Genomic DNA, 52,024 nt, shown 5'->3' on the forward strand with positions numbered 1-52,024 from the left:
CATCGTTGAGCTTGGTGCGAGCCATAAGTGACGCCTTGTTTCTTTATTGTGGTAAACACTAGAGTAAGGCGTTGCTTATTTTTTTCAATGTTTTCTCAATTCTATACAGCCCCTATATAGAAGTCAAGGGTGATATAGAAATAACAGACAAGCAATCAAAGCCAGATGGCGAACGTCAGCTAACTGTACATGCCATGCCATATGTATTACGCAAAATCATCGTCGCTGACCATCAAGTAAACTGTGTAGGCGTCGCGCCACAATCATGCCTGTTAACAAAGCCAGCTGACCAAACGGATAGTCAAACAGATTGGCAGTACAGATATAGTGATATAGAGGGTTTTGATTATGAACCTAATTATGAGTATACCTTGCTTATCAAAAACACAGCCGTTGCTATGCCACCTGCTGATGCATCATCAGTACAGAGCGGGCTGGTACAAGTCATTGAAAAGAAAAGAACCCAACCCTAGTGATTAAAATGCAACCCCAAGGCAGCAGAGTGCAAGAGGTACACGCTGGTATGGCTGGCGAGGACACTTACGTCCGATAAAGCACTTTCACCACATGCCAACCAAATTTGGTTTTCACTAAATGCGGGGTGAAAAGTTCACCAGTAAAGCAGACTTTATCAAATGGCGGTACCATGTCGCCTTTTTGAAACTCACCTAAGCTACCGCCTTTTTTACCTGATGGGCAGGTTGAATATCGCTTAGCGAGCACATCAAACTTGGCACCCTTTTTAAGCTTGGCAATAATGTCTTCAGCCTGTTCTTTGTGTTTTACTAAAATGTGTAATGCGCTAGCGGTACGAGCCATAAGGTAGACCTTTTATAAAATATTGATTATTGGAGTATTATATCACTACTTATTATCTATAGTTGATCATGAGATATTGATACCGCTAAACAGCATCAAGTTGCCATTTAATACGTTAAAAGGTGTTTTTTTAAACTTTACAACATTATAAATTATTTAGGCATTTCAACAAACTCATAACGTTCGAGGTACAAACCAATAACCGTTAAAGCCATAATTTTCTTACTATTAATGTATGATGAACATCACTTTCTTCGGGTTGGTCTGCTTTACCTGACTTTAAAATAACAATTTTTGATACAACACCAGAACGACTTTTCTTACCCGCAGGATGGCCTCACAATCATTGATAGTCATTTTTAGGAGAACGCTATGAGTACTCAAATAACAAAAAACCATACGTACATTGATGGGCATAAAATTGCATTTTTGGAACAAGGCTCAGGTAGTCCGATAATTCTGCTACACGGGATTCCAACCAACAGCCTTATGTGGCGAAATATCATTCCAGAGCTTGCAAAGACACATCGTGTCATCGCCCCTGACCTTCTCAATTATGGTAAATCTGACAAACCAAACGATGCAGATGTGTCCATTAACGCTCAGAGTAGCATAATCGCAAAACTCATGGACGTCTTAGGTGCGCGGCGTGCTGATATTGTTGGGCATGATATTGGTGGCGGTATTGCGCAATTGATCGCAGTTAATTATCCAGAGAAAATTCGTAAGCTTGTCTTGATAGATAGTATCTGTTTTGATTCGTGGCCTATTCCAGAGTTTGAACCCTTGCAAGAGCCTGGCGCTGAGTCTGATATGAGCTCGGAGGATTTTTTAACCATGATGCGAGGCTTCTTACCAAAAGGCGTACAAGATAAGAGCATCATGACGGATGAGCTTATAGATATGTATCTTGAACCTTGGTCGACTGAAGATGGTAAGCATGCCTTTTTCCGTAACCTTGAACGGTTAAACAAGGAGTATACTCAGGCTATTGCTGACGATCTGAGTAACCTTCAGCAACAGACACTTATTATGTGGGGAGATCAAGATCCTTTCCAAAAACCGGACTATGCGCCAAAGTTAGTAGAAACGATTCCAAATGCGGAACTTGTTTGGATCAAAGATGTCGCTCATTGGTTAATTGACGAAAAACCTGATGAAATTGCAGAACACCTTAATCAGTTTTTAGCCAAGGCATAAAAGTCTATAAACAACCAACACAGCGCTTCACTAAGCTACGACTCAATTGTGGCTGAGTGAAGCGTTTTGAGTGTTTTGTATGACAGGAAATAAAATTGCTTATCAAATCATTTATCGCTCTGCTCAACCCCTCTTATTAATTGCCAATTCTTTAAATCCACACATTTACACACTGCTTTAAAAAGTACCTTAAAAACACCTCAAAATAATACTCTCTAAATTTGCACAGAACAGTACTATCACCCCTATTTTATTATTCTATGCTCGTACGCGAGCACTAATTAGGTAATAAATTCTTTGTAACTACTGATAAATATAGGTTACAGAGATTTTTTTCTTTAAATTTATGTACTGAAATTTTAGATAAAAACGATATTTATAGCATTTCAAGTGATAAATACATCACCCAATCGCTATTGTCTTAATTGTTGGTACATTATGCTATAATCATCCCCAAGTGAACCTTGGGGATGATTGTTAGTTAAACTGCTTTTTATAAAGGAATTTTTATAAATAAAAATATTCAAGGTGTCCATCAAGGTATCCAATAGTCAAGACAGTGATGGCTATATTCAATTAACGGTATCACCAACCATTACGACGGATATAAATATGGCAATCAACGACCTTAGTGATATCAATCAGCTGACCACTCAAAGCAAGACCTATTCAGTTCGTGTATCAGGTATGGCAGGTTTGAGCGTGCAAGTCTCACCAAGCGGCAAAAAATCATATTACCTGCGTTACGCACATCCGCATATTAAAGGCAAACGTCCCAAAATCATGATGGGTAGTATTGAAGAGGTCAGTTTATATGAGGTTAAGTATAAGGCAGAATCTATACTCGCCCTTGTAGCAAAAGGGGTTGACCCCAAAGCGCGTCACCAAAAGGAAAAAACCCATAAATATGCGCACTTAAAAAACGCACCTTTTTCTGAGGTGGCTCAGGCATGGCGTGCCAATAAAATGGCGACTCGCCATAAGGGTAAAGGCAATAAAGCAGGGTTTAGCGATTCAACACTTAAATTTTGGGATTTATGCTTAGGATATATGTGCGCTGAGATTGGCGATTTGAGGATGAACGACATTACCAGCGAAGTTATTTTAACGGTGTGTGAGTCGATTCAAAATAATAAGAACCAAGCGGCGTTCGTTGGGGCCAGTACTAGGCTCTATACAGAAAAAGTGTTTTCATTTGCGGTGGCGCGCGGCTTGTGTGATAGGAATGTGGCTATAGATACCCGAGGAGAGCTGGCACCTGCCAACTCAGGCAGGCACTTACCAGCCATCACCAAGCCAGATAAATTCGCAACCTTATTACAAGACATGGCATCATTCAATGGTGCGAGTACGATTACCATTGCCGCCATCAATTTATTACCTTATGTGTTTGTGCGTAGTATTGATTTGCGTTCTATGCGCTGGCAAGACATAGATTGGGACAAACGTATATGGGCGTTTTCTCCAACCAAAGGCCAAGGGCGTGATGATATGGTGTCAGATCTAGTGGTGCCATTAGCGGCGCAGGTCATTGCAAGACTGCAAGAGATACAAGCTATCACTGGTCATAAAGAATATGTGTTTTCATCAATGCGCACTTCAAGTAATGCTTATATCAGTAAAGCAGCACTGGTACAGGTATTTCATCGGCTTGGCTATAAAAATGTGCAATGTGCCCATGGATTTCGGGCATCAGCTAAAACCCTACTGATGGAGCAGCCTGATCTGCGCTATTCAGACATCGTCACAGAGCTGCAGCTAGGTCATCGTATCAAAGATACTCATGGCGGTGCCTATAATCGCCTTGATGAAATAGATACCAGAGTAAAGATGATGCAGGATTGGGCAGATTATATAGATACACTTCGGTGTTGCACCCAAGCATAATGTCATTTAAATATGAGCCTTATAGTATTTTATGAAAACCCATTCTTACCAGGAAAGTCTGGAGCCAAAGCTCTTGCATTTGTCATTTTCAACCAAAGTCTAACCAGTTTTCGGTTTTTATCTTGATCTTCATAATCTTCAAAAGATTTTCTTGAATGCATCACTACATAATTATTACATAGCTGAATATCACCCGGTTCAAGCATCATATCTAGTCTATATTCAGGTCGATGGCTTATTTCATCGAATATATCAAGGGCATCAGTCTGAACACGTGAGATTGGAATATTTATTTTTTCATGACCTAATTCTATATATTTTCTTAAATAGCGACATGCCAACTTTCCTTCCCAATAACTAAAAATTGGACTTATAGACGGGTTATTACTGCCTAAATGATGATAATAGGCAGGGTGATAATAATAAGCCAAATATTCAGGATATTCTTTTAAGATTGTATTATAGACAGATGCAAAGCTGACCAAACTGCTTTCACCGCCTATTTTAGCTTTCCTGATTGAGATCAAGCCCACTACGTCAGATAGGTCTGAGTGATATGGCAGGTACGTATTGGTTTGATAAACCCGAGTCTCTTTTTTTGATAAATCTCCTACATTTTCAACATATCCTAATAATTGTTTATCCTTATTTTGATATACAGAGTCACCTAAATAGACGCCCAAAATATAAAACATATCTATTAACGCTTCTTCATTATATAAAAGCGGGTCTAGCCCCCTAATTACAATAAATCCGTACCCATTTTCCAATGCTTCAGAGATATTATTAATAAGATCCAAAAAAGCATCATCTTTAATCGGAACATCACTTTTCTTAAAATTTGGAGCAGATTTATTCAAACCTTTAATAAAATGTAGTGCGTTGTCCAACACTGAAATTAAGTGGCTATCTAATTCAATTATCCAGTCCTTTTTGGTACTTATATCCTGTCCTTTCCATGCGCATCGATCAGTAATAGGACTGGTTAAAATGGTTTTCATCCGGTAACTCCAGTTTTGTAATGACATTAACTTGAAATATAAATCAGCAGATGAGGACACACCCTAACTACTGAATAAATTCACTTAAAAGACTCCTTTATATAAAAGGAGCCCATGTTATTTAGATCTATACAAACTGTAATCTTAGGCCGTAGCAGCCATCTCTTGTTGAGTGAAAAACGAGGCACCATCAGGTACTTCGGGCAGCTGGATATTGTTCTCTGTTAATCTGACTGTACCGCTAGCGATACCTGTTACCAACGCACCTTCATGCTTGCTTGGTAAAGGGTTTGGCGATAGTGCTTGCGCATCTTCTGCGTTATAAACTGAGATAAACAGGTATCTGGGCAACTCGCTTTTGTTAGGGCCAGATGAGTGCAGCAATCTGCTATGCATAAAACAGATCGAACCAGGTTTACCAATACAAGGTACAAACTGTTGGCATTTCTCGCTTTCTACCTCATTACTCACTTTGCCCACAAACTTGCCGTCTTCCCAATGCGAATACAACTCTTCTTTATGGCTACCAGGCACCACCAACAGCGGTCCGTTTTCTAATGTAACTTCTCCAATCATGAGTAGTGCGGTTAGCATGTCATCATTGGTGTGAGGCGTAAATGGAAAGTCCTGATGCCATTTAACAGTGGTTGTGGTGTTGGGCAGTTTAGCATTGACTTTACTATGATGAAATCGTGTGCCGTTGCCGCCGATCAAATCGCCTGCCATTTCTGACATGGTAGATTTAAGTGCCATATCAGAGAACTTATCAGATATCTCTGTAGGAGATGTGACACGTCTTAAAGAAGGGTTATCGGCACTATGATCCTTTGGATCAATATCAAACCTTGCTCTACCATCCAGTGTCGCTCCCCACGCTTCGGTATGCGTCTTACTTTCATCGATCCAGGATTTTATCTCACCCAATAGGTCTGTCAGCTCAGCAGCCTCAATGGCATTTTCTACAACCAAATAACCATCATCATAATACTGTTGGATTTGCTCGCTCGTTAACATCTTAAATTCCTTCTATTTGCTTATAGTAAAACATCAATAAATCCGCTATCCCGTTACTTTTATCAAGCGAATTAACAATTGATTAATTCATAGTTTGATCAATATCTTCTTGACTTGGAACCGTCAGTCCATGGACGCTTAGTATTTTCTCTAGGTCACCTGACTGCTTCATTTGCTCGATACCATCTGCAATGATTTTATATGTTTCAGTATCTCCCTTTTTGACTGCTATACCGCCAACAATGGGAAAGAACTCTTGTGTAGAGCTTACCTTAACCCGATCACCTAACTTAGCAGCGGCAGACTTCATGACTGCTGCATCGTCATACTGAATATCAACCGCTCTAGACAATAGCGCTTGTGTGGTTTGAGGTGAGTTTTCATACTCATTGATGGTAATGGCAGGCTTATTTTGTGTGACACATTCTTGCGAGATGTCTGCCAATTGAGTAGAGAATGCCGTGCCTTTCATTGTACCAACCGTTTCGCCACATAGGTCATCTGCGCCTCTAGGTTCAACGTCTGAGTCACTACGTACCAATAAAGAGATGTCCGTCTTATAATAAGGAATCATATCAATTTGTTCTAGACGTTCTTTGGTGATATACATTGACGAGTACAGTACATCAAACTTACCACCTTTTAAGCCAGGAATTAAGTTTGCCCATCTTGTATCTTCCCATTTAGGCGTAATCGCACCATTAAGCTCAGCCACTTTGGCCATGATTTCTACGTCTATACCGCCTGGGTTGCCTTGTTCATCTAAATACTCATAGGGCGGAAACGTCATGTCTGACCCTATCGTAATTATTTGCTTATCAACACTTGCGTTTGTAGATGTGGCGTCACTATTTTCTGTATTGCTAGTGGGTGTTTCATTTGAACAAGCAGTTAGCGCTAAACCTGCAGTGACAGAGAGTAATATAAGTTTTAGTTGTTTCATCGTATTCATTCCTAAAGGGTTAGTGAATTTAAACAACAGTATCAACGGTGCTGATAACGTTAACAGGGCATACCCTAGTTATACTAAATTGCGTCTATTAAAAGCAATTTTGAAAAACCTACGCACTACTAATGTAAATCCTATTTAAAAACACAGTGCTGTTTTCAATACTCTCTGTATAGTAATAATCACACCCATAGGAGTATTTTATGACGAACTCAATAAGCAACTCTATGAAATCTGAAGCACAGGCACGTATTGACCTAGCCGCTTGTTTTCGCTGGTTTGCAAGGCTAAATATGCATGAAGCAGTTGCCAATCATTTCAGTGCTTCCGTGTCTGAAGATGGTAGCAAGTTTCTTATCAATCCAAAATGGCAACATTTTTCAACCATTAAAGCCAGTGACTTAATATTATTAGACACCAATAATCCTGATGAAGAACTGTTGGCAAGAATTGACCCAACCGCATGGGCCATACATGGTCAAATCCATCTATCAAGACCTGATATTAAATGTGTGCTGCACTTACATCCTATTTATACAACCACCATCTCTACGTTAAAAGACCCTGTTATTAAGCCTATTGATCAAAATACGGCACGTTATTTCAATCGCGTGAATTATGATAGATGCTATCAAGGTATGGCTGATACCAATGCAGAAGGTAAAAGATTAGCAGGCTTATTAGGCAACCATAGCCGTCTGATGATGGGCAATCACGGGATATTGATCGGCTCACACAGTATTGGTGTGGCGTTCGATGATATGTATACGATTGAAAGATCTTGTCAGGTCTTAGCAACCGCCTACGCAACCAATCAGCCCTTAAACATCATTCCTGATGACATCGCAGAGAAAACCGCTCAAGATTGGGAGTCTATTGAGGATTTTAGCGAAGCCCACCTTGAAGAAATAAAAAGACTGTTGTTAGCACAAGAGCCTGATTTTATTAAATAATTTATATTGCTTGGCGCACATCAAAAAACCACCTGCAAATAGGTGGTTTTTTATGGTCTTAGTAATTGTCTTAATGGTTGTATTAATAATTGCCAGTTGCGTTGTCGTGATTGCCACGCTGTGCTGATGCTATAAGTCAAAGAGTTCTTAAATGAGTACGAGGGTCTGTACGTTTATTACGTTTGCTCATTAGCACTTTTATTTAAAGGAGGACTACGTCGTAGCGCTCTAGTCATTCACTGACGATACTATGAGCACGTTAAGTTATGAAAATGCTGGATTATGAACACGCTGGCGTGCTACTAAAAAAGTAAACCGATATACATACATATATCGGTTTACTTTTGGTTTGAATAATAACTGCAATTACTGATCGACGTTTTTGATAAATTGATTAAACCTCTCATTGGTACTGTTTTCTAGTTCGGCTGGTGACCCTTGTTCTATGATATGACCACCTTCCATAAATATCACTCTATCCGAAATCTTAAAGGCAAAGCTCATCTCATGGGTCACAATAATCATGGTGAGACCCTCTTTGGCGAGTTGTTCCATGACTTTTAATACTTCACTCACTAATTCTGGATCTAATGCAGAGGTTGGCTCATCAAACAATATGATAGAAGGTTCCATCGCTAATGCACGGGCAATGGCCACTCGCTGTTTTTGACCACCAGATAACTGATGCGGATATTTTTTAGCATGCTCTCTCATACCTACTTTATCGAGCATTGCAATCGCTGTTAGCTGGTTAACGCCTTTGTCATACATTTTGTGATATTGAGGTGCTAGCATGATATTTTCTAAAACTGTTTTATGTGGAAACAAGTTAAAGTTTTGAAAGACCATACCGATATGCACAATTTGTTCTTTAAAAGGTTTAGACTTATCGGTTAATTCGGTATCTTTCAAAAATGGGTTGCCCATTAAATCAACCGTACCTTTATTCAGCGCCTCTAGACTGTTTAAGGTGCGAATAAATGTGGTTTTACCTGATCCTGATGGTCCAATGACCGACACCACCTCACCCCATTTTACTTTTAGGTCAATACCTTTTAATACATGATGATCGCCATATGATTTATGGATATCAGTGGCTTCAAGCGCATAATCGCCTTTTCTTTCGTTATTTATTTCTTTGTAGTTGTTTAAAGATTTATTGGTAGTGATACTGCTAACCAGCTCACCTTCTTTCAATATTGATGGGTTTTTTTTCGTAATATCTATAAATATTTCAAACTTTTGAATTAAAAAGCCAAAGACAGTGACAATAAGTACGTAATAAAAAGCAACGGCTAGCATGGTCTCAAGGACTAAGAAGTTTTGAGAATATAACCGTTGGCCAACCAGTAGAATCTCAGTTAAAGAGATAACTGACACCAATGAGGTTAATTTTACGATGACCACAAACTCATTACTCAGTGCAGGTAAGGCAATTCTTAATGCCTGCGGCACCACAATGAGTCTTTGAATGCCTATTGGTTTTATACCTAGTGCCTTGCCCGCTTCTACTTGAGCTTGATGCACCGCATTTAGACCGCCACGATGAATCTCAGCAATATAGGCTGACTCACATAATGTGAGTGCTATTAAACCTGAAATGAATGAGGATGCTAGTAGAAAGCTGGTTTTTGGAAACACCTGCGGCATACTATAAATAAAGATAAGCAATACCAATAAAGGCAAGCTACGGAACAACCATATGTAAGTTCTACTCAATAAAGAGACCGGTTTGATTTTGGATTTTTTACCTAATGCCAGTATAAAGCCTAACACTATGCCTAAAAACCATACTAAGACGCTAAGCTCAATAACGGTTAAGGTAGCGTACCAAAAGTTTGTATTTTTTAACAAACTAAACGTGTATACCCAATCAAATTGCATGTTCTATCCTCTAAAATTAGTTAATAACTGAGTTATGACAATGTTTCGATATGCCTGCTTAGAAGGCTGCTACGAGCTTTTAATCAATCAGTAGCAAGGTGTTCATTGGGTTAGTGTTTAACCTCGATTGAGCCTTGTCTACAAACTAAAACCAGAGAGTCGAAATGCTATTGAAATAGATCATCTTTCGTACTGAATGCGATTCTAGTGCTGTTGAATTGAGATTTTCTCATTCTTTTTCATTTCTGATATGAGCTTCCGAAAAATAAGAAACACTCATGCCTGGTATATATTGGTTTGAAATAAAGGCTTGGCAACGGCTAGCAAAAGCTTGTTGAACGTTGGTAAGACTTGCATTTTTAGGTGTGGCAATACCAATTTTCATAGGACGCACATCACCAGATATCCTAACCATGACCAACTCTTTACCGTCGTATGAAAAGTCAGTTTTTGGTCGAACATTTAAAATGGTGTAACCAATATTGTTGCCAACCATCGAACGAATGACATCAACGTATTTACAAGTTTCTTTAATGTTGGGTTTTAAACGCTTGGTACGAAAAAGCGAAAGAAAATAATCGTTACTGTAAGGCATATCTAGTAGTATCATCGGATACTCAGTCAGCTCTTCCAACGTAACGGCTGTGTTTTTAGCCAATGGATGAGATTTTGCCAAAAGCACATACGGTGGTAGGTCTGCTAATGGCGTAAAATTGATTAGATTTTCATCAATATGCAAGTCATATAATAATGCGAGATCTATCGTGTTTTGATTCAATTCTTGCAGCAAGTTATGGTGATCATCTATCACTGCTTCTAAATCTACCTGACTATATAAATGAGAAAACCCATGTATGATTTCAGCATAAATAAAAGGCGCAAAGGATGAAAAACACCCTACTTTAATTTTGCCGCGCATGACACCTGTGAAGTCAGCTGACATAGAATAAAGATCAGAAGATTGCGCGAGAATCACTTTGCAAGCATTTTTTACTTGCTCACCAATTTCTGTTAATAACAGCCCCTTAGCATGTTGGCGAATAAATAACTGCGCATGGAGCTCAGATTCCATATGCGCTATTGCCGCTGATATCGACGGAGATGAGATATGGATCTTTTCAGAAGCGATGATAATACTGCCACTTTCAGCGGTGGTAACAAAGTATTCCATTTGGCGTAGAGTGATGCGACTTAACACGATAAATCCTTTTGATTAAATAATATTTATAAGTCTCCAGGTACTCCATAACTTGGTGAAATCGTTGGGTTAAAAGCTCTTACAACATAATCGTCTAATTGAGGTTCGTAAATTCCCCACAATTGCTGTAAATCCTCTATTGGAGTGTCTGACCAATCAACTCGAAGATCTACAATCGGCCACGTGGCTTTATCTACTACTAGCAGCCCTGCAGAGTGCACTTCCCCTTCTTCTCCACCTGCGTTATACCCTGATACTAAGCTTTCAAGTAGTCTGCTGGCAAGCGCGCCTTCGCTTTTTTCAAAAGTATTTAGCATAGCTTCTGGCACAGCCGTGTTAGATAGCATATTTCCGGCGCAAGAAGCATTTTTTCCAACAACCGTAGAAAATGTGCCGAGGGTGTGCTCACCGCTAAATACAAAAGGTGCCCCTGTTGTATCTAACGCCATTAATTGGCGATATTGGATAAACTCTGTACTTTTAATTAGCTCTAGGCCAGCATCAGTGGGCGTTAAATTGTATTGCATCATCTCAAGCAATACTTGAGACAAGTTAGGGTCAGTTATATTTTGACTAGCAACCACACCAACACCAGCTTTAGCACGAATACACCTAGATGCCACTGCTGGTGATGATGAGCTAACCGCCGCTCCTAACTGTCCTGTTTTTGTGCAGCGTGCAATAATAGAAAAAGTCATCGTACATCCTTAATATAAATTATAGTTTTAGATCACAGCGGTGGCATCTACTTCTACCAACCATTCAGGACGTGCCAATGCAGAGACCACAATACCAGTGGATACAGGATGTACGCCTTTTAGCCAACGACCAACCACACGATAAACATCTTCGCGGTATCTAGGATCTATGATGTAAATGGTGATTTTGCAGATATCCTCTAGCTCTCCGCCAGCCTCTTTTAACAACATATCAATGTTGTACATTGCTTGTTCTGTTTGACCTTTGACATCGCCAATACAAACGCTTTCATTGGTCTCTAAATTTTGACCAATTTGCCCTCGTAAAAATACGGTGCTGCCTTTTGCCACCACTGCTTGGCATAAATCATTATCAATATTTTGTTCAGGGTAAGTATTTTTTGTATTAAAAGGTCGAATACGTGTGTGTTTCATGGGATGCCTCATGTCATGTTCAAATAAAGTAAATGCTATCTAAAGCGTGTTTTGGGCCTTATAAACAGTATGTCGCAAATCAATTTCAAGGCAAATTAAGATTTCCTTTCTAGTGATTAGGTTAAGCCATATCAAACTGATTCGGTTTTTTTGAGGTATAAATTCAGGACATATGATTGTCATTTGTAATATATAAAAATTATGATGAGGTCAGTGGATATGATTTATTGAGAGGATTTGACCTTAATAGAGTTGTTATGCCAAACATTCATATTTGTTTAATAGAGAGAATAGCCATATGTCAATCAACAACAAAAATATAGATACGCTCATCGTTGGTTCAGGTCAAGCTGGTATTGCCATGAGTGAGCATTTAAGCAATCTAGGTATCAATCACTTGGTATTAGAAAAAAACCGAATTGCTGAAGCATGGAGGACCCGTAGATGGGACTCACTAGTGGCCAACGGTCCTTGCTGGCATGACAAGTTTCCAAATATGGACTTTCCTCATGACCCAGAGAGTTTTGTACCACACAATGAAGTGGCTGAATATTTTGAACAATATGCCCACATGATTGATGCGCCAGTAGAAACTGGCGTAGAAGTACAAAATATTGTAAAAAACAAGAATATGATAGGTTTTACCGTCAAAACTAATCAAGGAGACGTTGTTGCCAATAATATCGTGGTCGCAACAGGGCCTTTCCAAAAACCCGTTATTCCTGCTATTGCTCCTCAAAAAACAGACTTATATCAAATACATTCTGATCAATACAAAAACCCCGATCAGCTCCCTGATGGTGCGGTATTGGTTGTTGGTGCAGGATCTTCAGGTGTACAAATTGCATCAGAACTCAATAGTGCTGGCAAAAAGGTGTATTTATCTGTGGGCCCGCACGAGCGACCACCACGTAAATATAGAGAAAGAGACAATGTTTGGTGGTTAGGTGTATTAGGCACATGGCACGAAACAAAGCCACCACAAAGACCTATTAAAGGGTTTGCGGTAAGCGGAATGAATGGTGGTCAAACTGTCGATTTTAGAAAAATGGGTCATGATGGCATCACTCTTGTAGGAATGACCAAAGCCTTTGAAGACAATACTGTCTCTTTTAATGACGATTTGGTTGACAACATTGTCAGTGCTGAGAAAAACTACTTAGATAATCTTGAAGAGATGGATGACTACATTGAAGCGAATGGTCTAGATTTGCCTGAAGAACCTGAAGCAAAAATTATCATGGATATGCCTGACTCTATGAAAAACCCCATCCATGAATTGGATTTTGAAAAAGACAATATCACCAGTATTATTTGGGCATCCGGTTTTGGCTATGATTACAACTGGCTACCGTTCGATATTTTTCAAGAAAATGGTGCGCCGATACACAATAGAGGCATCACCAGCGAGCCAGGCATTTACTTTGTTGGTTTGCCGTACCTGTCTAGTAAAGGCTCTAGCTTTATTTGGGGCGTATGGCATGATGCCAAACGTATTGCCGAATATATTGACATACAAAGACAGTATCAAAGCTATAAACTGGCTGAGAAATCTGATTAATGTTATAAATCTATAATGCTTTATTATTAGGGCATGTTGCATAGTCAACAGGCCCTAATTTGGTTTAAGTCCCCAAACTAGTCAAAACGTCTAAGATTGAGAGAACGCCTTAGTAGTTCGCTGACTACACCAGTGACCTGGGCTGCAATGCTTACTGCGACCTCATTCTGCCTCATGATATAAGACTCTCTTCGCTTCCATTCTAAACATTTCCTGACTCAAAACTGGCTCCCTATTCACTACATTATCTGTTTCACGTACTACAGAGCTGTCAGTCTCTCTATACAAGGTATTCTGCGACTCTTGTCTAAAATCATCATAACTAATGACAGCATCAACTATGGGGCTATCAGGAACACGATTGAGGTCTGATTTATTGTTTTGCATGTTTAATAACTGCGAGTTACTGACTAGCTGGTGATGGCTAAGAGAGACACTATCAGTTGTTGGAAATATTGTGGTGATATTCGAGTTTTGAGAAATGGTTGCAAAAAAATAGTTAGACATAACAATAGTGATCACCAACAACATACCGACTGTGATGATTATTTTTATGTTACTAGAAGGCTTTCTTTGACTTTTTTGTTGGCGTAACTCATGCGTTTTGATATTGATTTCATCCGTTTTATCAATAATCTAGAAAAGATAAGAGCAACTAGCTGTATATATAGTAAAGCGAACCTAATCATTGGTCTCACGATACAATGTATTTTGTGACTCCTGTCTAAAATCCTCGTAACTAATGGCTGGTTTAGCTTGCGCCTCACTAGATACTGCGTCATCTGAGGTGGTATCTGTGGTCTTTTTCTCATCGATAGCCGCATTGCTATTGCTATCGACAATATCGTTATTGGCGCTCTGATTCTCACCAGTTAGCTCATCCTGTTGTGAGGCTGCTGGTGTCTCTGTAACGCTGATCTCAGTATCAGTATCAGTATCAGTATCAGTTTGGGCATTACTGTTGGCTACTTGTTCCTCGTCAGAACTAGGCGCACTATCCGTTGGCACCGTATCGACATTACTATTAATATTTGATTCAGTATTATCAGCGGTAGCTGTGTCTGTTGGAAAAACGCCCATAAAAACAAGTGTTGCTATAACAATAGCAATCAATACTAAACCCAAAATCAGACCAATAACGAGCGTTTTTTTATTATTTGCTGGCTTGTTTTTTGCTTCTGTAGCAGCTGGTATATTGACAGCCTGCTGTTTCTGCGTTTCTTGTGTAGCTTCGTCATCATTAGCTATAGAGGTCGTCTCATCCGTATTGCAGAGCTGGTCAGACTCTGATTCAACAATTTCGTTGTCACTCTCCGCATGAGTATCATCAAAATCAATCTCTAAGGAATCATCTGTATCAATAGACAGTACTTGATCTGAGAAATCTGACTCTGATTCAACAATTTCGTTGTCACTTTCCACATGAGTATCATCAAAATCAATTTCTAGGAATTCATCTGTATCAATAGACAGTACTTGATCTGAAAAATCTGACTCTGACTCAACAATTTCGTTGTTACTTTCCACATGAGTATCATCAGAATCAATTTCTAGGAATTCATCTGTATCAATAGACAGTACTTGATCTGAAAAATCAAACACGGTATCTGTTTCAGCCTGATCTATACTCAATGTGTTATTTAACAGATGAGTATCATTATCTGAATCGGTACGCAGCTCAAGCTCTGTTTTTCCAGAAGGCTGATATTTAGGTGCTAACTTAATATTTTCAGATTGTGTTAAGTCTTCACTATTAGTGTTTTCTACACGACTGACGAACCGATCATAGATATTATTATTGGTGCGAGCACGTGGATTTCTAGTGGTGATTTCCGCCAACTTTTCTTCAAAATCTGTACCAATATCTGTTTTTTTGTCGCTCATAAAATAATACCAAACCAGTTTATTACTACAGTGTAACTATATCGTTATCAAATAATATAATTGTTCATCTTATTATCTTCAAGTACAAAATATTTTATAGTGAAAGTATATTGTAAATATCGTTACTATTCTGCATATTTTCTAACTTATAGTTAAATTTATATAAATTCGATATATTGCAATCCTTGCTAACTGTACGAGTATGTCGCTACTTTGGCTATGACAAAGCTTTTTTAATACCTGAATATAATAACCAATGAAAAATAGAAATGAGCAATACAAACAACGCCTGGTTGGCTTTGAGTTAACAGCTCAACTAGCCCTATGTTTAACAGACTCTAATATTGGTCGGTGAATAGGTGGTTATATGGATAGAGGTATGCACTATACTAATAAGCCATAGAGTGGCTATAGTCACTCCTCTATCTACTGGATACGGCGTCAGTCTCGCTTAGCTTACTATTTGCAGCACTTTCACTTGGTTTCCTTGTATCCAAGTTATATTGAACCGACTATATCAACACAGGTTTAACGGTATGGACTTAAAACAACTGAATGCCTTTATATCTATCGCAGAGTTGCGTAGCTTTAGCGCGGCGGCAACCAAGACAGGGTTGTCACAGCCTACTCTGAGCCGCTTACTCAAACAGCTCGAAACCGATATGGGTGTGGAGCTGGTTGATCGTTATCATAGGCCGCTCGATTTGACTGAGGCTGGTGCATTTTTTTACGATAAAATCAGTGCTATTCTAACAGAGATTGATACAGTGACCAGTATGACGCAGCGGTTATCCGCACCAAGTAGTATTCTTAATATTGGTTTTGTTCCTTCCGTGCTCTATGGGTTGCTCCCAGAAATCATTGCTAGGCTCAAGCAGTCCAGTCCTGATATTGAAGTCAATCTCAAAGATATCAGCTCCTATCAGCAAATGGATGCTCTAAAATCTGGTGATATCGACATTGGCTTTGGTCGTTTTGCGCATCAAGACCCATGGGTTCAGCAAATATTACTGCGCCATGAACGCTATGTCGTTGCCTTACCTAAAGCGCATGCTTTAGCACATGTACGTGAGCAGAGGCTGATAGACTTGGCAAACAACCGATTGATTCTATATCATCAAACACGTTTGCCGATGGCCACGCCAAACGCTCATACCAAAACGCTTCATACGAATAAAGAATCGGCAACCAACAATACGCCCATTACTGAGCCTTTGCTGCATTTATTTGCACAATACGGTATTTCTCCTTTTATGACAACAACGGTGAGTGATTTACAGATCGCACTGGGTCTAGTAGCAGCAGGTGAAGGTATTACGCTCGTACCTGCCAGCCTACAAACGGTACGTACCGAACAAATCAGCTATCAACGCTTGGTGCATGAAAACGTTACCTCCCCTATCTATCTACACACGCTCAAAGACTTCGTTCATCCTAGTATTCCTGATTTACTGACTGCTATTTATCATGTTTATGAACAACGTGGTATTACTTATCGACATCAGAAATTTACCTAAAAAACTGATTATTAACCATTCGTTAGCTTAGGTGATGAAAATAATCATTATCTCGTATCATTATAGATATGCTAAAGTCGCCTATAAATATTTAACTATCACTGTTTTTATCCTGTTAGTCTTTACCATTTCATTTATAAACATTACTTATTAGTTGCAGGCACTCTGTCACAGGTCAGTGTTAGGGTGTCTCTAGAGATATAATTTGAGGTATGTATGACCGCACAACAAACAAACACGCTTGATAGCGCTACTAACCAGGAAGGCTTTAGTTGGCGTATCTTTGGTCCTGGGATTTTGATGGCGACCGCTGCCATTGGTGGCTCACACCTCATTTCATCGACACAGGCTGGCGCACTTTATGGCTGGCAGCTGGCCATTATTATTGTATTAGCCAATGTTTTTAAATACCCATTTTTCCGTTTTGGTACAGATTATGTCTACGATACTGGTGAAAGTCTGATTGCAGGCTATGCCAAACGCTCTAAGACATATCTATGGGTATATTTTATTCTCTCTATATTATCAGCGATTATTAGCACTGGCGCAGTGTCATTAATCGCAGCCGTTATTCTTGGTTTTATGCTGCCCGCCTCTATTGGGCTGTCTACCATTACATTGGCATGGATAGTGACAATTGTATGCTGGGTATTTTTGATTGCCGGTCACTACAAGCTGCTCGATGGTGTAACCAAATGGATTATGATTGCGCTAACGATTGCTACTGTAGCCGCAGTTGTCATCGCTGCTGGCAGACCGACCGTTATGGCCGTTGACTTCGTTGCAGTCACGCCTTGGAATTTGGCCACATTAGGTTTTATCGTGGCCCTCATGGGTTGGATGCCAGCGCCGCTTGAGTTTGCTGCCATTACATCCATGTGGACCTCTGCAAAACGTAAAACAGACCATACCACTCACAAACAAGGTTTGCTTGATTTCAATGTCGGGTTCTTGGTATCTGCTATTTTAGCGTTGTTCTTTCTATCACTAGGTGTTTTTGTTCAATATGGCTCTGGTCAAGAGATTCAAACGGCAGGCATTGCCTATATTGATCAGCTTATTAATATGTATACGGCGACCATCGGTGAATGGTCAAGACTATTGGTCGCTTTTATTGCCTTTATGTGCATGTTCGGCACAACGATTACTTGTGCTGATGGCTACGGCCGAGCCAATGCTGAGTGCTGGCGCTTACTCAAAGGTGAAAAAGCGATTAATAAAAAACAAATCTCATTTTGGACGACTTACGCTATCGGTGGTGGTTTGGTTATTATTACCTTCTTTGCAGGACAGCTAGGTACTATGCTCAAGTTTGCCATGATATCAGCATTTGTCTCTGCGCCTATCTTTGGTTGGTTGAACTACTCACTGGTTAAAAATCAGCAAAAACTATCAGCAGGCATGAATATTTACTCGATTGTGAGCTTATTATTCCTAGGTGGTGTTGCCTTGTTATTCTTAGCCAACCTTGCAGGTCTCTTTGGTTAAGTGAGTTTATTACAACGTATCTAAAAACGTTGCGTCCAAAAATGCAGTACATGCAAAAAACATAAAACCCCTTTTAGCTAGGCTAATAAGGGGTTTTTCTTGTTTGATATCTATCAATATCTGACAAGTCTTCCTATTATCTTTGTAAATAAATGTAAATATTCAAAACGGCTTGCCTGAATAGTTTTACTAAAATGAATAGTAATTTATATAGAATGCTATTTTTTGGATAATGCTATTTAATAATTGAATATTATTAATATTAATTAATATACTATTTAAATATAATAATTACTAGGGATAAAAACATACTTTTCAGCGAGCAATAATTGAGTATAATCGATGGCAACAAAGATAATATCACCCCTCTAAGTAAGGATTAAGACATGACTTTACCATCGGCTGGCACGCGCTTTCGCAGTGCTATGAAACAAAAAAATGATAACAACCAACCCTTACAGATTGCTGGCGCGATTAATGCTTATACCGCGATGATGGCGACTCAAGTTGGTCACCAAGCGTTGTACTTGTCTGGTGCGGGCGTGGCAAATGCTTCATTTGGCCTACCTGATCTGGGTATGACGAGTTTAGATAACGTCTTAGAAGATGCTCGCCGTATCACCGATGCGGTTGATACACCACTATTGGTAGATGTCGATACTGGTTTTGGTGGTGCGTTCAACATTGCTCAAACTATCAGAAAAATGGAAAAGGCAGGCGTGGCAGCAGTACATATCGAAGACCAAGTGGCTCAAAAGCGCTGTGGTCACCGACCAAATAAAGAAATCGTTAGTATTGTAGAGATGGTAGATCGCCTAAAAGCAGCACTAGATGCCAAAACCGATCCTGACTTTGTGGTGATGGCACGTACTGATGCATTGTCTGTAGAAGGTTTAGATGCAGCTGTTGAACGCGCCGTTGCCTTTCAAGAAGCTGGTGCTGATATGATTTTTGCAGAAGCATTAACCGATATCAAAATGTATCGCAAGTTTACGGATGTCCTAGACATTCCTGTACTGGCCAACATGACAGAATTTGGTCAGACTGATTTATATACCACTGACCAGCTATACAGTGTGGGTGTCGAGATGGTGTTGTATCCACTATCCGCATTTCGTGCGATGAACAAAGCAGCACTAAACGTTTATCAACACCTGTTGAACGATGGCACACAAGAAAAGGTCGTTGATACTATGCAGACTCGTATGGAACTGTATGATTTTTTAAACTATCATGAGTTTGAGCAAACACTAGACAAATTGTTTGCCGATAATAAGTAATACCAAAAACTAAACCGTTTTTTATTACTTTTATTTTAAAAAATCAACCCTCCCCTACTTTTAGGTTATTTATGTCATTTTTTACTGCTAATACCATCGCTAAATCTTCAATGCTTAGCTGCACGCTTGCCGCTCTGTTGCTGACAACAGGCTGTGATAAAACACCAGAAACCGTTGACGAAACCACTAGTGAGGCGAGTGAGATGAGCGCCTCTACTGCTGCCGAAACGTCACCAGCTACTACTCAAGATAACTTGCTGATGACAGAAATGACATTAGATACTGTTAACAATTTCGTATTTACTCCGCTTATTAGTAGTGGATCGCTCAATGCAGAGCAAGTAAGCTGCCTTGAATCGCGCGACAAAGACTTGGGTAGAGAAGAAATTAATAACTTCTATAACACAGAGTTTACCGATGCAGAGTTACAAGAGTTAGAGGCGTTTTATAACTCAGATCTAGGGAAAAAACTGATCGCCTTTGGTAACGAACAAATACGCATTATGAGTGGCGAAGAAGTCGAAACACCGATGGAACAACCTACCAAAGAAGAAATGGCAGAAATACAAACCTTTATGCAATCACCAGTTGGCGCTAAGTACATGCAGCTAAACAAGGCTCAAGGTGAAGGCAGTGTAATGCAAGCAATGAGTGCACCGATTCAGGCTGAGTTCGATCGTTGTAATATTACTGTTGATTTAGATGCACCACAACCACAGTCTTAGTTGCACACAACCAGCGCTATAGTCAGTCAACAATAAGCAAAGAAACTGCTTAGGGTGTGTCCCCATGTTGAACATAGAGATAAAAATGAGATAAATAGCAGTCAAACTAAGAAAAATAGTGCAGATAATATCGAGATATTAGCAAGCTACTTAACGCAGTTTGGCAAATACTTAGCCATTTTTAGCCCATTTAATACTGATTGTTCAGATTGGGGACACGCCCATAGACTTCTTGCGAAAGTGTCAGTTAACTGGTTTCTAATAACGAAACCATAAAAGCTAGCAATGACTGATGCAAGAAGTCACATTATAAGAAACACCTTTTTTTACTTTTCACCCAAAAAGCTACCAACAAAAGGAATTCAATCATGGCAGCACAAAAACAACTTTCAGGCGCAGGTCTACGAGGTCAGGTCGCTGGCAAGACGGCACTATCAACCGTTGGTAAATCAGGCTCAGGTCTGACGTATCGCGGTTATGACGTATCAGAACTCGCAGACAAATGCATCTTTGAAGAGGTGGCCTACTTGCTACTTTATGGCAACTTGCCAAACCAAAGCCAACTTGATGCTTATCAAGCCAAGCTCAAAACATTACGTGGTCTACCACAAGCGCTAAAAGACGTACTTGAACGCATCCCAAGCGATTCGCACCCAATGGATGTACTACGTACCGGTTGCTCTATGCTGGGTAACCTTGAAACTGAGACTGACTTTGCCGAAGAAAAAGACAAAACAGACCGCATGTTGGCGGTTTTCCCATCAATCATCAACTACTGGTATCGCTTCACGCATGACAACGTGCGTATCGAAACCGAAACGGATGATGAAACCATCGGTGGCCATTTCTTACATCTGTTAAAAGGCGAAAAACCAAACGAGCTACACACAAAAGTGATGAATATCTCACTTATTTTGTATGCTGAGCATGAGTTCAATGCTTCAACCTTTACCGCTCGTGTGTGTGCGTCTACCTTATCTGACATTCATTCTTGTATCACAGGTGCAATTGGCTCATTGCGTGGTCACTTGCATGGCGGTGCGAACGAAGCTGCGATGGATATGATTGAAGGTTTTGGTTCAGCCGATGAAGCCGAAACCGAGATGTTAGCTATGCTGGCACGTAAAGATAAAATCATGGGCTTTGGTCATGCCATCTATAGCGAATCAGATCCTCGTAACGTCGTAATTAAAGGTTGGGCTGAGAAGCTAGCCGCTGACGTTGGTGATGAGGTGCTATACCCCGTATCAGTACGCTGTGAAGAGGTCATGTGGCGCGAGAAAAAACTGTTCTGTAATGCTGACTTTTTCCATGCGTCTGCTTATCACTTTATGGGTATTCCAACCAAACTGTTCACTCCAATCTTTGTGTGCTCACGCTTAACAGGTTGGGCATCTCATGTATTTGAGCAACGTGCTAACAACCGTATCATCCGTCCAAGTGCAGAATATACGGGTGAAGAGCTGCGTCCAGTACCAGATATGAGTGCGCGTTAATTATTTAAAGTAGGATAATTTTTTTAAGATGTGCTTTGCGTGCTGAGAGTTAGACAACCTTTAACTGGCGCGCATGGCACACTCTATACTTAACTTTTGATATCTATGTTTACGTTTGGAGAAGTATGATGACAGTATGGCCATCATATGTCGTTTGGGTGGCAAGCTTCTTATGGTTAGTGGTATTACTAATCAAACCTATCGTCTATCCTCACCAAAACCAAAAGACGTCAAAAGTAGATATATTTATTTTCATAATATCAGCAATCACTCTACTCAGTTTTAGTTATACCAGTATCAAGTTTACGATGGATTTTTCTCAGAATAGTTTAAGTCGAGAGTGGTTAGATTTTTTGCTCAACTTATGGGGTTCTTTGTTTGTCATCAATATAGTATGCATGATAATGGCTTGGGCTAAATTATTTCGCCAAAATGCTCCGTCCTCGCATACCAATTGGTTTTTTATATTCACTACGACATTAGGAGTCGGTCATATACTGGCTTTAGGATCTTATGTTTAAACGTTCAATATCATTTTTTTAGCAAAGTCTTTTTTATCGCTTTTTATCGCTAAAAACGAGAAAACCAACGATTTTGCTAAGAGAATATCTTTTATTAATTTTAATCTAAACCAGCTAACCGCCAAAGGTGACTTATGGACAATGCACTAGTACAACCAATGAACGAACCCTTTAAAAAACCACTTCCTGATACTGACCTTTACTACTTTGACACCCGAGAAGCTGTCGAGAGCATCGAAGCTGGCGCGTATGACAAACTACCTTTCTGTTCAAAAGTATTGTGCGAAAACCTAGTACGCCGTTGTCCACCAGAAGAGCTAACCAATGCACTTAAGCAGCATATCGACCGCAAGCAAGACCTTGACTTTCCTTGGTACCCTGCCCGTGTCGTTTGTCATGATATTTTGGGTCAGACGGCTTTTGTTGATTTGGCTGGCCTACGTGATGCTATCGCTGAGCAAGGTGGCGACCCTGCTAAAGTAAACCCTATCGTGCCAACTCAGCTTATCGTTGACCATTCATTAGCTGTTGAGCATGCAGGCTTTGAAGACAATGCGTTTGAGAAAAACCGTGCCATTGAAGAGCGCCGTAATGATGACCGTTTTCACTTTATCAACTGGTGCGAATACGCCTTTGATAACGTAAACGTGGTGCCACCAGGTAATGGCATTATGCACCAAATCAACCTAGAAAAAATGTCACCTGTAGTACAAGTGGTACAAAACAAAGCAGGCGAAAAAGTCGCTTTTGCCGATACGTTAGTGGGTACAGATAGCCACACACCAATGGTCGATGCGCTCGGTGTTATCTCAATCGGTGTGGGCGGATTAGAAGCTGAAAGCGTGATGCTCGGCAATCCATCGTATATGCGCCTGCCTGATTACGTGGGTGTCAAACTTACAGGTAAATTGCAAAAAGGCATTACTGGCACGGATTTGGTACTGGCCATGACTGAGTTTTTGCGTGATGCCGGTGTGGTTTCTACCTATATAGAATTCTTCGGTGATGGCGCACGCCAGCTGACTGTCGGTGACCGCGCCTCTATCTCCAACATGACGCCTGAGTATGGCGCAACTGCTGCGATGTTCTATATCGATGAGCAAACCATCGACTATCTGCGTCTGACTGGTCGTAGTGAAGAACAAATCAAACTGGTTGAGCAGTATGCCAAACAAACTGGCCTATGGGCTGACGGTATGAAAAAAGCCGAATACGCACGCGTGCTTGAGTTTGATCTGTCATCAGTAGGCCGCAATTTGGCAGGGCCTTCGCGTCCACATGCCCGCGTATCGACCGATGATTTGGTTGCCAAAGGCATCGCTCACGCTCCTGATGAGAAACTACCTGAATCAAAGGACGGTTTGATGCCAGATGGCGCAGTGATTATCGCGGCTATCACCAGCTGTACCAACACCTCAAACCCGCGCAATATGGTAGCAGCAGGCCTGGTGGCTCGTAATGCTAATGCCAAAGGATTATTACGGAAACCTTGGGTCAAATCATCCTTAGCACCTGGCTCAAAAACGGTCAAAATGTACCTAGAAGAAGCAGGTCTGATGCCTGAGCTACAAGAAATCGGTTTTGACGTGGTTGGTTTTGCCTGTACGACCTGTAACGGCATGAGTGGTGCGCTAGACCCTGATATCGAAAAAGAAATCATCGACAATGATTTATTTACCACGGCAGTACTCTCAGGTAACCGTAACTTTGATGGACGTATCCACCCTTATGCCAAGCAAGCATTCTTAGCATCGCCGCCATTGGTTATTGCGTATGCCATCGCTGGCAACATCCGTTTTGATATCGAAAAAGACTCATTGGGCAAAGACCAAGATGGCAATGATGTTTATCTAAAAGACATTTGGTTTGATGACGAAGAAGTCGATGCTATCGTTGCCGCTGCCGTTAAACCTGAACAGTTCGATGCCGTTTATATTCCTATGTTTGATGAAACCAAAAAAGACATGGGTAAAACGCTAAGCCCTTTATATGACTGGCGTGAGATGACCACCTATATCCGCCGTCCACCGTATTGGGAAGGAAAAATGGCGAAGAAAAATACCCTAACAGGTCTGCGTCCGCTTGCCGTACTTGGTGACAACATCACAACCGACCATATGTCGCCATCAAATGCTATTCTTGGCTCATCAGCAGCTGGCGAGTATCTAGATACTATGGGTTTGCCTGCTGAGGACTATAACTCATACGCTACTCACCGCGGTGACCATTTAACCGCGCAACGTGCCACCTTTGCCAATCCTAAGTTATTGAACGAGATGGTACGCGATGAGGAAGGTGAAATTATCCAAGGCTCATTGGCCCGCGTCGAGCCAGAAGGTCAAGTGATGCGTATGTGGGAAGCGATTGAAACCTACATGAACCGTGAGCAACCGCTTATCATCATCGCAGGTGATGGCTATGGTCAAGGCTCTAGCCGTGACTGGGCTGCCAAAGGCGTGCGTCTCGCTGGTGTAGAAGCCGTCGTTGCTGAGGACTTTGAGCGTATTCATCGTCAAAACTTAGTTGGTATGGGTGCCCTACCTCTGCAGTTCGAAGAAGGCACGACTCGCAACACGTTAAATATCGATGGTACAGAAACCTTTGATGTCACAGGTGAAGTCTCTGCTGGCGGATTGATGATGTTGGTGATTCATCGTACCGACGGCAGTATCACAGAAGCGCCTATTATTTGCCGCTTAGATACAGCTGATGAAGTAAAAATGTATAACGCGGGCGGTATGCTACAACGCTTTGCCAAAGAGTTCATCGAAGGTACGTTAGATATTGTTTAAACCTTTAGTATGATATGAGTATATAAGGAGCCGATGTTGTATAACCTTTTTATATGACATCGGCTTTTATTTGCTTTTGCGTTCTATACACTGAGTTTTGTCACTTACTCCTAAGTATTAGATAGTAGCTAAATATTGAGTTTACTTAATCAATGGCGTAATATGTACCATATATTGTACAAGTTATGCAAAATATCATGAAAGGAGTAAGCCATGAGAGTCGTTAGTTTTTCAGAAGCCAGAAAACACCTAAAATCCGTCCTAGATACGGTAAACGATGATGCCAACGCCACTATCGTAACCCGCCGTGACGCTGATGATGCGGTTGTGATGTCGCTTGATTATTACAATAGCCTGATGGAAACTGTCTATCTATTAAAGTCTCCTGCCAATGCAGCGCACTTAGCGGATTCTATTGCTCAATATAAAGCTGGCAAGACCGTTACGCGTGAGCTAATTGATACGGCAGAAGATAGTGATGACAATGAGCATGCGGATAACGACATTGAGAGTGCTTAAACTCAAAGGCTTGAATCAACGCAAAGGGTCTGACAATGAGTGAACAACTAGCATGGACAGATGCTGCGTGGAAAGACTACCTGTACTGGCAAACGCAAGATAAAAAAACACTCAAACGTATTAACAAACTTATCACCGAATGTAAGCGTAATCCGTTTGAAGGCATTGGCAAACCTGAACCCCTAAAAGAAAACCTATCTGGATTTTGGTCAAGACGCATCGATGATGCCAATCGGTTGGTATATGCCGTCGATGATAACTATCTGACGATTATCTCTTGTCGCTATCATTATTAATAAGCACTTTTAGTCATTCATGTTTACTTGCTGATGGCACCATCCTAATCTTACAACAATATAAAAAGGACTTAATACAGTGGCTCAAACCAATCCTAAATCCAAACCTTCTTTCGCTCCGCAAATATCAGTCCCCGCCACCTATATGCGCGGTGGTACCTCAAAAGGCACTTTCTTTAAACTGTCTGATTTACCTGAGCGTTGCCAAGTCGCTGGCGAGTCACGTGATAAGTTTTTGCTACGTGTGATTGGTAGCCCAGACCCTTATGGTAAGCAAATCGATGGCTTGGGTAATGGCAGCTCTAGCACCTCAAAAACGGTTATTTTATCTCCAGCAAATGATGACAGCCACGATGTCAATTATCTATTTGGACAAGTCAATATCGCCAAACCCATGATTGACTGGGCGGGTAACTGCGGCAACTTAACCGCAGCTGTTGGTGCTTGCGCCATTAACATGGGGCTAGTTGCTGCCGACAAGATTGCTAATAGCATCGATGACAATACTAAAAGCGGCATTTGTGAAGTACGCATTTGGCAAGAAAACATCGGCAAAACTATCATTGCCCATGTTCCCGTCTATCAAGACGCAGATAAAAAAGTCCAGGTTCAAGAAACAGGCGACTTTGAATTAGACGGCGTCACCTTTCCCGCCGCTGAAGTCAAAATTGAGTTTATCGATCCAGTCGATGCCACCAGCGACATGTTCCCTACTGGCAACTTGGTCGATGACTTCGATGTAACGGGTTGCGGTTTAAATACCGATAGCGTCAAAGCTACCTTTATTAGCGCTGGTATCCCGACCATCTTTATGAAAGCAGAAGATTTGGGGTTTATGGGTACTGAATTGCAAGGTGATATCAATAGCGACAGCGAGCTACTTGCTAAGCTTGAGACTATCCGCGCCAAAGGCGGTGTGGCGATGGGATTATTTAAAGATGTGAGCGAGGCACAGACCAGTCAACACATTCCTAAAATCGCTTGGGTGGGCGCAGCACAGAGCTATACCGCCTCTAGTGGTAAGTCGGTCGATGCTGGCGAAATTGATTTAGTGGTACGTGCCATGAGTATGGGGCAATTGCATCACGCCATGATGGGTACAGCAGCTGTCGCCATTGCTGCAGCAGCAACCACACAAGGAACCTTAGTAAATGAGGCCGCTGGTGGTCAGAAGTTCGATGAAGTACGTTTTGGTCACCCATCAGGTACTCTACTAGTAGGCGGCAAAACAGAACAAGTCGATGACCGCTGGCAAGCCAAAAAAGTCTCGATGAGCCGTTCAGCAAGGCGTATCATGGTTGGTGAGGTTTTTGTGCCAGCAGATGCTTTTTAGTACGCCTCATAAGTAAAAACTAACAAATTGATAACTCCTAAGTGTTAGTATTAAGATCTGTTTGATATTCAAATATTAGGTATAACACAATGAGTAGGCAAGATTTTGAGCAAGTCATCAGCCCTTTCTTCTGGGTCGAGCACGAAGATAGCGTTTCTGTATGTTTGAGCGATGTGGGTTCTTATAAAGCTGAAGTTTTTGCCACACGTGCCAACGAAGGGTTTGAAGGCAATGGTTATGATTGGGGAAGTTTAGCCACTGTATTCTTGCAAGAAAAATATCCAGAATGGCAAAATGTGATCAAATTCGATCCAGAAGGCAGTATGTTTGTGGCGTATTCATCAGATAAAAATGCCCTGAGTACTTTTACTGTGGCCTTTAAGCAAGCATGCGATGACCACAATTTGATAGTAGATTTATTTTCACGTGCTGAACTAGATTAACTAACGGTAATCGCTACGGTTATTTTCGATATGCCAACCCCACCGCGCCGCGTTCCACTTAATATCAAGCCGCCCACCAATAAAGCAGAACGGGGCGCTTTACTGTGGTCTATCCTCAAAAAGCTAGCCGTGTTTGCCGCGCCTTACAAAGCGTTAATTTTACTCACGTTGATATTAACGGTACTCGGCTCGTTTACCGCGCAGGTCAACGCTTTTGTATTGCGCTACACCGTAGACACCTTAACCGACATCGCTACCCTCACCGACCCTTGGGCGGCGGGTGGACGTATGCTAGGTATTATTAGTGCGGTGCTACTCATCAAAGAAGTATTGTCTATTTTTATCTCATTTGGGCAACGCTACTTTGGCGAAAGAATCCGCATCAATCTCTCAAGAGATTTATCTCAAAAGGTGGTTGAGCGTATTCTCACCTATCGCATGGCATTTTATACCAGTAGCAATAACGACAGCGGCAAACTACAAACCCGTATTGACTTAGGTGTCAGTAGCCTCACCAGCTTGGTACAGAACTTTTTTATTGACATGCTGCCGTTATTTGCCAGTGCCATTGTGTCACTCGTCATCATGTTTTCTACCAATTTTTGGGTAGGCATGGTTGGTCTTATCATTGTGCCCATTTATTTCTTTATCAGTCAAAAACAAGCCAACCGCCTGCAAGGATTTCGGCGGCAAATGCGTGGTTACCGCGAAACAAAAAGCGGGCTGGTTATCTCCTTAATTAACGCCATCAGCGTGGTCAAGTCTTTTGTACGCGAACCCATTGAAGCCCAAAAGCACTTGGCGATTCAAAAAGACATGACTGACAATCAGCTACGTATTCGTAGCATTGCTTTTATTTATGATGGCGTCAAAACCTTTATCGAACAGATTGGCGTGGTGATGATTATCTTACTCACGGCCTATTTTGTGCTAAAAGGCGAGATGACCATTGGTATGATTTTGTTTCATGTCATGCTGTTTCAAAATGTCGCCGCGCCCATTCGTCAGTTGCATCGCATTTACGATCAGATCAACAATGCACTAACCTATGCCGAAGGATTTTTTGATATTTTAGAAGACGACAAGCAAGTCGAGACGATTGGTGGCTTACCAAGTCAGCAGTTGCAAGGCCACATTGAGCTAAAAAACGTCGATTTTACTTATCCTAATGGTACCAAAGCCTTAAACGATGTCAGCTTTACCATTAAACCCAATCGTATTACCGCGCTAGTGGGTTTAAGCGGTGCTGGCAAGAGCACCATCATCAATCTGTTGGTTAAATTTTATGAGCCAGAAGCCGGTAGTATTTGCTTAGATGGTCATGATTTAGACGACTATGATACGCAAGCTTTACGACAGAAAATTGGCCTTGTGCTACAAAGCAACCATATTTTTTCGGGTACGATTGGTGAAAACATTCGTTATGGAGACATGAGTGCAACGGACGAAGATATCATTGCCGCTGCTAAAAAAGCGTCAATACATCAGCAAGTCATTGCCCTACCAAGTGGCTATGACAGCGAAGCCAAATCGCTGTCTGGTGGTCAGCAGCAGCGCATTGCACTGGCTAGGATGTTTTTGAAGGATCCGCCTATCGTATTTTTGGATGAACCAACCGCCAGTCTTGATGCCATTGCCAGTCAGCAAGTCAAAAAAAGCTTGGATTTGATCAAAAAAGATAGAACCGTAATTATTGTGTCGCACAATATTGCGCAGATTATTGATGCTGATGATTTGGTAGTGATAGAAAATGGCCAAGTAGTCGAGACAGGCACGCATGAGGAACTGTATAAACAACGTGGCAAGTACTTTGAGATTTTTAGCGCCATGTCTGACAGCTTGAATTTGGATAAGATCAGTCAAACGCTACATGGTTAGCAATGGTTAATACGTGCTTAAATCGTTATAATGATCCTTACTTAAAAAATTCTAGGGTCTATTGAACAGTCAAATAGCGATTAGCCGTACTAATGTTTGAATGTTTAATAGACCCTAATCGTTACTATAGTTAAAAGTCGCTATAGCCAAATCCAAATCAATCCGCTAAAAGCTGCTTCATTATGACCTGTAATTTTTCTGTTAAAACGTTCGATGAACTTACCTCGGTTGATCTTTATCATATTTTAAAAGCGCGCTCGCAAGTGTTTGTGGTCGAACAAAACTGCGCTTATCAAGATATGGATGAGCTGGATTTTGACTGTCTGCATCTGATCGCCCATCAAAATGAGACCCTGATCGCATATTGCCGAATCATTCCGCCTGAATTTAATAAGTTAAAATCTAACCTGTCGGTAGCCGACGCCGCACCGAGTGATACCTCTATGTCTGCGATTGGTCGCGTGCTGGTATTAGCAGAGCATCGAGGTGGCGGCTTAGCACGGGATATGATGAACCATGCTATTGCACATTGTCGTAAAAAATATGGCAAAAAACGCCCTATCATTATCTCTGCACAAGCCTACTTGCTAGATTTTTATCAGTCTTTAGGGTTTGTACCCGAAGGCGAACACTACCTCGAAGACAATATTGAGCATGTAAAAATGGTGCTACATGTGGTCAAAAAAGTGAAAGTAAAAAAAGAAAGCACAAGCTCTACTTCTACCACGAGTAAGATTCTCAGCTTTTTACTATTAATCATGTCAGCGTTATTCGTTTTAGGTTTACTGTACTTGATGACCTAAAGCAACGACTCGCTCATTTCTCACCGCTATACCGCTATCACCAAGAAATAGACTCTCCAGCCCAATCTACAAAACTGCCTGATTGTGCTGCCGTCATACCACTCAGTACTTCTAACAAGCATTCAGCACTATAGGCTGGCGAGAATAAATGTCCGTCAGCCACATTGCCTTGAAACGGCGCTGATAGTTGCGTGTTAACCGTTCCTGGCTGCATGACTACCACGCATACGTCCTTGAACGACCTACCCCATTCGATGCTTAGGTTTTTCATTCCCATATTGAGTGCAGCTTTACTCATCCGGTAGCTATACCAACCGCCCAATTGATTGTCACTGATACTACCCACTCGCGCTGATATCGTCGCAAAAACAGCGGGTACCTTGTTGCTGCGCTTAGCTTTTACCAGCAATGATTTCATATGCTTAGCAATCAGCAAACTGGCTAGAGCGTTTACTTGCATATTCTGTAAAAAGAAATCCGTCTCCATCTGGCGCAGGGCTTTCTCCGGTTGCTGCGTTTCAGTATGCAATAATCCCGCACAGTTAATGACCCAGTCGATATGATCCGTGTGCTGTTTGATGATGTCAGCCGCTTGTTCGATACTGCTCTCATCACAGACATCCATCGATATCCAGTGTAGATTGGCTGCTTCAAAATCAGGTAGGTTCTTATTATGAGTAGCAAAGACAAACGTGTCATGTGCTGTGTTGGCGGTTAGCTGCTCTATCATCGCCTTACCAATGCCACCTGTACCACCAATGATTAGATAGGTTTTATTATTCATGATGATTTTCCTGCTCTTATTATTTGAGTTTTTATTAGTTTTATAGTACTGAACATAGCTTATTTTGGCGTACGCTTAGGGTTTTTACCGTAATGAAAATGTTTAAAAGATGGGCACTTATGAATCATTCCTATTCGTTTATTGGCAAAATCATCAGCTTATGCCTAGTCTAGTGTAATCTTAGCGATTAATAGCCCTGATGTTTGAATGTTCAATAGACCCTATATATAGGCTACAATAACCAATTATTGCTATTTTACCTTAACGCTTTTATACGGATGTTATCGCATTATGCTATCACCCCAAGACCAATTAACTGAGTTGGTACGCACGCTTGAGACACAGCAGCATGTATTTGCCACTGACCCGCTACTCATCACGGAAAAGCTGCAAAATGAAGATGGCAAACCGATACAAAAGCTGCATCGCCGCGCTTCACGTATTGACAGTAATGGTGCACTGACACGAGTATTGGGTAAGATTGATGGCCGTATCAAAGGCATCATGGTCGTAATGAGTGTGGTGTGGTGCATCTCAGGATTTTTGGGCTTATTTACGCTACTACAGGCCAATGTGGTGAATTTCTTTTATGTGTTGGTTTGCTTATTAGGGTTTCATACTATTATGCTCTTAGGCTGGCTTGCCATGACTTTGGTTAATCAAGGTAAGCAATCATCCAATTGGTTCGCCAGTTTTGTCAGTCCCAGTTATCTGATACGTGGTAAGGATGATGTGACCAAGGCGGCTGTGAATTTGTACGAACGTCAATTACATCATAGCGGTATGTGCTGGTATCTTGGCAGGTTCAGCCATCAATTGTGGCTTGCGACATTGACAGGTATGTTATTGGCAATTGTGTTTTTGTTGATTGTGCGTCAGTACAGCTTTAGTTGGGAGTCGACACTATTATCTGATCAGGCGCTTATTACTTTGACTCAGATATTAGGCTGGCTACCTAGCATGGTGGGATTTGGGGTGCCGGACAGTGCGGCTATCGCACAGAGTCGATTGGTGACAGATGCTATGCCGCTATCTGTTGCGCGGCAATGGGCCGGACTACTAATCGGTAGCTTGCTGATGTATGGCATCGTACCACGAGCGCTTGCTTGGGGGGGGTGCGCCTTAATGTTTCGCCGAAAAAAAATGCGTTTAGATCTTAAACTGCCTTATTATCAGAAGATTTTGAGTTTTTGGCAACGCCAAGTGGTTGACGCCGATGACTTTAATGAGGCACCTACTCCTATCGCACCGAAAGCCACCGTGAGCGCTGGCAAGAAACTGGTTGCACTGCTTGAATACCCAACCGAGCAAGATAGCTGGTGGCAATCAGGTTTTGATAACACACTTGAGGGCGATGTGGAGAATTTTGGCATATTAGATGATCGTGATGATATGGCACGGTTAAAAACGTATCTAGACAATCATCCAGTACAAGTGTTACTCGGTATTCATAATAGAGCATTGCCTGACCGTGGCACATTACGCAAACTTGATCAGATTGCCAGTCATGCAAAAGAGGGACTGATTGTAAAACTACTGAACGACACGGGTCTGACTGTTGATGCTTCAGATTTGCATACGTCAGAATCACAGCAAGTAGAAAACCAAGGCCTTCGCTATCAGCAGTGGCAGACTGCGTTATCTGCACGAGAAATTGGTTTGGTCGATACAGATGCGTAGAGCAATTCACCTATCATCTACCTACCACCTACTAGTGCGGCTTAACGCTTAAGCATATCGATAATTAATATAAGATTTTATTATGAATAATGACAATAACACTCATGAAAGCAATAAAAACAATGATAAACCGGTTGGTCTTTTTGCAGATAAAGCGTATAAGGTGACACCTGATTCAAATGACTCAACACCTCACTCAAAAACTGCACCACTATCTGTATCTGATACACAATCACAGTCACATATAGCAGAGCAACCGACATTAGATAAGGAACAGCAAGCCGCTAAAAAAACCATCGCTAGTGGTGAGCCACTCAAACTAGCCGTTGTCGGTCACACCAATACAGGTAAGACCTCTATCCTGCGCACCTTATTACGCGACGTGTATTTTGGTGAAGTAAAAAACGAGGCCGCCACCACACGACATGTCGAACAGGCTCAGTTAACAGATAGCCAAACTGGCGAAGTACTAGTCGCACTATATGATACGCCTGGTCTAGAAGATGCCTCAGGGTTGATGGATTGGTTAGAGGATAATACCGCCAGTCGCCGTGATGGGATTGAGCGTTTGCAGCAGTTTTTGGCTGCGGATATTGCTCAAGGGACAAATGGTGGTGCTTCAGACAGCCATTTAGATAACCCTTTAGAGAATCATGCAGATAGCTATCATGCACAAAGCTATGACTATAGCCAAGAAGCCAAAGTGATTCGTCAGCTACTAGCAAGTGATATGGCTATCTATGTCGTCGATGCGCGCGAGCCAGTGCTGGGCAAATATAAAGACGAGCTGGCTATCTTGTCTTGGGCAGCCATTCCTGTCATGCCTGTCTTTAATTTCACCGACAGTCAGAATGCCAATATCGATGAATGGCAGACGATGCTGGCAAGACGAAATTTGCATATATCGACGCGTTTTGATTCAGTTGCTTTTGAATTCGAAGATGAGATGCGCCTATGGCAAAACTTAGCCACCATGCTCACCCATTCTGAGATGCTTGAGCAATTGATGCAACGTCGGACCGAAAACTGGGCACGGCTGAGTGACGAGGCAAATATCGTTATTGCTGACTTTTTGATCAATGTCGCAGCTTTTGTGCGTGAGATTAATGACAGCGACGATCCCATGCCAGTACTGACACAAATGCAGGAAGCCGTTCGACAGAGCGAACGTACCATGCAGCATAACTTGCTCAACTTATATAAGTTCTATGACAATGCTGTCGCTGCAACCCCACTGGAGCTACAAGCCTATCAACAAGACCCATTTGACCCTGAACTTCTCAAAAGCTATGGTATTCGTACGACTTCGGGCGCGGCCGCTGGTGCACTGTTGGGCTTAGGTGTTGATGCAGCCGCATTGGGTATGACGCTAGGCTTGGGTACAGCAATTGGTGGTATTGCCGGAGGGTTGTTGTCTAATACCAGTAGTATTGCTGATAGGATTACAGGGGTGAAGCGCTTATATATCGACCCTGCTACGTTGACACTACTGGCTACTCGAGCGATTGATTTACTGACCGCGTTGCGTCATCGTGGTCATGCAGCGACAGATGCGACCCAATTGATATATAACGGCGCAAAACATGATGATGAATCAAGCGAGAATGAAGACGATAATCTAGTGACGCCATGGCCAACCAACAAACTACCAAGCGAGTTAAAAAAAGCCCGTGGTAAGCCGCAATGGTCGTCACTTAGTAGTGGCAAGTCTGAGCAAGCGCAGCTATTACGAGCAGATATGGCGTGGTCGCTCTCGGCCAAATTACAGTCGTACAATCATGACTCGCCAAATTAAGCATAATTGATAATAAGTACATACGTTATTATTCAAAACCTAGAGTACTGGTTTCAGTAAAGCACTCAATGCATCAGTACCACGTACATCTGTCTGCTGTAGATAGATTGGATATAGCGGATACTTAGTAAAGCTTGTCTCTATATCTTGCATAATTTGCTGTTGTCTATCGGCACGCAGCTGCCAAAAGTTATCAGACTGAGTAGGTGTTATCAGCTGATTGATGACGATCGCTGCTGGCGTGAGTTTGCTGTCTTCTAACTGCTTGATCGCACGTCTGGTCTCAGCCAATGGCAATACATCTGCAGTCATAACCAACACAATAGCTGTTTGAGCACGGTCGTGAAGTAATGCTCCTGCTTGACGAAACAGCTGTTTGCGTTTTTCTAATACAGATACGGCTTGTTCCCAGCGGTCTGATTTTTTTGCTGCAAACGGATTTGCCACATCGTTCTTATCGTTTTTTTGATTGTGACTGTCTAAATGGTTTGCCACCGAGCGTAACTTAGACTGTCGTCGCTGCTGTGCAAGCAGTCCATCTGTCCACGCACCCATCATCTCTGGTAGTACCAATAACCGTAGAGTATGCCCTGTTGGTGCCGTATCAAAAATAATATGATCATAATCTGCATCTGCGGCGCTGACTAAGTGCTGACACATAGATTCAAGCATCGCAGCTTCCTGGGCACCTGGAGCTGATTTTGATAGCTGCAAATGCTCTCGAATCTTGGGCATCATATCTGGATTGGCATAGGCTGTAATAGTGCGCTCAACCTGTGCAAAATGCGCATCAACGATGATGTCTGGATTTAGCTCGATGGCATCTAAATAAGGTGACATCACTGTTTTTTCGTTGCTTAGGCGAACATTCAAAACATCGCCCAAACTATGTGCTGGATCAGTCGAGACAATTAAGGTCTTTTGCTGCTGGCTAGCATAGTAGCTAGCCAGTGCGGCGGCAGTCGTGGTCTTCCCTACGCCGCCTTTTCCACCGATAAATATAATCGGTTGTGTCTCTAACTGCTCTACCAATCCATGTAAAGGGTGTAACGCCATAGCTTTATCTCATTTTTCAATTAATTCTTATTTCTTTGTGCCCAATAAGTTATTAGCAGCAACCAACGTGGTCAAAGGGACATCTATCCATACCCATTCTAGTATGCCATTCGTGAAAATTTTCTAAAAATAGCGGCTGTAGCTCTAGTGTATAAAAGCTGGCAGGGTTATCGATACCTAAGCTTTCAGCAAACATGAGCAACATAAAAAAATCTTCTTCATCACGTGCCGCACGTGCCATCGTCTGGCGGTATGGCGCATGATAAAACTCATTTAGCCCATGCTTAAATCGCTGCCACCATGGTTGGTTGCTCTCTAACGGTTGAATGCTTTCTATCCCATTTGATATATTGTCATTTTCCATAATATGCTCGTATTTTACTTAGCTCTTATTATCTATAATGCCTATTTGAAACAAAAAACGCCAGCAATGGCTGCTAGCGTTTTTTATTGAACAGACATTTAATATGATTTAATGTTTAAACGTCACCGCCTTCACCTTTATGTAACGACCATTCTTTACGTAGTACAGACAAACTCTCAAAAGTCACTAAAATAGTAGCGACTAAGATAATAATATCCATAATAATAAGTAGCCAATTTCCATCGGTAAAGAAGGTTTTGAGCTGAATCAGTAGTGCAAATACGGTCATCACTAATAGGAACGACAACGGCGCTAATGTAAACCAGACAGGCTTGCCTTTACGTAACAAGATAACCGTTACAATCATTAAGGTTAACGCAGCCATTAGCTGATTGGTCGTACCAAATAGTGGCCAAATAATCATACCACCAGCACCATCGATACCACCAGCACCAAATGCTAGTAATAAACAGCTGCCCACTGCTAGTAATGTTGCGACGATACCTTTACTTAATGCAGGTAATTTGTAAATCTCACCAAATTCTTGGAAGATATAACGTTGTAAACGTACACCAGTATCCATCGTAGTACCAGCAAACAACGCTGCCATGACTGTCAGCATGGTCTGTGATAGCACCATATCAATACCTACGCCAGCACTCAGAATCGTTGCACCGCCATCGATAAAGGCGCCGATAGAGCCATCACCAAACTTTTGATAGACCGCTTGCCAATCACCAAGGGTAGCAAAGCCAGCAGTAGCCGCAAGGATTGCCCCAAGTGCTAGCATACCTTCGCCAAGTGCACCGAAATAACCAACGAAACGAACGTCTTCTTCTTTGTCAATCTGTTTAGAGGTCGTTCCTGTTGCCACCAAACCATGGAAACCAGATATGGCACCACAAGCAATCGTCACAAACAACAATGGTAGTAGTGAAGGTGTATCCATTGGTAATGAGGTATTGATCGCTGGTGCTACAATATCAGGAGTACCAATAAAGATAGCAGCATACAATAGAATTAAACCAACAAATAACTGTAAACCATTAATATAATCGCGAGGTTGCAGCAGCATCCATACTGGTAATAATGACGCTATCGCGGCATAGCTAAACAAGATAAGAATCCATACGGCGTTATCAGGTAACCCAAAAATAGTTTCAGGTAGCGCAATAGGAAATATAGTACCAAGATAGATAAGGCTGTATAAAGCAGTTACCCCAATAATTGATACCCAGACCAAATTCATTTTGTAGCGATAAATACACTGACCAATGATAAAGGCAACCACTAAGGCTCCCCAAACTGGCAATACAGCAGATGGTGTTTTAATCATCATATTAGCAATAGCCACGCCAAATACAGCATTGACCATTAGTAGTAATAAGAAGATGACAACCATCATCAAACTGCGGACACGGGTGCCCATGACAGTACCTGCAATAGAGCCAATCGACTGACCTCTGTTGCGCATACTTGCCCAAATAGCTGACATATCGTGTACACCAGCCATAAAAATAGTACCGAACACCACCCAAAGGACGGCAGGTACCCAACCCCAGATAACCGCAATGGCAGGACCAATAATTGGTGCAGCTCCTGCTACTGAAGTGAAATGGTGTCCCCATAATACATATTTATTAGTAGGGACATAATCTATACCGTCTTTCATGGTATGAGCTGGCGTAGGACGACTGCTGTCCAATGCTAAAATTTTTGTGGCAATAAATTTTGAATAAAATACGTAACCGCAGAGCATAGCGGCAACGCCAAATAGTAGTACAATAGCACTATTCATCTTATCTCTCCTTAGACAAGTAGAAAATCACCTTATGAGTTCAAGCTTTTTAAATCAAAATATATAAAATATAATAGATTAGGGTGCAGCGAGTAAATCGGCCGACCCATTAGCAGGCAGATAATAGCGATATTTTAATGTGATTGCTACCTACAAAACCTATATTTTACAATTAGAGAAAGTTACTCATTTATATACAACCTATTAAACCTTGGATTAGGGGCTGTTATAGATTTTTTCAAAGATAGTTATTCTTCAATAGAATGACGTGCTTAATGAAAGCGATACCGTCGATCAGGAATCGACAACACAAATAAAGGAAGCATAATGGCGCATTATTTTGGATTCATACCTTCAGATAAATTAAAAGCAGCCATTGCTGAGGCTGAACAAGTGATTGCATCAAATGAGACAGTCGCTTATTACCCTTACCGTGATGCACTTACCCATCAGACCGCACGAGATTTGATTGATAGTTTATTGGTCGGGTTGGTTGAAATTACGCCAAACCCTGAACGCAAAGCTTCTATGCAAAAAATAGTTGCTACTGTTGAAAAAACAGCAGATACACTACTTAATGTGTTGCTTGGTAAAGAAAATAACGAAGAAGTGCTTCCTAGTTTTCATTTTTTGAGAGAGCGAGCCACATTTATTGATAATGAAGGCGTTATGCGGGTAGGCTTTAAACTGTCCGAAACAGATGCCGAAACCATCACTAAAGGTTTTTCTGCTATCACTCCTGAGCATGTAGACATGCCTTTGTTTCGAGCAGCACTTGAAACAATGAATGACCAAACCCTGACGCACTTTATCAGCAACTACGCTGAAACCTTGAAGCTAGGTATCATTAAACGCAAATCAGTACCAGTCGCCAAGGCTGCGATTGACAAAGGTATGAGGATTGCACTTCATAAGCTACTACCAGATCTGCCTGACAGCTCATTAAATCGTTTGGCGAACTACTACCGCCCTTTCATCGTAGAAAAGCCAGAATGAGCATTAAAATTTAATTAATTTTGTCTCAACAGTCACATGCTATTGGGAAATTTTTTTTAAATTTGCTAAAATAAGCGGCACTTTTTACCGAAGGCGCATCCGATGACCCAAATCAGTAACCAAGAAATAGAAAAAACATTACGTAACTCAGATTGCCTTATAAGTAGTATCGAAGTTGCTGCTGCTTACGAACGTCTTGCCGCACAACTTAATCTACATTATGCTGGTTTAAACCCTATCGTCATGGTTGTGATGAATGGCGGACTCATTCCAGCAGGTCAATTACTGACGCATTTGACTTTCTATCATCGCATGCATTACATCCATGCGACACGTTATCGTGATAACGAAGGTACAAACGAGCTAGACTGGAAGTTTAAGCCAGATGTTGATATCACGGGTGAGCATGTATTGCTGATTGATGATATTTTTGATGAAGGCATTACCCTAAAAACAGTCGTTGAAGAATTAGGAAAAGAAAAACCATTATCGCTTGAATGTTGTGTTTTGCTGAATAAAGAACATGATCGTAAAGTTAAAGGTTTTGATGTTGATTTTGTCGGTATCAATGTCGCAGACCGTTATGTCTATGGTTGTGGCATGGACTTCCATGGTTACTTACGCCACTTGCCAGGTATTTATGCTATCAAAGAAGATAAAGTTTAAGTCCCATACTTAATGACTTATACTTATTGACTTAAGAGCATTTAGGTCCTAAAAAAGCATCCAAATTGGATGCTTTTTTATTACTTGAGAGTTATGCCTTGTTGATTTTATTACTCATACAGTATTTATATTCGTATAAACTATTTCATCGATTTTTTAGCATGGTATAAAATTAAGACAATTGTAATCCTATTTTTCAGACAGTTATAGTCAGTCCTAAATAAAAGAGGTACAACTACGCGATATGGGTTACGTTTTTCTTGCTTGCTGTGCCTGCTCAGACAGAGGCGGCGCAAAATGTAACCCGTATCGCTGTATTTATTTTATAGTGAATCAACTATACCTATCATGTATATCAAAATACAATTTAGTCAAGTTTAGCAAACTGTAATGCTAATCCAGTATGGCGTTCAGTGGGTGTTTGTACCGCTTTTTCTAACGCATGCTTGGTGCTATATATTGTCACCTGTCTTTTCGCTCGTGTGACTGCTGTATAAATTAGCTCTTTGCTTAACAACCTTGTATGACTATTATCAAACGTGATCGCTACATGGTCAAATTCTGACCCTTGCGATTTATGAATGGTCATTGCATATGCAGTCGCAACCAGTTCTTCATTTAGCAAATTGACAGCGATGCCCTGTGTTCTATTTTCAAAAAACACTTCTAATTTGTTCATATTATCTTGAGTTTGCAAACAAAAACCAATATCACCATTAAACAACCCAAGCTCATAATTGTTTTGTAACACCATAACTGGCCTACCATGGAACCATATGTTTTGCCCTAAAGGTAGTTTTAACTCAGCTAAATGCCATTGAGTTAGGTAATTATTGATATAGTGATCACCCCACTCTCCGTTGTGGCCAGCACTTAAAATTCTAAATTGATTAAAAGTGTTCATTAATGATGCAATTGTATTTTTTACTTTTTCTGGTACAGATTTTTCTATTGGTATTTCTAGAAGATTTTTAATTTTACTTATATATTTTTGGTAATTCAGAGCTATTTTTTTAATAATTTTTTCATTGCTTAGGCTATTTTTTGTTGTATTATCTGATAATGCTTGCTGAGTATTAACGTATTGAAACCTTAACGCATCATCATTTTTTAACAACTGCCAAATGACTTTAGTGTCTACAGTTGACTGGTTTATTTGATACGCAAGCTTACCAATGCCAGAGTCGGCACTAAAACGGCGGCTTTCAGTCAGCTGTGCATGAATAGATTGCAATAACGGAATATGGCATAGATCAGCCAATACTGCGCCTGCATCTACTGCTGCTAACTGGTTTGCGTCACCTAATAATATCAGTCTAGCACCTGGTTTCACCGCACTCACAAGGTAGTTTGCTAGCTCTACCCCTAACATAGAGGCTTCATCTACAATAATAATATCTTCGCCAAGCGGGTTGTTGGCATGATAACGAGGACTACCCGTACGCCCAATACCAAGCAAGCGATGAATGGTTTTTGCTTCTTGTAGCTGTAATGTTACATTTGCCGCATCCAAAGCTGCCTGTAAAGACTCTTGCATACGTTGAGCGGCCTTTCCAGTTGGGGCAGCTAACGCTAAGCTTGCGCTGTCTGTACTAAACTTAATAGGCTCATGCTCACCTACCCCGCTGTCTGCTGCTTGTTGCAAGGCTATGACTAACTGCGCCACTGTATAGGTTTTACCTGTACCTGGGCCACCAGTAATAATACTAAAGGCATGGTGATTGGCTACATTAATAGCCATCACTTGCTGAGGATTAAGGTTATCTGGCATGGTGATGGCTAATGGGGTTATCGGTTGATTCAAAATAGTATGAATGTGTTTCGCTAAATTAAACTCTGCTTGCCATGCGCGGTGTAGCCAAAAGATTATTGATTTAGCTGCGTTATTTTGTTCGTGGATAATCTGATAAATAATAGGTTGATTATTTTTGCTTAGGCTATTTTGACTGTTATCATTTATATTGTTAGTACTTATCTCTGTATTAACGGTGGCAAACAGCGAATGTGCTTTAATTAAGCCAATAAAAGCAGCCAAATCTGTATTTTTTAAACGTTGATAAAGCGCGGCTATCATATCAAAGCGCTTGGCTAGTATCTCCTTTTCGTGATTGGTGAGTGCTAGTTGCGTCCATAACTGGGCGCGTTTGGCAAATAAAGTGTCTAGCAAATCAAACAGGGATGGCTCTTCTATCAACGCTGCCACTATCTGTTCGTCTGTGGCTGTCGTTGTGGCTTGCGTATCTACTGCGTTCATATTTAGGTGAGTCACCGTTTGGGTATCAATCAATGCTAAAACAGGCATGGCCAGCATCTCTAACAGCTGCTGCTGCCACGCATATAACGTGACCAACTCACCACTCACCCGCCCTTGTTGTGGCTGTTCATGCTCAGCTACGCTAACCGTTAATACGGTGTGCCCTTCTTCTAAGTGGGCGGCTAGCATGACAAACAAAGCAGCAAATAAGGCGCTGTCGTTGGTTGAATCGACTGGTTTTGCGTTGCTATCAGTATTGATAGCAGTATTGCCATAAAAGTTGGCCGTGCTATATGCCGCATGCGTTTGCTGACGGCGTAGCAATATATAATCGCTAATATTACTGGCCCAGCTTTCTTGTGAGCCGATGGCAGCGTTGCTTTTATGGTTATTATTATTCATGTGCGTTTGTCTCTGTTTTATGGCTTAATGCGACTTATTTGATATCCAATTCATGCGATCAAGCTGACTAATCTGGCAAGCCAAACAGCGCATCTAACCCTTTAATAAAATCTATTGGAATGTCCCACGTCACTAGACCATAACGGTTATGGCTGCCCTCACCTATCAAGCTGCTGTCAGTGTTAGTCTTATTGGTAGTAGTGTTCATATCGTCACTTACGTTATCCCTGTTTGCGTTTGCATCATACACACCCCGTAAAAACACATATTCTACAGCTCCAAGGTATTTATGTTCATTGCCTACATAGTCGCTTATTCTTATGGCAAGAAACCGATGCAATGCCACTTGATAAATCGCGGCTTGTAGCCAATACCCCGCTTTTGACATTGTTTGTTTAAGATTTTTTTCACTATAATTGCTTAGGCTATTTCCTAAAAAGTTACTTTTATAATCAACCACGTAATACTTGCCCGCATACTCATATACCAAATCAATCTCACCGCGTAAATAGCGATACAGATGGTTTTTGTTTTGTGCGATCAGGCTAATGTGTTTGTCTTTATCATCAGGTAAATACTGCTCAAAGAGCTTGTTAATATCTTGCGCTCTAAAAGTTTCTGACAACCCCATATTAAACTCTAGCTCAGCAAACCGCCGTGTGGCATCAATAGTATATAAAGGCTGATTTGATGCCAATAGCGGCGCATGTAACACCTCTTCAATCCAGCCAATTAATGCCTCGTGCTTACTTGCATCAATAGAATCTGTGTTTATAGGCCGGCCACCTGCCTTATTTTTGGCTTGTAATATGCGGCTTTGCTGATCAAAACTACTATAAGCCAGTGGCAACTGATAGCTGCTGATAGCCCTATCAATCACCTGAGACCACTGTGATTTTTGATTAAAATCAATTTTTTCAAATATCTCGTGCAAAAACGTACCGGCATTGGCCCCTTTTACAAAGGTAAAACGAATATCCTCTGCGGTTTTAACGCTCATCTCACCGGCTGATAAGATTGGTAACGCTGAGGGGTCTGTTATATCAATGTCGATAGCGTCATCAATACGCTCATCTATCACTGCCATGGCTTGCATAGAGTCGTCAAGCTGACGAGCTAAAGCGGTAAAACTGGTTTTGGCCCAACCATAAAAGTAATTGATTTTCATAATGTCCGAAAACGCAGCGTACTCAATCATCTCGGTTGTGGGTTGATTGGCAGTTAAGGCAGCAGTGGTATGCGCGGTATTAGTATTGCCTGTTAAGCCGACCGCACTCGCATCATGATTGGGGTTTTTATGATAAAACGCATCCACATTATGCGCGCGTATCATGCCAATAGTGCCTTTGAGTCTATCGGGTAATTCAAACTTTGGTTCTGGTGAGTTAAACCAATAAAACACCGGTTTACGCTTCATATCTTTTATGTTGTTAGGGTCTCGCAATACTATATATAACTGCTCACTGGCACGTGTAAAGGCCACGTAGCCAAGGCGACGTAACTCATCAAATCCTTCTTTTGTCTCTATCTCGGTGTAGTAGTCCTCTGTAGTCGCAGAGCCTTGCACAGGTGAGAAACGGCGTTGATTACCCGTTGATTGATTTTCTATCGATTGCTGAGCTAACGCTGAGGGCGCTTGTTGCGCGTTATATAGGTACAAGCCATACTTCTCATTATTGCCCGATTTTCTACTGGCATCGCCCATCCCTAATACATAGACAATCGGAAACTCAAGCCCTTTTGATTTGTGAATGGTCATCAGCTGTACGCCAGACTCTGTCGGCAAGGGATATTGTTTGGCCCAGTCACTATTGGGTGCGGCGTCTATATGTTGCCTAAACCACGCCAACAGTTCATGCTCGCCCATTCCCATGCCGTATTGTGCCAACACATCCATAATGTGGCGCAAATCCATGATATGGCGGTCGCCTTCTGGATGCGCCGCTAGTGCTTGCCATACACCTTGTGGCTGTACAGGGCTTTCATCTAACAGATAATGTAATGCTGACAAAACACCAAAGTGTTGCCAGCGCTGTGCGGCTTCTTTGAGATAGGTAATAAAATCTTGATAGCTTTTTTCACTATTAGCCGCCTTGATATTCACTGCTTTTTTATTAACGACACTAGGGGCATTATGTGGTGCCACACCCGATTCATGGGTGCGCATCATGGCTTTGATGTCTTTAATGCTTAGGCCATACAGATGACTGGTCAGCACCCGATTAATCATATCGTGACGATACGGGTACAGCATGGCACTTAACAGCGCCGCGACATCCTCTGCCATGATGGTTTCAAAAATACTGACATCGCTGGTGGTCAAGGTTGGCACATTAAGCTTGACTAATTCATCTTCAACCCGTTTTAAGTCTTTTTTGGTACGTGCCAGCACACCAATATCGCTAGGCTGAATCGGTTTGCCTTTTAAGGTTTGTCCAGTATTGAGTACAGTCGCAATATGACGTGCTGTGACCTCAAATTCATCATACTCAAGCGTTTTGTCTTTATCGTATGGCAAATGCAATACGCTCACCGGCTGGGCAGAGAGCACGTCGGTCACTAAGGGGCTACTGAGCAAGTTTGGCGTATGATACCAAGACAGCTGGTTGTCTGGCTTGGCCGCTTTGATATATTGGTAATAAATACCCGTACCAAGTTGCGACAGATGGTTATTGGCCGTTGCTGCCGTTGGCATTCCAAACCAGCAATTAAGCGCCTCAATCAAGCTTTCGTTTGAACGACGGTTGATATCTAGCGTCCAAAGGCTGCTGTTATCAAACTGGGCTTTCATGTAGTTATAGTTCGCTACGTCACCACCACGAAACCCATAGATTGCTTGCTTTGGGTCACCAACCAATAATAAAAACTCATGGCTGGGTTTTTTAGTCGCTGAGCTTGTATTATTATCAGCAACTTTGGACTTTTTCTTCGGCAGATAGATGCTTTCAATCATCATGGCCTGCTCACCATTAATATCTTGTGATTCGTCAATTAACGCCACTGGGTAATGGTGACGGATATAACGTGCCAGCTTTTCGCCTTGCTTGCCTGTTAACGCTTGGTTTAAGCGCACCATCTGTAAGCTAAAAGTCGTCTCGCCGCGCTCTTCTAAAATTACTGGCAATCGGTTGCGTACTGCGAGTACGATGTGGCGATTAAGATTGGCCAGCACTAATAAAATATGCTGATTGAGCCCATCAACCATATCTAACAGCGTCATTAACTTACTAATGGTTTCTAACGCAAACAGAGCCTGATGCTCTTTCTCTTTATTTTTATTAAAGTTCTTAATTTTTCCATCTTCGTTTGGGTATCTGGCATCTTGTAAAGACGTAATAATCTTTTTCTCACGATCGTTTAAATAACCAGTAAATGCCAGTTGATGTTCGGCTATTTTTTGATGCACATCAACAATGGCATCAAACTGTTTCAATAAATTAGAGTTTCCGTTAAATCCTTGAGACTTTCTATAATCAAGATTTAAATATGGCTGGATATCCGCTAGATCCAACTGAGAAAAATCATTGATTAGCTTTTCATAGCCATCAAAATCAAAGCCTTGATCTAATTTTACCTCATCAATCGGTGCAGAGATAAAGTTAAGCGAGCGCGTCACATATTTTTTATGATCGCTAACCGCCGTTAGCTTGCCTTGCTGATCTAGCAACGCATACAGTTTTGGCTGCTCGTGATATAGCCTACTTTGAAATTGACGCAACTCATCATGCACGATACTGTCAGTCACCTGCTCAATGCTGCTGTCTTCAATAATATCCATGCCTTGCTGATGACCAGTTTCGCTACTGTATTCCATCAACCACTTTTGAGCCAAGCTATCGAGCGTGCCCACAAACAGTTTATCTAGCGTGGTTAACACCAGTGCGGTACGACGAATAGCATCCGACATTGGATAGCTGTATACATGATCTAGCAAATACCCAACCAAATGCAGATTAATAGGATCTTGCATGATGCCATCTAAGCGCACATATTTGGCTTGCTCGATCAACCACGCTTCACGCGCTGTTTTTGCCTGCTTGCGTTTTTCTGCCGCTATTTGTTTTACTTGTTCGTACTCATAAGCCAAGTCTTGATTAAGCTCGCTCGTATCTGCATCCGTATCTATTTGAATTGCCGCATCAATGTCAGAATCCGTATTGATATTGGTATCAACCGTCTCATCTTTGCTATTGGTGCCATGTTTGTCTTTTTCCGCCTTACCAGTATCAGGCATCACCTGTAATATATCAGGGTATAAGGCCTCTTTATTATCAAGGTCGGCGCTCAAACTATTGACCCATTGTATGATCTGATAAAACTCTACCAAACGATCGTGGATACGCTGACGCATCTCGGCAGCAGCAGCGCGGGTAAAAGTTGTGGCAATGATTTGCTCAGGCGCGCGCTTTGCTTCAATCAGCAAACGCAGCACAATACCCGTAAGCGTCCATGTTTTACCCGTACCAGCTGACGCCTCAATCAAATGCCGTCCCATCAAATCAACATCAACCGCTGGTACAACAGCTTTAGACTCAGTCTCAGTTTCACTCTCAGCCATAGCGACACTCACATCTATATTTTCAGAAGGATGAACAGACGCACCAAACAAATCATCTGATTCACTTGGGCGCTGTAAATGTGTGTGTTCATCTGATAAATACGGCAATTTAGCAGCATCTATACTGTTGGAGTCGGTAAAGTCTGTCATATGGTCATATACTTTCAATTATTATCTATTAAATCAACAGGCTAAAAAACGGTCTGCTAGCTAGCCGTCCAAACTCTCTAATGCGGCAAACATTGGCGCGTATAGTGGTTTTGCCAAGCTAGTCAATGCAGTAGATAAGGCCTTAAAGGCATCTTGATCACGTAATACATACTGCCAAATAGCATGCTGCGAGCAAGTATCATATACCGACTCTACGTGAAATCCAGGTCGCAGCCAATCTGAAAAGTCAGCTCGTTTTGGCCAATAGATAACACCTTCTTCCATTTTTGAGCACTTACCAAGATAGCTAAGCGCATATCCGGGTAATAACGTAATGGGTACTTGACCCGATAAATTAGAAAAAATAGCCCACTTTATCATCTCAACAATCGCGTCTTCATACACAATTGGATTTAGTTTAAATGCAATTACTTTGTCATATTCTTTGATCTGTGAGCTGGGCTTATTAAAGCGCCAGATACTCACGCCATCATTTAATGCCACTTGATCAGCAGTGGTGCGGCGAGCTATTTGCCAATACAAATGCGACAGCCAAAACTTGAGTAAATGTTTGGAGCTGGCTGAGTTGGGTAATATATTTAACCACTGCTTAGGGGACTGCTCGGCATATGCCTTGCCTGCTAACATTTCTGCCGATGCCGATACAGGCACTAAGCCTTTTATCTTAACCAATGTCGGTAACCGCTTGAGCAGTGACGCGCTGTCGGCATTAATGTCAGTATGGTTTAGTACAGCCGCCAGCTCTATCTGTACAGGATGCTCAGTGGTTGGCGTTAGTAACTGCAAACCATTTGTATGATCTGCTACATCAGCAGAGCCATTAGCAACCAGTTGTTCTTTAAACTCCATGCATTGCTGTTGCAGTTTTTGTTGTTGATTGGGAATCGTAGTTTGACGCGCCACACCTGCCGGTATAATACTTTGGTACATTAATAATTGGCTGTTTTTATCGGCACTGTTATTAACACTGCTATCAACGCTATTGTCAGCCGTATTTTTATCATCAGTGTTATTAGTAGTAGCATGAGAAGCCAAGCTGTTAATCAAATACTCTTTGATGTGGTAGGTGGTCAAGTTGTTTAAAAACAAAGGCTCTTGAGGCGCCATCGCTTCTTCGCCTTGTACCACATGAACCTTTTGATTACGTAAAAAAGCTTTGGCAGGATGGCGCACTTGGTAAACCAATACACCCTCTACATCTATTTCATGAATATCAAACAATGATTGGGTAAGCGCTGTGGTCGCCTCGCCTGTCTTACTGCTATCGCGTGAATCACTTGCGCCATCTAGCGCCAGTAGCTCAGCCAATACATCTAAGGTCTGCGCATCTGCCTGACCAAGCACACCTAACTCTGTACCTAACACCTGAGCAATTGCCTCGTACTGTGTTTTAGTGGGCAGGCCAACCAGTGGCGCATGCTCGCTAGATACTCGGGACGTTAGTGTGTCAAACACAGCCTGCCAAAGCGGCGCAGGTGGAAACTGCTTTTTTTGTGCCAGTTTGGTTTTGCGCATGGCCTTACTCAAAATAGCATCCAGCTCATCAACGCGCTCAGCCAAGTGATTATCTGACGTATGGTTTTCGGCTTGTTCATCAGCAGTATTATCAGCTGCCATAGCCGTGTTGATATCCATTTCGATATCGGTTTCAAACAAACTTTTGTGAAATGGCAAAGCAGGATGCTCTGTCACTAACCACTGCTTAATCAATTTTGGCAAATAACGCTTTAGTGTGTCGGTAGCTGAGTCAATATTGTTGGGTAAATCTAACGTTTCAAGCGAGTTGACTTGCCACTGTACCTCTCCTTGCAAGAACTGTAACAACTCACTGACTGGGTTGGCAGGCAGGTGCTCATGCGTGTCTGTTAAACTTTGACCGTTATAAAATATCCAGCACGCACTCCGCGCGCACAGCAGCGCATCTAAAAACGCGCCATTATCATCATCCTCACTCACCCTATCACCACGACGAGCGATGGCGGCTTTCATCAAATCGTAGCGGTTATCGCGGTCTTGTGCAGGAAACTCCGACAAATTCATGTTAAGCATCACCACCAAGTTAAAAGGCACGTTTCTAAGTGCGCCAAATCGGCCAAAAGTAATCACACCTGTGGGTTCGGCACTGACCTGCTGACTCTCAAGCTCCACCTCGATACTATCTAACATAAAGCTGAGCTTAAGCGGTAGCTGCTCTACTCCTGCCAGCCGTTGCTCAATCTCTGTGCTGCTACTATCGCCACTTGAGTATTGCTTATAATGGCGGTTGGCGCGTAAGCTAGATTTAAAGCCGTTCATGGCGTTATAGATAGCGCGCATGGTACGGGTTTGATCAACATCTCCAAAGTAGCGATGAATGACTTGGCTCTCAATTTGGTCGAGCCAGTCTTCTGCTTTCATTTTTTGCATATAATCGCTACGGCGGGCCGCTAAACCTGCATAAATACGGCAAAGAGCCTCCACAATCATGGCATCGTTTAAGCTCACTTGAGACAGCGGTATGCTACGCTCTGGTAAGGCGGTGCTTGGCCACTCATCTTGACTTATAGGATACAAGCAATCGCTCAAACTGGCCTCTGGCATCACCAAGCCCAAAGTCAGTTTATCTAACGCTTGTGCAAAGCTAAAACGGTAGTCATAGTCATTGCCATCTAGTGTTTGTTTAAGGTGACCCTCATCAAAACCGCGAATAAATCCAGCCTCTACCAATAAATCACAACCGCGGCTCATTTGTTCATGGGTCAAGCCAAAGCTTTCAAACAAAGGCGGCAGCATCAGCCAGTCCAACACCTCAGCGGCTTCAAAGCGGGCGCTGTGGCTACCCAATAATTTATAAAAACCAATAATGGCATCCCATAACTGACGAATATCGGCATCCACCACACCCGTGACTTTAGCTGGCAGAGTCAAGCCGTCTTGCCCTTTACCACTGACAAAAATTGAGCTGATCAGCGCATGGTGACGCTCTACATCAGGTAGTAGTACAACAATGTCAGATATATGGCGTTTTTTTTCGTTAGCTGGAACTGGCTCATTAAGCCAGCGTCCAATCATAATGCGCAGTACTTCGAGCTGACGCTGTAAACTGTGACACGAATGAATACTTAGGCTATTGTCTTGCGAAGACATCGCCCAAAAACGCTCTTTCTCAAAACGTTTGTTTTCAAGTGCGGCATCTTCATACCATGGTGTTGCTTGCAGATCGTTCTCATCCTCAAGCCCTATTTGTTGGCTCACTACCTGAGAAACTTTTGCCGCCGCAGTTTGCTGAGTAGCCGTTTCATCAAGCATCAACACATCGTTTTGCAAGCGCCTTAATAAACTTGGGCTATTTTGCATACCGTTAAGCGCATCACTGCTATTGGTAGCATCAGTCAGCTTATGGTTGATACCCATAGATAACGTATCATTAAAATTATCTTGCCACTCTACAAGTACGTTTTGATCAGACGTATCTTGGTATTGCTCATTACCTGACAAATTGGCAAGCATGGCAAACGTATCACGTGACTGTTTACCCAAACGCGACAGCAAGCTATGGCCATAATCCCGTAAAAACACACTTTCTGGGTTGATGATTTGTTGGCGCTGTAACCACGATTTATCGACAATATCAGCCCAAAATAACTTTGATGGGTTGTAGTGCAGCAGGGTAATATCCATGTATTCTGATAACTGCTGCAAAAAATCCAGCTCAGTTTGTGGTAATTGCTGAATGGTAAAAATACGCAGTACTTTAGGCAACTGAGCACGCTCATCTGCCTTGTTGCCTTTTAGCGCTGACCAAAAAGTTTTTTCGAGCGCCACACGGTGTAAGTGCACATCGGCAAAAAGCTGTAACCATAAAAACCGCTGCGCTGCTTCTAGCTCAGCATAATGCGCCACCAACCAATCAGGCGTGGCGCGAGCATACTTATCAAAGCGCAGTGATAACGCGTCTTTATTGGCTAGCATTTCCTCAATATTGAGCGGCTTGTTATCTGACCAATGTGCCAACCAATCTTCACGGTGGGTTAAGTAACGGTTAAACACCCGCGCCAAATCACTTGCCAACTGCCAAATACGCGCATCCTGTTGCGCCTTATCTTGTGATCCATTGACTTGCTGACTGTTTTGTTTTGGCGCATCAATTAAAGATGACAATAGTGGGTAAACAGCGTGTTTTTCATCTTTTATAATAGCGTCTTGATAATAGGTCAAATATCCAAATAACCGCCACTGCATGACTGTCGGGGACAACACCGCAACGTCAGGTACATTTAGGGTTTTAGCAGAGTGGTCTGCTTGTAATAAATACGTATTATGGCGGCTCAGCACATCTTGCATGAGCGTCCACTGATACTGACCCCAAAACTTAGTACGTACCAAGGTGCTGATTCCAGCACGGCTGGCAATGGTTTTATCCAACCAATCGCCCAACACCATTGAGGGTACAATGACAATAAAAGGCGCAAAAACCGACTGGTTTTTTGACTGATATTGTACAAGCAACTCATCGACAAGGTTTTCGGTACGGTGTGATTGAATAATGGTAAACATAGACAATAATCTGATTGGGATGAGAAAGAGGCAAAACGATCATTTGAATACCTTGATATCCAAATGACAATGTATGTTAAATTTTAAAAAATAGGTGTTTTGTAATCAAACACTTAACACTTCAAAGTTTATCAATAACAACTTAAACAAATTCAGTCTGATCACTGTGATTCATTTTGGCATGATAATTGCTCTAACTATATTAAGGCGATATTTAAATAGCTTGCGTATACAAACTGACAATTTAGTGTGCCACTGATGACCATTTTTTGCCAGTTAAGATATTTACGTTACTATAATTCACGACATTTAATGTCGCGCTTATATCGTTTATTTTTATATAAGAAAAACATTATAACTTATACAACCTTAATCCTTTTTATTAATAAG

At 41.7% G+C, this 52,024-nt stretch carries 38 protein-coding genes; 21 read left to right on the plus strand and 17 right to left on the minus strand.

The features are described 5' to 3' along the window. Positions 1–194 precede the first annotated feature (194 nt). On the plus strand, positions 195–473 hold the full coding sequence (locus ACT3RN_RS02550; RefSeq protein ID WP_444518450.1) for a DUF4377 domain-containing protein: 279 nt from the start codon (positions 195–197) through the stop codon (positions 471–473). Positions 474–540: 67 nt separating this feature from the next. Here ACT3RN_RS02550 and ACT3RN_RS02555 read toward each other — a convergent pair whose 3' ends face one another. Next, positions 541–819: a peptidylprolyl isomerase gene (locus ACT3RN_RS02555; RefSeq protein ID WP_192520637.1), complete on the minus strand. Its 279-nt coding sequence runs from the start codon at positions 817–819 to the stop codon at positions 541–543. 372 nt (positions 820–1,191) lie between these two features. Between ACT3RN_RS02555 and ACT3RN_RS02560 the strand changes: the two genes are divergently transcribed. Both ACT3RN_RS02560 and ACT3RN_RS02565 read left to right on the plus strand, forming a co-directional pair. Continuing rightward, positions 1,192–2,019, plus strand: coding sequence for an alpha/beta fold hydrolase (locus tag ACT3RN_RS02560; protein WP_192520636.1), 828 nt, complete (start codon positions 1,192–1,194; stop codon positions 2,017–2,019). A 612-nt stretch (positions 2,020–2,631) separates the two neighbouring features. Next, positions 2,632–3,906 (plus strand): tyrosine-type recombinase/integrase, encoded by a 1,275-nt coding sequence (locus ACT3RN_RS02565; RefSeq protein WP_192520635.1) that lies wholly within the window; start codon positions 2,632–2,634, stop codon positions 3,904–3,906. Positions 3,907–3,935: 29 nt separating this feature from the next. Here ACT3RN_RS02565 and ACT3RN_RS02570 read toward each other — a convergent pair whose 3' ends face one another. The 3 genes from ACT3RN_RS02570 to ACT3RN_RS02580 all read right to left on the minus strand — a co-directional run bounded on the left by ACT3RN_RS02570 (position 3,936) and on the right by ACT3RN_RS02580 (position 6,864). After that, on the minus strand, positions 3,936–4,907 hold the full coding sequence (locus ACT3RN_RS02570) for a TauD/TfdA family dioxygenase (RefSeq protein ID WP_442074676.1): 972 nt from the start codon (positions 4,905–4,907) through the stop codon (positions 3,936–3,938). A gap of 144 nt (positions 4,908–5,051) precedes the next feature. After that, entirely contained in the window at positions 5,052–5,921 is an 870-nt protein-coding gene (locus ACT3RN_RS02575) for a phytanoyl-CoA dioxygenase family protein (RefSeq protein WP_192992279.1), read from the minus strand. Positions 5,922–6,003: 82 nt separating this feature from the next. Beyond that, positions 6,004–6,864: an ABC transporter substrate-binding protein gene (locus ACT3RN_RS02580; protein ID WP_192518448.1), complete on the minus strand. Its 861-nt coding sequence runs from the start codon at positions 6,862–6,864 to the stop codon at positions 6,004–6,006. A 209-nt stretch (positions 6,865–7,073) separates the two neighbouring features. On the opposite strand from ACT3RN_RS02580, the gene ACT3RN_RS02585 reads away from it, so the two are divergent. Continuing rightward, positions 7,074–7,823, plus strand: a complete 750-nt coding sequence (locus tag ACT3RN_RS02585; RefSeq protein ID WP_442062985.1) for a class II aldolase/adducin family protein — start codon at positions 7,074–7,076, stop codon at positions 7,821–7,823. Between the two features lie 366 nt (positions 7,824–8,189). On the opposite strand, the gene ACT3RN_RS02590 is transcribed toward ACT3RN_RS02585, so the two are convergent. The 4 genes from ACT3RN_RS02590 to ACT3RN_RS02605 all read right to left on the minus strand — a co-directional run bounded on the left by ACT3RN_RS02590 (position 8,190) and on the right by ACT3RN_RS02605 (position 12,038). After that, positions 8,190–9,707 carry an amino acid ABC transporter permease/ATP-binding protein gene (locus ACT3RN_RS02590; RefSeq protein WP_442074675.1) on the minus strand — a complete coding sequence of 506 codons (1,518 nt, stop codon included), beginning with the start codon at positions 9,705–9,707 and terminating at the stop codon, positions 8,190–8,192. A 229-nt stretch (positions 9,708–9,936) separates the two neighbouring features. Beyond that, on the minus strand, positions 9,937–10,905 hold the full coding sequence (locus tag ACT3RN_RS02595) for a LysR family transcriptional regulator (protein ID WP_192518450.1): 969 nt from the start codon (positions 10,903–10,905) through the stop codon (positions 9,937–9,939). A gap of 26 nt (positions 10,906–10,931) precedes the next feature. Next, a complete protein-coding gene (locus ACT3RN_RS02600; RefSeq protein ID WP_442063402.1) occupies positions 10,932–11,603 on the minus strand; it encodes a DUF1028 domain-containing protein in 672 nt (223 codons plus the stop codon). Between the two features lie 27 nt (positions 11,604–11,630). Then, complete coding sequence (locus ACT3RN_RS02605; RefSeq protein ID WP_442063401.1) at positions 11,631–12,038, minus strand: RidA family protein; 408 nt, start codon at positions 12,036–12,038, stop codon at positions 11,631–11,633. 298 nt (positions 12,039–12,336) lie between these two features. Here ACT3RN_RS02605 and ACT3RN_RS02610 point away from each other — a divergent pair, with 298 nt between their 5' ends. Continuing rightward, on the plus strand, positions 12,337–13,599 hold the full coding sequence (locus tag ACT3RN_RS02610; protein ID WP_192518453.1) for a flavin-containing monooxygenase: 1,263 nt from the start codon (positions 12,337–12,339) through the stop codon (positions 13,597–13,599). Positions 13,600–13,761: 162 nt separating this feature from the next. Here the strand turns inward: ACT3RN_RS02610 and ACT3RN_RS02615 are convergent, their stop codons facing one another. Together ACT3RN_RS02615 and ACT3RN_RS02620 are read right to left on the minus strand one after the other, a co-directional pair. Beyond that, positions 13,762–14,106 (minus strand): hypothetical protein, encoded by a 345-nt coding sequence (locus ACT3RN_RS02615; RefSeq protein ID WP_442074674.1) that lies wholly within the window; start codon positions 14,104–14,106, stop codon positions 13,762–13,764. Between the two features lie 174 nt (positions 14,107–14,280). Continuing rightward, positions 14,281–15,483, minus strand: coding sequence for a hypothetical protein (locus ACT3RN_RS02620; protein WP_442074673.1), 1,203 nt, complete (start codon positions 15,481–15,483; stop codon positions 14,281–14,283). A 536-nt stretch (positions 15,484–16,019) separates the two neighbouring features. Here ACT3RN_RS02620 and ACT3RN_RS02625 point away from each other — a divergent pair. The 12 genes from ACT3RN_RS02625 (at position 16,020) to ACT3RN_RS02680 (ending at position 30,574) form a co-directional block, all read left to right on the plus strand. Then, on the plus strand, positions 16,020–17,000 hold the full coding sequence (locus tag ACT3RN_RS02625) for a LysR family transcriptional regulator (protein ID WP_442074672.1): 981 nt from the start codon (positions 16,020–16,022) through the stop codon (positions 16,998–17,000). A gap of 216 nt (positions 17,001–17,216) precedes the next feature. Beyond that, positions 17,217–18,488: an NRAMP family divalent metal transporter gene (locus ACT3RN_RS02630; protein ID WP_442074671.1), complete on the plus strand. Its 1,272-nt coding sequence runs from the start codon at positions 17,217–17,219 to the stop codon at positions 18,486–18,488. A 386-nt stretch (positions 18,489–18,874) separates the two neighbouring features. Next, complete coding sequence (prpB, locus tag ACT3RN_RS02635; RefSeq protein WP_192518458.1) at positions 18,875–19,768, plus strand: methylisocitrate lyase; 894 nt, start codon at positions 18,875–18,877, stop codon at positions 19,766–19,768. 71 nt (positions 19,769–19,839) lie between these two features. Further along, complete coding sequence (locus ACT3RN_RS02640; protein ID WP_192518459.1) at positions 19,840–20,493, plus strand: DUF2059 domain-containing protein; 654 nt, start codon at positions 19,840–19,842, stop codon at positions 20,491–20,493. Between the two features lie 368 nt (positions 20,494–20,861). Further along, on the plus strand, positions 20,862–21,989 hold the full coding sequence (prpC, locus tag ACT3RN_RS02645) for a bifunctional 2-methylcitrate synthase/citrate synthase (RefSeq protein WP_192518460.1): 1,128 nt from the start codon (positions 20,862–20,864) through the stop codon (positions 21,987–21,989). Between the two features lie 655 nt (positions 21,990–22,644). Then, the gene (acnD, locus tag ACT3RN_RS02650) at positions 22,645–25,302 is read left to right on the plus strand and encodes a Fe/S-dependent 2-methylisocitrate dehydratase AcnD (RefSeq protein WP_263972654.1); all 2,658 of its coding nucleotides are present in this window, start codon (positions 22,645–22,647) and stop codon (positions 25,300–25,302) included. A 213-nt stretch (positions 25,303–25,515) separates the two neighbouring features. Continuing rightward, positions 25,516–25,821 (plus strand): type II toxin-antitoxin system Phd/YefM family antitoxin, encoded by a 306-nt coding sequence (locus ACT3RN_RS02655; RefSeq protein ID WP_192518461.1) that lies wholly within the window; start codon positions 25,516–25,518, stop codon positions 25,819–25,821. A gap of 35 nt (positions 25,822–25,856) precedes the next feature. After that, the gene (locus ACT3RN_RS02660) at positions 25,857–26,117 is read left to right on the plus strand and encodes a Txe/YoeB family addiction module toxin (RefSeq protein ID WP_037025847.1); all 261 of its coding nucleotides are present in this window, start codon (positions 25,857–25,859) and stop codon (positions 26,115–26,117) included. Between the two features lie 79 nt (positions 26,118–26,196). Beyond that, a complete protein-coding gene (gene prpF / locus ACT3RN_RS02665) occupies positions 26,197–27,450 on the plus strand; it encodes a 2-methylaconitate cis-trans isomerase PrpF (protein WP_192518462.1) in 1,254 nt (417 codons plus the stop codon). A gap of 89 nt (positions 27,451–27,539) precedes the next feature. Then, positions 27,540–27,893 (plus strand): immunity 51 family protein, encoded by a 354-nt coding sequence (locus ACT3RN_RS02670; RefSeq protein WP_192518463.1) that lies wholly within the window; start codon positions 27,540–27,542, stop codon positions 27,891–27,893. Positions 27,894–27,923: 30 nt separating this feature from the next. Continuing rightward, positions 27,924–29,771 (plus strand): ABC transporter ATP-binding protein, encoded by a 1,848-nt coding sequence (locus ACT3RN_RS02675; RefSeq protein WP_192518464.1) that lies wholly within the window; start codon positions 27,924–27,926, stop codon positions 29,769–29,771. A gap of 182 nt (positions 29,772–29,953) precedes the next feature. Beyond that, entirely contained in the window at positions 29,954–30,574 is a 621-nt protein-coding gene (locus ACT3RN_RS02680; protein WP_192518465.1) for a GNAT family N-acetyltransferase, read from the plus strand. 37 nt (positions 30,575–30,611) lie between these two features. Here the strand turns inward: ACT3RN_RS02680 and ACT3RN_RS02685 are convergent, their stop codons facing one another. Then, complete coding sequence (locus ACT3RN_RS02685) at positions 30,612–31,358, minus strand: SDR family oxidoreductase (protein ID WP_192518466.1); 747 nt, start codon at positions 31,356–31,358, stop codon at positions 30,612–30,614. Positions 31,359–31,649: 291 nt separating this feature from the next. Between ACT3RN_RS02685 and ACT3RN_RS02690 the strand changes: the two genes are divergently transcribed. Together ACT3RN_RS02690 and ACT3RN_RS02695 are read left to right on the plus strand one after the other, a co-directional pair. Beyond that, on the plus strand, positions 31,650–33,038 hold the full coding sequence (locus tag ACT3RN_RS02690; RefSeq protein WP_442074670.1) for a DUF2868 domain-containing protein: 1,389 nt from the start codon (positions 31,650–31,652) through the stop codon (positions 33,036–33,038). An 82-nt stretch (positions 33,039–33,120) separates the two neighbouring features. Next, on the plus strand, positions 33,121–34,833 hold the full coding sequence (locus ACT3RN_RS02695; protein WP_192518468.1) for a DUF3482 domain-containing protein: 1,713 nt from the start codon (positions 33,121–33,123) through the stop codon (positions 34,831–34,833). Positions 34,834–34,872: 39 nt separating this feature from the next. Here ACT3RN_RS02695 and ACT3RN_RS02700 read toward each other — a convergent pair whose 3' ends face one another. The 3 genes from ACT3RN_RS02700 to ACT3RN_RS02710 all read right to left on the minus strand — a co-directional run bounded on the left by ACT3RN_RS02700 (position 34,873) and on the right by ACT3RN_RS02710 (position 38,051). Beyond that, positions 34,873–35,889 carry an ArsA family ATPase gene (locus ACT3RN_RS02700; RefSeq protein ID WP_192991788.1) on the minus strand — a complete coding sequence of 339 codons (1,017 nt, stop codon included), beginning with the start codon at positions 35,887–35,889 and terminating at the stop codon, positions 34,873–34,875. 52 nt (positions 35,890–35,941) lie between these two features. Next, complete coding sequence (locus ACT3RN_RS02705; protein WP_192518470.1) at positions 35,942–36,253, minus strand: cory-CC-star protein; 312 nt, start codon at positions 36,251–36,253, stop codon at positions 35,942–35,944. A gap of 115 nt (positions 36,254–36,368) precedes the next feature. Further along, on the minus strand, positions 36,369–38,051 hold the full coding sequence (locus ACT3RN_RS02710) for a carbon starvation CstA family protein (RefSeq protein ID WP_192518471.1): 1,683 nt from the start codon (positions 38,049–38,051) through the stop codon (positions 36,369–36,371). Positions 38,052–38,378: 327 nt separating this feature from the next. On the opposite strand from ACT3RN_RS02710, the gene ACT3RN_RS02715 reads away from it, so the two are divergent. Together ACT3RN_RS02715 and ACT3RN_RS02720 are read left to right on the plus strand one after the other, a co-directional pair. Continuing rightward, positions 38,379–39,047 carry a hypothetical protein gene (locus ACT3RN_RS02715; RefSeq protein ID WP_192518472.1) on the plus strand — a complete coding sequence of 223 codons (669 nt, stop codon included), beginning with the start codon at positions 38,379–38,381 and terminating at the stop codon, positions 39,045–39,047. Between the two features lie 102 nt (positions 39,048–39,149). Further along, positions 39,150–39,713, plus strand: a complete 564-nt coding sequence (locus tag ACT3RN_RS02720; protein WP_192518473.1) for a hypoxanthine-guanine phosphoribosyltransferase — start codon at positions 39,150–39,152, stop codon at positions 39,711–39,713. Between the two features lie 367 nt (positions 39,714–40,080). Here the strand turns inward: ACT3RN_RS02720 and recD are convergent, their stop codons facing one another. The 3 genes from recD to ACT3RN_RS02735 all read right to left on the minus strand — a co-directional run bounded on the left by recD (position 40,081) and on the right by ACT3RN_RS02735 (position 51,634). Then, positions 40,081–42,369, minus strand: a complete 2,289-nt coding sequence (gene recD / locus ACT3RN_RS02725; protein ID WP_444518451.1) for an exodeoxyribonuclease V subunit alpha — start codon at positions 42,367–42,369, stop codon at positions 40,081–40,083. Positions 42,370–42,436: 67 nt separating this feature from the next. Then, on the minus strand, positions 42,437–46,927 hold the full coding sequence (locus tag ACT3RN_RS02730; RefSeq protein WP_413469392.1) for a UvrD-helicase domain-containing protein: 4,491 nt from the start codon (positions 46,925–46,927) through the stop codon (positions 42,437–42,439). Between the two features lie 210 nt (positions 46,928–47,137). Further along, positions 47,138–51,634: an exodeoxyribonuclease V subunit gamma gene (locus ACT3RN_RS02735; RefSeq protein ID WP_192518476.1), complete on the minus strand. Its 4,497-nt coding sequence runs from the start codon at positions 51,632–51,634 to the stop codon at positions 47,138–47,140. Positions 51,635–52,024: the final 390 nt, after the last annotated feature.

Origin of the sequence: Psychrobacter sp. AOP5-GZ1-6 (assembly GCF_052376345.1) — a bacterium.
Classification (GTDB): domain Bacteria; phylum Pseudomonadota; class Gammaproteobacteria; order Pseudomonadales; family Moraxellaceae; genus Psychrobacter.

Coding starts and splice junctions, on each gene's coding strand:
- ACT3RN_RS02625 (WP_442074672.1), top strand. CDS start 16,020: ATGGACTTAAAACAACTGAATGCCTTTATATCTATCGCAGAGTTGCGT.
- ACT3RN_RS02585 (WP_442062985.1), top strand. CDS start 7,074: ATGACGAACTCAATAAGCAACTCTATGAAATCTGAAGCACAGGCACGT.
- ACT3RN_RS02680 (WP_192518465.1), top strand. CDS start 29,954: ATGACCTGTAATTTTTCTGTTAAAACGTTCGATGAACTTACCTCGGTT.
- ACT3RN_RS02615 (WP_442074674.1), bottom strand. CDS start 14,106: ATGTCTAACTATTTTTTTGCAACCATTTCTCAAAACTCGAATATCACC.
- ACT3RN_RS02660 (WP_037025847.1), top strand. CDS start 25,857: ATGAGTGAACAACTAGCATGGACAGATGCTGCGTGGAAAGACTACCTG.
- ACT3RN_RS02690 (WP_442074670.1), top strand. CDS start 31,650: ATGCTATCACCCCAAGACCAATTAACTGAGTTGGTACGCACGCTTGAG.
- ACT3RN_RS02675 (WP_192518464.1), top strand. CDS start 27,924: ATGCCAACCCCACCGCGCCGCGTTCCACTTAATATCAAGCCGCCCACC.
- ACT3RN_RS02715 (WP_192518472.1), top strand. CDS start 38,379: ATGGCGCATTATTTTGGATTCATACCTTCAGATAAATTAAAAGCAGCC.
- ACT3RN_RS02565 (WP_192520635.1), top strand. CDS start 2,632: ATGGCAATCAACGACCTTAGTGATATCAATCAGCTGACCACTCAAAGC.
- ACT3RN_RS02620 (WP_442074673.1), bottom strand. CDS start 15,483: ATGAGCGACAAAAAAACAGATATTGGTACAGATTTTGAAGAAAAGTTG.
- ACT3RN_RS02580 (WP_192518448.1), bottom strand. CDS start 6,864: ATGAAACAACTAAAACTTATATTACTCTCTGTCACTGCAGGTTTAGCG.
- ACT3RN_RS02575 (WP_192992279.1), bottom strand. CDS start 5,921: ATGTTAACGAGCGAGCAAATCCAACAGTATTATGATGATGGTTATTTG.
- ACT3RN_RS02600 (WP_442063402.1), bottom strand. CDS start 11,603: ATGACTTTTTCTATTATTGCACGCTGCACAAAAACAGGACAGTTAGGA.
- ACT3RN_RS02670 (WP_192518463.1), top strand. CDS start 27,540: ATGAGTAGGCAAGATTTTGAGCAAGTCATCAGCCCTTTCTTCTGGGTC.
- ACT3RN_RS02730 (WP_413469392.1), bottom strand. CDS start 46,927: ATGGCTGAGAGTGAAACTGAGACTGAGTCTAAAGCTGTTGTACCAGCG.
- ACT3RN_RS02685 (WP_192518466.1), bottom strand. CDS start 31,358: ATGAATAATAAAACCTATCTAATCATTGGTGGTACAGGTGGCATTGGT.
- ACT3RN_RS02550 (WP_444518450.1), top strand. CDS start 195: ATGCCATATGTATTACGCAAAATCATCGTCGCTGACCATCAAGTAAAC.
- ACT3RN_RS02640 (WP_192518459.1), top strand. CDS start 19,840: ATGTCATTTTTTACTGCTAATACCATCGCTAAATCTTCAATGCTTAGC.
- ACT3RN_RS02570 (WP_442074676.1), bottom strand. CDS start 4,907: ATGAAAACCATTTTAACCAGTCCTATTACTGATCGATGCGCATGGAAA.
- ACT3RN_RS02735 (WP_192518476.1), bottom strand. CDS start 51,634: ATGTTTACCATTATTCAATCACACCGTACCGAAAACCTTGTCGATGAG.
- ACT3RN_RS02700 (WP_192991788.1), bottom strand. CDS start 35,889: ATGGCGTTACACCCTTTACATGGATTGGTAGAGCAGTTAGAGACACAA.
- ACT3RN_RS02710 (WP_192518471.1), bottom strand. CDS start 38,051: ATGAATAGTGCTATTGTACTACTATTTGGCGTTGCCGCTATGCTCTGC.
- prpC (WP_192518460.1), top strand. CDS start 20,862: ATGGCAGCACAAAAACAACTTTCAGGCGCAGGTCTACGAGGTCAGGTC.
- ACT3RN_RS02610 (WP_192518453.1), top strand. CDS start 12,337: ATGTCAATCAACAACAAAAATATAGATACGCTCATCGTTGGTTCAGGT.
- ACT3RN_RS02590 (WP_442074675.1), bottom strand. CDS start 9,707: ATGCAATTTGATTGGGTATACACGTTTAGTTTGTTAAAAAATACAAAC.
- ACT3RN_RS02560 (WP_192520636.1), top strand. CDS start 1,192: ATGAGTACTCAAATAACAAAAAACCATACGTACATTGATGGGCATAAA.
- ACT3RN_RS02655 (WP_192518461.1), top strand. CDS start 25,516: ATGAGAGTCGTTAGTTTTTCAGAAGCCAGAAAACACCTAAAATCCGTC.
- prpB (WP_192518458.1), top strand. CDS start 18,875: ATGACTTTACCATCGGCTGGCACGCGCTTTCGCAGTGCTATGAAACAA.
- ACT3RN_RS02630 (WP_442074671.1), top strand. CDS start 17,217: ATGACCGCACAACAAACAAACACGCTTGATAGCGCTACTAACCAGGAA.
- ACT3RN_RS02555 (WP_192520637.1), bottom strand. CDS start 819: ATGGCTCGTACCGCTAGCGCATTACACATTTTAGTAAAACACAAAGAA.
- recD (WP_444518451.1), bottom strand. CDS start 42,369: ATGAATAATAATAACCATAAAAGCAACGCTGCCATCGGCTCACAAGAA.
- ACT3RN_RS02695 (WP_192518468.1), top strand. CDS start 33,121: ATGAATAATGACAATAACACTCATGAAAGCAATAAAAACAATGATAAA.
- ACT3RN_RS02720 (WP_192518473.1), top strand. CDS start 39,150: ATGACCCAAATCAGTAACCAAGAAATAGAAAAAACATTACGTAACTCA.
- acnD (WP_263972654.1), top strand. CDS start 22,645: ATGGACAATGCACTAGTACAACCAATGAACGAACCCTTTAAAAAACCA.
- ACT3RN_RS02705 (WP_192518470.1), bottom strand. CDS start 36,253: ATGGAAAATGACAATATATCAAATGGGATAGAAAGCATTCAACCGTTA.
- ACT3RN_RS02605 (WP_442063401.1), bottom strand. CDS start 12,038: ATGAAACACACACGTATTCGACCTTTTAATACAAAAAATACTTACCCT.